Raw genomic sequence first — 57,671 nt, 5'->3', positions numbered from 1 at the left:
TTCCAGGTGGGGCGGCGTACGGTGCCGCAGATCTGGCAGCTGCTGCACGACGTGGACGCCGTGCACGGTCTGTACTACCTCCTCATGCACGCCGTCCTCGCCGTGCACCCGGGCGAGGTCGTGCTGCGGCTGCCGTCGGTGTGCGCCGCGGCGCTGACGGCCGCGCTGGTGGCGGCGCTCGGCACCCGGCTGGCCCGGCCGCGCGTCGGACTGTGGGCGGGGCTGCTCTACGCCGTCGCGCCGATGGCCGGCCACTATGCGCAGGAGGGCCGCTCGTACGCCCTGGTGGCCGCCGGGGCCACCGGCGCGACGCTGCTGCTCGTGCGCGCGCTGCAGGGGGGCTCCTGGTGGGGGTACGGCGCCGTCCTGGGCGTCACCTGCTGGCTGCACGAGTTCGCGGTGCTGGTGTTGTGCGCCCACGCCGGGTCGCTGGCGCTGGCCCGGGTGGGGATGCGGGCCTGGCGGGGCTGGGGGTGCGCGGCGGGCGGTGTGGTGCTGTCGCTGCTGCCGATGGCGGTGGTGTCCTGGGGGCAGGCGGCGCAGGTGGCGTGGTTGCGGAGGCCGACGGCGTCTTCGGCGGAGGAGCTGTTGCGGGGGTTTCTGGGGCCTGCCGCCGGGGTGTACGCGGTGTGTCTGGCCCTTGCCTTACTGGGGCTGTCGGGACTCTCGGGGCCCGCGGGGCGACGGGGGCAATTCACCCTTCCGGGGGTGGCGTTGCCGTTGACCGTGGTTCCTCCGATGGTGTTGATGTCGGCTTCTCAGATTTCGCCGCTGTATGTCGATCGGTATGTGCTGTACGCGTTGAGCGGGGCGCCGTTGCTGGTGGCCGGCGGAGCCGAGTGGGTGGCCGGGGCTGTGGGGCGGCTGTCCGCCGGGGGTCCGAAAAGGCACTCCTCGGTGCGGTCCCCTGTCGTCACCCTCGCCGGTGTTCTCGCGATCTGCCTCGCCTTCCTGCTTCAGCTCCCCCTCCTCCGCGAGGACCGGGATCCCCGTACCCGGGCCGACGACCTCGGGGCCGCTTCCCGCGTGGTGGCGCGGGAGGCGAGGCCGGGGGACGCGGTGGTGTTCGTGCCGGGGAGCGCGCGGAACGCGGCCCTCGGCTATCCGCGGGCGTTCCGTGGAGTGCGGGATGTGGCACTGGCGGAGGGGGCGGCCGAGTCGGGGACCCTGTACGGACGGGAGGCCGGGGCCCGCGAGGTGCGGGACAGGCTGGCGCGGCTGGACCGGGTGTGGGTCGTCGCGGACCCGGACCTGCTCGCCGGGCGGTGGAGCCCCCGCAGTCCCGCCGAGCGGACCAAACTCGCCGTGCTGCGCAGGGAGTTCGCCGTGCGGGAGGAGATCCTCCGGGGCGGGACCGCCGTACGGCTGTACGTCCGCAAGCCGCTGTCCGCCCCGGCCGGCGCGTCTAGGGGGTGTCGTGTGGATCATCCCGGCGTCGCGGGGTCCGGCACGCACATCTGCCGCGTTGTCGTCACTCGCCGACGCTCCGCGTCGACTCCCTCCTCCGCCTTGCAGCTGCCCACACCAGACCCCGCTCGGGTCGGTCGGCACCGCTCGTCACGGCCGGCCTGATCCGAACGACACCCCCTAGCGCTCCTCCGCCAGTGCTGCCGCGTCCAGCGCGGTGGTGAGCCGGTCGAGGCGTTCGCGCAGTTCGGCGATCTCCGCCAGGTCGAAGCCGGTCGCGCCCATGATCCGGCGCGGCACCTCCAGGGCCCGCTCGCGCAGTGCCGCGCCCTCCTCGGTGAGCCGCACCCGGACCGAGCGCTCGTCCTGCGCGCTGCGCTCCCGGCGCACCAGGCCGGCCCCCTCCAGCCGCTTGACCAGCGGGGACAGTGTGCCGGAGTCGAGCCGCAGATGTTCGCCGAGCGCCTTGACGGGCAGGTCGCCCCGCTCCCACAGGACGAGCATCACGAGGTACTGCGGATAGGTCAGCCCGAGGTCCCTGAGGATCACGCGGTAGACGCCGTTGAAGGCGCGGGACGCCGCGTGCAGCGAGAAACAGATCTGGCGGTCCAGGCGCAGCCACTCCGTGTCGGTCATGAGTCCAGAGTAGCTCTTGCGGTCCATTTAGTTGTACACAACTTAATTGTGTGCTCTACTTATGGTCGTCAGGCGGTCAGGACAGGGGCCGCCGGAACCCCGACTTCGTAAGGGATGGTCTTCATGGACGCGCTCTACACCGCCGTCGCCACCGCCACCCACGGCCGTGACGGTCGCGCCGTGTCCTCCGACGGCAGGATCGACCTCCAGCTGGCCCCGCCGGTGGAGCTGGGCGGCAACGGCCAGGGCACCAACCCGGAGCAGCTCTTCGCCGCCGGTTACGCCGCCTGCTTCGGCAGCGCCCTCGGCCTCGTCGGCCGGCAGGCGAAGGTGGACGTCAGCGACGCGGCGGTGACCGCCGAGGTCGGCATCGGCAAGCAGGGCGAGGGCTTCGGGCTGAAGGTGACGCTGCGCATCGAGCTGCCCGAGACCGTGGACGAGGAGACCGGCCGCAAGCTGGTCGAGACCGCCCACCAGGTCTGCCCGTACTCCAACGCCACCCGCGGCAACGTCGACGTCGACCTCGTCATCGAGTAATCCCGCAGGTCAGGCGTGACGAGGGTGCCGGGCAGGGGCCGGCACCCTCGCACCCGTGCGGCTACGCCGAGGTCAGCGTGTCCCGGCCGGCCGCCTGGCCCGGGATCCGTACCGTGCCCTCGCCGGTCATCGGCTCGCCCAGCAGCAGCGTCCGTACGACACGCTCGGCGGCCCGGCCGTCGTCGAACTCGCAGAACCGGGCCCGGAAGTCCGCCCGCAGCCGCGCCGACTCCTCGTCCCGCCAGGACCCCGAGGCGAACAGCCAGGCCAGCTCCCGGTAGGAGCGCGAGACATGGCCCGGCGGCTCGGCGGTGATGTCGAGACAGGCGCCCCGGCTCGCCGTGTAGGCGGACCAGTCGTCGGCGTGCACCACGATCGGCCGGTCCAGGTTGGCGTAGTCGAACATGATCGACGAGTAGTCCGTGACCAGGACGTCCGCCGCGAGCAGGACGTCCTGCACCCGCGGCTCCCCGGTCGCGTCGACCACGACCCCGCGCCGGGCCAGCTCCGCGAGGCCCATCCCGCGCGCGGGACCGCCCGCCAGGGACGGATGCAGCCGGACCACGAGGGTGCGCCCCTCGCCCAGGTCGGCCGCGAACCGGGCCAGGTCGAACCGGTCCACGTGGCCGCTGCGGCGGTAGTCCCGGCGGGTCGGCGCGTACAGCACCACCGTGTGGTCCGCCGGGATGCCGTGCCGCTCGCGGAAGCCGCCACAGTCACCGAAGCCGCCCTGCACCAGCACGTCGTTGCGCGGGCTGCCGGTGCGCAGCGAGGTGAAGTGGCAGGGGTAGGCACGCTCCCAGACCAGCTCGGAGTGCCGGTTGGCGACCAGGCTGTAGTCCCAGCGGTCGGCCCGGCGCAGCATCTGCGGCACGTCGAAACCGAGCCGCGCGCCCGGCTTGTCCCGCAGGTCGGCGCCCATGTACTTCAGCGGGGTGCCCTGATGGGTGTGGATGTGCACGCTGCCGGGCCGCTTGGCCAGGGTGCCGGGCCAGTTGACGTCGTTGACGAAGAATGCCGCCCGCGCGGTGACCTCCAGATAGCGCCGGGAGCCCAGGATCACGTGCTCGACGCCGGACGGCAGCCGTGCGGCGGTCTCCGCGTCCTTCACCACCCACACCCCGCGCAGCTGCGGGGCGATCCGGCGGGCCGCGGCGTACACGGCGGCCGGGTCGCCGAGCATGCCCCGGTGCGAGGACGCCGAGTAGACGACCAGGTGCGGGTCCAGCGGGCGGTGCATGTGCAGGGACGCCCAGCCGGAGCGGGCCCGCGCGGTGGCCGAGCCGCGCACCAGGTCCGCGCGCCGTGCCGCCTCCCGCCCGGCCCGCGCCGCCTGCCGCCTGATCCGGTACGCCGTCCAGGAGCCCTCCAGCAGGCGGACCTCACCGTCGGCCTGGGCGCCCTCGGGCCTGTGGTCGCGGAACATCCGCGCCGTACGCCGGAAGAACTCGGCCTTGTCGGCGGGCGGCAGCCGGTCCGGCTTGGCCAGGATGTCCAGGCAGTGCTCGCCCATCTTGCGGTGCAGATAGGGCCGCCAGTGCGCCAGCTGGGGCCGCTGCTCGACGAACGCGAAGACCCGCTCGTACTGGTCGTGGATGTCGAAGTGCTTGCGGCTGGTCGTGGACAGGATGCTGCCCTGCCGGCGCTGCCGGTAGTTCACGCAGATCCGGTCCAGCGTGGCGATCCGCCGGGCGCTGAGCATGGCCGGGAAGGTCCAGGGGGTGTCCTCGTAGTAGCCGGGCGGGAACCGGAAGCCCTCCGACTCCACGAACCGGCGCCGGTAGACCTTGTTCCACACCACCATCAGCAGATCCAGGATCTGCGGGAACTCGTCGGCGGTGAAGGTGTCCGGGCCGGCCTCGCCGAGGACGTGGGCGAGGACGTTGCGCCGGGTGCCGCCCCACCAGTAGGTGCGCGCGTAGTCGAAGACCAGCACGTCCGGGTCGCGGGCCTCGGCCAGCCGGTCGGTGATGGCCTGCAGCGCGCCCGGGGTGAGGGTGTCGTCGCTGTCCAGGAAGAACAGGTAGTCGCCGGTGGCGTGCGGCATCCCGGCGTTGCGGGCCCGTCCGAGGCCCACGTTCTCCGGCAGGTGCAGCACCTTCACGCGCGGGTCGCGCTCGGCGTACTCGTCGAGGATCGCACCGCAGCCGTCCGGGGAGCGGTCGTCCACGGCGATCAGCTCGAAGTCGTTGAAGGACTGCAGCAGCACCGAGTCCAGGCACTCGCGCAGAAACCCCTGCACCTTGAAACAGGGCACGATCAGACTGAAGCGGGGCACGGCGGGTCAGCTCCTCACGAGGGTCGCGGCGGCGGGGGCGGGGACGCGCTCCGCGAGCGGGATCACGGGCGGGATCGCCTCCGGCGGCTCGCCGAGCAGCACCCGCCGTACGACACGCTCGGCGGCCCGTCCGTCGTCGAAGTCGCAGAACCGCTCCCGGAACGCGGCCCGCAGCGCCCTGGCCTCCCCGCCCCCGTACGAGCCGTCACGGAAGACCGCGGCCAGCTCCTGCAGGGTGCGCACGACGGGGCCGGGCGGTTCGGCCATCAGGTCGAAGTAGACGCCCCGCGTCTCCCGGTAGACGTCCCAGTCGTCGGCGTACACGACGATCGGCCGGTCCAGGTTGGCGTAGTCGAACATGATCGACGAGTAGTCGGTGACCAGCGCGTCCGCCGCCAGGCACACGTCCTCCGAGGAACGGTGCCCGGTGACGTCGATGACGCGGCTGATCCGGCCGGAACTCGTCATGGACCGCCGGTCGTAGAAGTAGTGGGCGCGCAGGAGCACGACGACGTCCTCGCCGGCCGCTTCGCAGAACGCCTCCAGATCCAGCCCGGGCTCGAAGCCGGTGTGGTGGTCACGGTGGGTCGGTGCGTACAGCACGGCGGTCTTGCCCTCCGGGACCCCCAGCCGCCGCCTGATCCGCGCCACGTCCTCGGCGGTCGCCGTGTAGTACACGTCGTTGCGCGGATAGCCGTACTCCAGATGCTCGTAGGAGCCGGGGAAGGCGCGCTCCCACATCTGTGTCGAGTGGCGGTTGGCGGAGAGGTTGAAGTCCCAGCGGTCCACGCGGCCCAGCAGCCGGGTGTAGCTGCCCGACTGGGCGGCCACCACCGGGTACGTCGACTGGTCCACGCCCATCGTCTTCAGCGGGGTGCCGTGCTGGGTCTGCAGATGCACGCTGCCGGGCCGCTTGACGATCCCCTCGGCGAAGTTGGCGTTGTTGATCAGGTACGTCGCGCGGGCCAGCACCTCCCAGTAGCGCCGCGAGCCGATCACCGCGTAGTCCACGTCCTTCGGCATGGCGTGCGCCTGGTCGGCCTCGACCAGGAACACCGAGCGGATGTGCGGGGCGAGTTCGCGGGCCTTGGCGTGGATCGCGGCCGGGTTGCAGGCATAACCCCGGCCCCAGTAGGCGCAGTACACGGCCAGTTGCGGGTCCAGCGGGCGGCGCAGGTCGCGGGCGTAGCGCAGCCGGGTGCGCAGCATGTGCGGACGCGGCAGCCGCTCGGCGGCCCCGGAGACCACCCGGTTGGCGCCGCGCAGACCGCGGAACGCACCGTACGCGCCCGTGGCCAGCAGCCGGTGCTGCACGCCCAGGCTGCCGCCCGGCGGCCGGAAGCCGGCCGGCCGGTGGCGCCGGTAGAGGCGGCCCGCGCGGCGGAAGAACGCCCGGTGCCCGGACGGCAGCCGCTCGGGCCGGGACGCGGTCTTCAGCACGGGCAGGAACAGCTGCTCGAACAGCGGCCGGATCCGCTCGGCGGGCAGGGCGGCCTCGGCGGCCCGGGTCAGCACCAGGTCCACCTGGTCGAGCAGGGCGTGCTGGTGCGGCCCGGGCAGATTGAGCCGGCTGCCCTGCCGGCGCAGCCGGTGCCGTACGACGACCCGGCGCAGCACCGCGATCCGCTCGGCGGCGAGCGTGACCAGGCCGGCCCAGCCCAGGTCGGTGAAGTGGCCGTCGGGAAAGGCGAGCCGGTGCTCGGTCAGGAAGGCGCGGCAGTAGACCGCGCTCCACGCCGGCAGCTGCACACCGGTCAGCTGCGGCAGGTCGGCGGGGGCGAAGGCGTCCTGCGGAGCCCCCGCGAGCAGCGGCGCGGCCGGGTTGGCCGGCTCCCCCTCCCACCAGGGGACGCGCTCGTGCTCGGCGTAGAGCACATCCACGCCGGCGGTCTCGGTCAGCCGGGCGTCCAGCGCCGCGAGGGCGCCCGGCAGCAGCAGGTCGTCGCCGTCGAGGAACAGCACATACGCGCCGGTCGCCGCCCGCATCCCGGCATTGCGCGCCCCGCTCAGACCGGCGGACGGCGGCGAGTCGACCGGGGTCACCCGGGAGTCCCGCTGCGCGTGTCCGGCGGCCACCGCGGCGGCCGGGGAGTCGGGGGCGTCGCAGACCGGGATCAGTTGCAGATCGCCGAAGGACTGGCCGAGAACCGAGTCCAGCGCCTGGGACAGCCGGGCGGCGACCCCATGGGACGGGACGATGATGCTGAAGCGGGGCATTCTGTACTTTCTGTTGTCTTGCGGACACGTGTCCCGCGGACGACGCCGGACGCGCGACCGGGCCGCCCCGCCGGACGCCAGGTGGACGGCCGGCTCGGGGCGGGCCGCGTCGAGCCGAGGTGCAGGGGAACTCCCGCAGGGACCAACGGTGTTCAGCGCCTCTCGGTGACGGGGAGGGGACCGGAAGGTTGCGCCACGGTGGCCAGCGGAGAATGCGCGCAGGCCGACGGCACCGGGCGGCGCTCCGCGAGCGGCACCACCGGCGGCCGGTCCGTCTCGCCCAGCACCACATGCCGTACGACCCGCTCGGCGGCGCGTCCGTCGTCGTACGGGCAGAACCGCTCCCGGAACGCCGCCCGCAGCTCGGCCGAGCGCGAGCCGCGCCAGTGGCCGGTCGCGAAGATGTCGATCAGCTCGTCCTCGCTGCGCGCGACCGCGCCCGGCGGGAAGGCGCGCAGGTCGAAGTAGGTGCCGCGGGCCGCCTGGTACGCCTCCCAGTCACCGGTGTGCACCACGATCGGCCGGTCCAGGCCGGCGTAGTCGAACATGATCGACGAGTAGTCGGTGAGCAGCGCGTCCGAGGCCAGGCAGAGCGACTCCACGCTCGGGTGGTCGCCGACGTCGATGATCCGGGTGCCCGTGCCGAGCGGACCGCCGCGGGTGGGGTGGGGGCGGGCCAGGATCACGAAGCGCGGGCCGAGGCGGCGCGCGATCCGCTCCAGGTCCAGCAGCGGGCGCTGGGTGCGCCGGTGGTCGCGGAAGGTCGGCGCGTACAGGATCGCGACCGCGCCCTCCGGGATGCCCAGCGACTCGCGCAGCCGGGCCACGTCGGCCGAGGTCGCCCGCAGAAGGGCGTCGTTGCGTGGGGCGCCGTACTCCAGCGTGGTGTAGCGGCCCGGGAAGGCCCGCTCCCAGACCAGCGTCGAGTGCCGGTTGCCGGACAGGACCACGTCCCACTGGTCGACGCCGCGCAGCAGCTCGGCGAAGTCGGTGCCGCGGGCCGCAGCCGGGTGCTCCTGCAGGTCCAGGCCCATGTGCTTGAGCGGTGTCCCCTGCCGGGTCTGGATCACCACCTGCCCGCGCCGTTTGCGCAGCCGCCGGTCCAGGACGTCATCGGTGACCAGGTACCGGGAGCGGGCCAGCGCCGTCCAGTAGGCGGCCGTGCCCGGCCGCAGCCGGCGCGGCCCCGGCGGGACCGTGTGCTGGTGCTCGGGGCGGCTGATCCATGCGGTGCGGATGTGCGGGGCGTGGGTGCGGAACGCCTCCTCCAGGGCGCCCGGGTCGCCGCCGTGGCCGCGGCCCGCGCCGGAGGCGAACACCGCCCGGTCGGCGCGGACGGGCAGCCGCAGCTGGATCCGGTAGTGCAGCCGCAGCGCGCCGGTGCGCACGGCGCGGGCCAGCTTCACCGCCGCCTTCAGTGTGCGACGGCACCCGGCCGAGGACAGCTGCAGCGCCCGGAACGTGCGGTGCAGGCCGAAGCGGACCAGGATGTTCCGGCGTCGCATCCGGGTGCCGGGGACGCCGTGGCGGCGGTAGTGGGCGCGGGCCCGGCGCAGGAACTCACCGTGGCTGCCGCGCGGCAGCCGGCCCCGCTTGGTGAACACCGTCGCGTAGTGGTCGATCATGCGGCGGAACAACTCCGGCCGCCACCGGGCGAGTTCGGGCCGCCCCTCGATGTAGGCGAACACCCGGTCGTACTGCTCGAACAGATCGAAGTGCTTGCGGCTGGTGGTGCCGAGGATGCTGCCCTGCCGGCGCTGCCGGTAGTGCACGCACACCCGGTCGAGCGTGGCGATCGACTCCGCCGTCATCAGCACCGGGAAGGTCCAGGGGGTGTCCTCGTAGTAGCCCGGCGGGAAGGCGAAGCCGTTGTCCTCGACGAACTCCCGCCGGTAGGCCTTGTTCCAGGCCACCATCAGCACCCTGATCAGCCCCGGCCGGTCCTCCAGGCGGAACGGCGCCGGGCCCTGCTCGGTGAGCTGGGCGGTGAGCTGGTTGCGCACCGTCCGGCCGTCCCAGTACGTGCGCGCGTAGTCGTACACCAGGACGTCCGGCTCGCCCGACTCCTTGATCCGGTCGGCGATCGCGCGCAGTGCGTCCGGGGTCAGTGTGTCGTCGCTGTCCAGGAAGACCAGGTAGTCGCCGCTCGCCTCGGCCATCCCCGCGTTCCGGGCCCGCCCGAGCCCCTGGTTCTCGGCCAGGTGCACGGGCCGCACGCGCGCGTCGCGGGCCGCGTACTCGTCGATGATCGCCCCGCAGGCGTCCGGGGAGCAGTCGTCCACGGCGATCAGTTCCAGATCGGGGTACGACTGCGAGAGCACCGAGTCCAGGCACTCGGAGAGATACGCCTGGACCTTGTACGCGGGGACAATGACACTGAACCTGGGCAAGGGACATCCAAGGGTCGTCGGTCGGCGCGAGGGTTCTGACCGGAAACGGCCGATGGAGTGAATTGGTTACGGTTCGTACGGCATGTGGGGGACATACGGTGAACGCCAAGGGGCGGGCCGCTGAAGACCCGCCCCTTGAAAAGGGTCGCTCGTGCGACTACTTGACCGCGCCCGCCATCACCCCGGACACGAACTGCCGCTGGAACGCGAAGAACACGGCCAGCGGGATCACCATGGAGATGAACGCGCCCGGCGCCAGCACGTCGATGTTGTTGCCGAACTGCCGTACCTGCGTCTGCAGCGCCACCGTGATCGGCTGGGTGCCCGACTTGGTGAACACCAGCGCGACCAGCATGTCGTTCCACACCCACAGGAACTGGAAGATGCCGAGGCTCGCGATCGCGGGGCCGCCCAGCGGCATCACCACCCGCGCGAACAGCCTCAGTTCACCGGCGCCGTCCAGCCGGGCCGCCTCCAGCAGCTCGCGCGGGATCTCCGCGAAGAAGTTCCGCAGCAGGAACACCGCGAACGGCAGACCGAAGCCGGTGTGGAACAGGACCACCCCGAGGATCGACCCGAACAGGCCGATCCTCCCGAACAGTTCGGCGATCGGGATCAGCGCCACCTGCACCGGCACCACCAGCAGACTCACCACGCCCAGGAACCACCAGTCCCGGCCGGGGAACTCCATCCACGCGAACGCGTAGCCCGCGAGCGCGCCGATCACGACGACCAGCAGGGTCGCCGGGACCGTGATCAGCACGGTGTTCAGCAGAGAGCTGGTGATGTCGCCGTTCTCCAGCAGCTTCCGGTAGCTCTCGAAGGTGAGCTGGGACGGCTTGGAGAACACCGTCCACCAGCCGCTCGCGCTCATGTCCTCGGGCGCCCGCAGCGAGGAGATGAGCAGCCCGATCGTCGGCACCAGCCAGAACAGGCCCACGACGATCAGGAACACGCGGACCAGACCACCATTGATCTTCTCCAGCAGCCAGGTCATCGCCGCACCTCCCGCCTCAGCCGACGGATGTTGAACGCCATCACCGGGATCACCAGCACGAGCAGCAGCACCGCGATCGCGCTCGCCACGCCCGGCTGGTCCTCCGCGAAGCCCTTGCGGTACAGCTCCAGGGCGAGCACGTTCGCGTCGTCCTGGGAGGAGCCCGGCGCGATGATGTAGACGAGGTCGAACACCTTCAGCACATTGATCATCAGCGTCACGGTGACCACCGCGAGGACCGGTGCGAGCAGCGGCACGGTGACCTTGCGGAACACCTGCCACTCGGTGGCACCGTCCACCCGCGCCGCCTCCAGCAGCTCCCGGGGCACGCCCGCGAGCCCGGCCGCGATCAGCACCATCGCGAAGCCCGCCCACATCCACACGTACGCCCCGACGACCGCCGGGGTGACCAGCGCCGGGCCGAGCCACTCGACACCGTTGTACGGCTCCCGGAAGTTGCTCGCGGGCAGCCGCAGCCGCGCGCCGTCGGCGGAGGCCGGCAGCGTGAAGGTGCCGTCGCCGGCCGCCTTCGTGGAGGCGACGACCTTGCCGTCCTTCACCGCCTCGATCCGCATCCCGGCGTACCCCAGCTCGGACGGGTCGGGTGCGCCGAGCCGTCCCACGCCCTTGCCGCGCGTGAAGTCCTGCCACGTGGTGCCGGTGATCCTCCCCGGCTCCGGCCTGGCGGCGACGGCCTTCTTCGCGCCGTCCGGCATCCGGTCCGGGGCGACGCCGACGAGGGGCAGGGTCACCGTCTGCCCGGCATGGACGGTTGTCCTGGTGAGGAAACCGCCCCCCTGTGCCACGAGCGGTGACTCGCGGCCCGGGTGCGCCTTCGGGAACGCCGACGACTGGGCGAAGGTGTCGTGGACCCCCACCCACACCGCGTTCGCGACCCCCTTGTGCGGATCCTGGTCGTACACCAGCCGGAAGATGATCCCCGCCGCCAGCATCGAGATCGCCATCGGCATGAAGACGACCAGCTTGAACGCCGTCCCCCAGCGCACCCGTTCCGTCAGCACCGCGAAGACCAGACCGAGCGCGGTGGAGACCGTGGGCGCGAACACCACCCAGATCACGTTGTTCTTCAGGGCGGTGCGGATGCCGTCGTCGGTGAAGAGGGTCTTGTAGTTGTCGACGCCGGAGAAACCGTCGCCATGGGCGTTGTAGAAGCTGCGGACGAGCGAGTACCCGATCGGGTAGACCACGAGCGCGCCGAGCAGCACCAGGGCGGGCAGCAGGAACAGGGCTGCCACCGTCCTGCGGGTGCCGGTCACGCTCCTACGGCTGCGGGGCGCGGCGGGACCCGGTGAGGCCCCGGCCGCCGTTGCCGCCGACGCCATCGCCGGCTCAGCTCCCGCTTCCGTACGCGGCCGCCGCGTCCTTCTCCAGCTTCGCCTGGGTGCCCGCCACGTCCGCCGGGTTCTTCAGGAAGTCCTGCAAGTCCTTCCACTCACCCTTGCCCGGGGTGCCGCCGAAGGCCTGCGGGGCCTGGTCGGACATGTCGAAGCGGAAGTCGTCGCCGGACGCGATCAGCGCCTTGGCGATCTTCTGCTGCACCGCGTTCGGATACGCCGAGATCTGCACGTTCTTGTTCGGCGAGAGATAGCCGCCGAGCTTCGCCTGGATGGTCGCCGCGTCCGGGGAGGCGAGGAAGGTGACCAGGGCCTGGGCCGCCCTGGAGTCCTTGAGGATCACCGCCGCGTCGCCGCCGGAGACCACCGGCGCGGTCGAGCCGACGGCAGGGAACGGGAACACCTTCGCGTCCGTGCCCACCTTCGCCTTGGTCTCACCGATGTTGACCTGCACGAAGTCACCCTCGTAGACCATCGCGGACTTCGGCTGGTCGCCGCCGGTGAAGGTCTGGGTGACCGACGCCGGGAACTCCGTCTGCAGCGCGCCGCCCTGGCCGCCCGCGAGGTAGTCCTTCTTGCCCCAGATCTGCGCCAGCGTCGTCAGCGCCTGCTTGACCGAGGGATCCGTCCACTTGATCTTGTGCTGGGCGAGCTGGTCGTACTTCTCCGGGCCCGCCTGGGACAGATAGACGTTCTCGAACCAGTCCGTCAGCGGCCAGCCGTCCGCGCCGGCCACCGAGAACGGCGTCACCCCGGAGTCGTACACCGCCCGCGCCGTGCCCAGCAGGTCCTTCCAGGTCTTCGGCTCCTTGGCGTTCGCGTTCTCGAAGACCTTGGCGTTGTACCAGATCAGCGACTTGTTGGCGGCCTTGTAGTACACGCCGTACTGCTTGCCGCCGACCTTGCCGATGTCCTGCCAGCCCTGCGAGTAGTTCTTCTGCAGCTCCTTCACGGCCTCCGGCCCGAGCGGCTTGGCCCAGCCCCGCTGCACGGCCTGCTTGATGGCGCCGGGCTGCGGCAGCAGCGCCACGTCCGGCGGCTGGCCGCCCGCGATCTTGGAACCGAGGAAGTTGATGATCGGGTCCTGCGCGGGCACGAAGGTGACCTTCGCGCCGGTGCGCCTCTCGAACTCGGCCAGTACCTGCTTGAAGTTCTTCTGCTCCTGACCGGTCCAGACGGCGGCGATCTCCAGGTTCGCGCCGTTCAGCTTCGGCAGGGTGACGGTGGAGCCGGTGGCCCCGCCGGTCTGCTCCCCGCTGCCCTTCCTGTCGTTGTCACTGCTGGAGCAGGCACTCAGCGCGAGGGCTCCGGCCAGCAGCGCGGCGAGTGCGGTGACGGTCCTGTGGGTCCGGATGGTGCTGCTCTTGCTGCGCATCACTTCCCCGTTCGTCGTTCTTCGTTGAACGTCAGAACTCTGTCCGTGCGCTCCGGTGTACGCCGCGCCGCACAAGGGCGGCAAGAGCGCCTGCGCCGTCCGGCGGCTCATCGTGACCGGCTCGTGATCGGGGAGGCATGCGCATACGGTTCGGGCTGGTTCCGCTCAGAGCAGGCTCAGAGCAGTGAGGGCACCTGAGCCGCGGACACCTCGCGCGCCGCCCGCTGCACCGCGCTCGCCAGCAGGGCCAGGTCGGTGGGGCCGTTGCCCAGCTCCCGCACGGGCCGGCGGGCCGGCGGGTCGCCCATGCGCTGCCAGTCCAGCGGGACGACCGTGGGCCGCTGGGTCGCGGTACGCGGGATACGGCCCGTCACCCGGCCGCCCTGGAAACCGACGACCCGCCCGTCCGCGTACGCCAACCGTCCACGCCCCGGCGCCGGTTCGTCCGGCCCCTGGTTCACGGTCTCCAGCACGACCCGCAAGGCGGCCCGCCGCGCGGGTTCGGTCTCCGCCGTACGACCGCCCGTCCCGGCCGCCGCCACCAGATGCACCCCCAGCCGTTCGCCCTCCCGGGCCACCGCCTCCAGCGCTCGCAGCACCGACCCGGCGGCGGGCCGGCCCGGCGAGCCGAGCGGGGGCGAGACCAGCGCGTCCAGGTCGTCGACGACGACCACGAGCCGCGGCAGCGGCGGTGCGGCCTCGGCCTGCTGCCGCGCGGCCGCACCCGGGCGCAGCCGCAGGGTGGAGCTGGGCGGCGCCTCTATGCCACCGTTCGGGGCCGTGCGCTGCGCCACCATCCGGCCCGACACCGCACGCCCCGTGTGCCACTGCGTGAAGTCCGTCCGGCCCAGCAGCTCCGCCCGCCGCTTCAGCTCCGAGGTCAGCGACTGGGCGAACTCCCGCATCCGCACGGGGTCGTTGGCGATGAGATGCGTGGTGACGTGCGGTATGTCGGTGCACACCCGCAGCCCCTCACCTCGCCCCGCGCCCGCTCCCACCCCGTCCCGCCCGTCGATCAGCACCACGCCCAGCCGGTCCGGCCGCTCGGCGGCGGCCAGCGAGGCCACCACGGCCCGCAGCAACTCCGTACGACCACTGCCGGCCGGTCCCTCGATCAGCAGATGCGGCCCCTCGGCGACGAGATCGGCGGTGACCGGCCCGCGCGGCCCGGCACCCAGCACGGCGCGCGCCCGTCCGCCCGGCGCCTGGGTGTCGTCCGCCGCGTCCGCCCAGCGCGCCATCAGCGACGCCGGGGTGGCGCGGGCCAGCCCCAGCTCGTCCAGCAGCCGCGCCGACTGCGGCAACGGAGTCGCCACGCGGGTGTCCCGCTCGCCGGCCGGGCCGTCCGGACGCAGCGGCGCCAGTGCCCGCGCGAACCGCTCCGCCCAGGCGGGGGAGACGGCGTCGACGACGGCCGGCGAGCCCGGTCCGACGGGCCCGCTCGGCGCCACCCGCATCAGCTGCAGCGCCGTGGCGACATCGCCGCTGAGCAGTGCCACGGCACCGCAGTGCCGGAACGTCGGCGTCACCGCGCACGCGGCCTCGTACGTCAGTGTCACGGGGGAGGCGGGCGAGGCGGGCTCGGTCTCCGCCAGACACACCACATGGATCCCGGCCCGCGGCCCGGCCACGGCCAGCCGCGCCACGGTCTCCCGCAGCGCGGCCCCTCCCGGGTCTCCGTCCACGACGAGGACGGTGTACGGCCCGGGGAACCCGCTCACTCGGCCGACTTCGCCGTCCTCCCTGGCCCAGGAGGGGCGACGGGCGGGGGAGCCGTCGGCGGGCTGCGGGGTGGCGGCGGTGGCGGCTCCGGTGGGGTGCGCGGAAGTGTGGGAGGCGGTGGTGGAGCTGCGGCCGGGGGTGGAGCCGGCCCGCTGTCCGGGGTGTCCCGGGGCCTGCGACAGGGCGGCCGGGGAAGTGGACGGGGGCGCGGGGTGGCCGGGGTGCTCGGGGGTGCTCCCCTGGGCGGCGGTGCCGGGGCGGCCGTACAGAGGCCCCGGGGCGGGGACTCCGGGGTGGTCGGGGCCCGCTTCGGGGAGGGGCCCGCCGAAGGGGCCGGCCGTGGCGCCGGGGCCGCCGGACGGGAGCCCCTTACCGGGGGCGGCCGGCGTACCGGGGTGCGCGGTGGCACTGTCCGGGTGCCCGGAGACGGGCCGGTCGGGGTGGCTGCCCTGGGCCGGCGCGCTGCCGGGGGCGCCCGGGGTTGCGGCACCGGTACCGGCTCCGTACGTGGCCGCACCCGACGGGTTGGTGTGTGCGGCGGTGTCGGAGGTGTTGCGGGGGCCGGGGGTCGAGGCCTGGGTGCCGGTGCCGGGTGTGTGGGTGGTGGGGGCGGTGGCAGCTGGGCGGGGGCCGGGCGTGGCCGGGTCGGACGGGGCGTGGTGTATGGCGGTGCCGGAGGTGTTGCGGGGGTCGGTGGTCGCGGCCTGCGTGCCGGTGCCGGTGCCGGGTGCGGTGGCGGCCGGGCCCAAGCCGGGTGTGGCCGGGGCGGCGGGGTCGTCGGGGGTGAGGGCGCCCGGCACCGTGCCCGCTGGGGTGCCGGGGGCCGGGACACGGGGCGGGGCGGGGTGGGCCGCGCTTCTGCCGGTCACCGCATGGTCCTCCACCCGGCGCAGCAGCTCCTCCGCGCGCGCCGCCGCCTGTTCGCGGTCGTAGGCGAGCAGCAGCCGGCAGTCCTGGCCGTGGCCCGGCCGGACGTGCGGGAGCCAGCCGAGCCAGGACCACTCGGCCGTGCGTTCCTCCACGGGACGGGCGCGGTCGGCGCTGATCAGCACGATCTCCAGCAGGTCGGGAGAGTGCAGCGCGGCCAGCTGCGCCAGCACCGAGCGGGCCAGCCCGGACAGCCGGGGGCGCGGACCGGCCAGACCCAGGGCGCCCGCCTCGCGCAGCGCCGCCGTCACGGGCACCGCGGGCAGCAGCCCGGAGCCGTCCGGCGCGCTGCGGTCGGCCGTGCCGAGCCGCACGGTCAGCGCCTCCGCGTGGTCCGGCCCCCGCTCCCACAGCCGGGGCCCGGGACCGAGCGCCGTCAGCAGCAGCGCGGCGGGGTCCGGCCAGGTCTCCGGCTGCTGCGGTGCCGGGTCCGCCGGGACGGCGTCCGCACGGGAGGCGGTGCCGTCGTACGTCCCGGGTCCCACGGGCTGCTCCCCGCGCCCGCCGGTCAGCTTGCGCGCCCAGGCGCCGAGCCCGCGCCGCCGCGCGCCCGGGGAGATGCCGCTGCCCCTGGCAGGGGTGCTTCCACGACCCTGCGCCCGCGGATCCCGGACGGGTTCCGGCTCACGGCCGGCGGGCCCGTATTCGGCCGCACCCGTGTACGGCTCACCGGCCACCGGGCTCGGTCCGCCAACCCCGAAGCGCCCGGCGTGCGTGTCCCCGCCGCTCCGCCTCTCGATCCGCGGCGCCCCGCCCTGCCCCGGCACCACCCCCGGTTCCCGCCACCGGTGCTCCGGCCCCTCGCCCCCCGAGGCCCCCCACCCCACAGCGCCATAACCGTGCTGTCCGGAGCCGACCGGCCCCCCGGACACCCCTCCGGCACCTGGGAACGCCTCACCGGCCCCCTCCGCAGCCGCCGACGGCGCTGGCCCTCCGCCGGGGCCACCCGCACCCGGAGGCGAAACCCGCCCGGGTAGTGCTGGTGGGAACCCGGATCCGGAGCCGGACCCCGACGCACCCGCACCCGCACCCGGCACCTCGTCCCGAACGACCCGGACGCACCCTTCCCCGTCCGGTACGACCCGCAGCCCGGTCCCCTCGGACGGAGCAACCCGCAGCGCCGACTCCCCGATCCGCAACAGGCCCCCGGCCGGGAACCGCACCGGATGCGAGTCCACCCGCACCCCGTCCAGCGCCGTACCGTTCGTGGAGCCGAGGTCGGCGACCGCGACGCGTCCGTCCGCGCCGACGGTGACCGCGCAGTGCAGCCGGGACACGTCGGGGTCGTCCAGCGGTACGTCCGCGTCGGCCGAGCGGCCCACGGTGATCCGGCCGCCGTGCAGCAGATGGACCCCGCCCGCGTCGGGGCCCGCGACGACATGCAGCTGGGTCGGCGCGTCGGCCGGTTCGGGATGCGGCTCGGCGACCGCCGGGGCGCCCAGGGACAGCACGGCGCCGTCGACCAGCGGGGGCTCGCCGAGGGTGCAGCGGCGCGGGTCGAGCCGTTCCGTACCGGCGTACAGCACGACAGTCGCGTTGGAGGCGTCGCGGCCCTCCCCGGTGACCGCCCCGGCCAGCGCCGAGGCGACCGCGGACAGGTCCGTGCCCGTGGGCGCCGTGACCAGCACGTCGCGGCTCGCGGCGCGGCCCCGCTGCGGGGACGCGCCCAGCGGGTCTACGACGGTCAGCCGGATCTGCATCCCCACCCCACACGAGCACGTCGGCCAGTACTGGAAGGCATCCTCGCACCTGCCACTGACAGCTCGCCGGGCACCCGGTAACAAGTGATCTTGATTGGTCGCCTCTGCCCCCAAAAGTGCCTGACCATGAGGGTGCGGGCGATCACTTGAGATCGGTCACGTCTGTTTCCGGCAACCAGTGGACCGGGACGTGCGTCTTTCCGTCGAGCACCTGGCGCCCTCCAGGGCGGCACTACAGTGGGTCGGACAACCGGAATGACAACCGGAATGCAGGCAAGCAAGCATCAGCAAGCAGCAGGGAGCGCGTGACGTGCGGCCAGTCGGCAGCAAGTACCTGCTTGAGGAGCCGCTCGGGCGCGGCGCCACAGGCACCGTCTGGCGTGCCCGCCAGCGCGAGACCGCGGGCGCCGAGGCGGCCGTACCCGGGCAGCCCGGCGAGACGGTCGCGATCAAGGTCCTCAAGGAGGAGCTGGCGAGCGATCCGGACATCGTGATGCGCTTCCTGCGCGAGCGCTCCGTCCTGCTCCGCCTCACCCACCCGAACATCGTCCGGGTCCGCGACCTGGTCGTCGAGGGCGATCTGCTGGCGCTGGTCATGGACCTCGTCGACGGCCCCGACCTGCACCGCTACCTGCGCGAGAACGGCGCCCTCACCCCGGTCGCCGCCGCGCTGATGACCGCGCAGATCGCCGACGCGCTCGCCGCGAGCCACGCCGACGGCGTCGTCCACCGTGACCTGAAGCCCGCCAACGTCCTGCTAGAGCAGCACGAGGGCCGGATGCACCCGATGCTGACCGACTTCGGCATCGCCCGCCTCGCCGACTCCCCGGGCCTGACCCGCACCCAGGAGTTCGTCGGCACGCCCGCGTACGTGGCACCGGAGTCCGCCGAGGGCCGCCCGCAGACCTCCGCCGTGGACATCTACGGCGCCGGCATCCTGCTGTACGAGCTGGTGACCGGACGCCCGCCGTTCGCCGGCAGCACCGCCCTGGAGGTCCTGCACCAGCACCTGAGCGCCGAGCCGCGCCGCCCCTCCACCGTCCCGGACCCGCTGTGGACGGTCATAGAGCGCTGCCTGCGCAAGAACCCGGAGGAACGGCCGAGTGCCGAGAACCTCGCGCGGGGCCTCAGGGTCGTCGCCGAGGGCATCGGTGTGCACGCCAACGCCGCGCAGATCGCCGCGGCCGAGGGTGTCGGCGCGCTGCTCGCGCCGGACCCGGAACCGGCCGCCGTCCCGGGTGTGCCCGGCGCCGCCGACCCCACCCAGGTACTGCCGAACACCGGCCCGCAGGGGGCGTACGACCCGAACGCCGCGACCAGTTTCCTGCCGCACACCGGCGGCCCCGCCGGCGCGGCCGACCCCACCGCCGTCCTGCCGAACACGGGCGCGGCGGACCCGACGGCGGTGCTGCCGAACGCGGGACCGCAGGGGCAGCAGCCCGAGCAGCCGCACCCCTGGCAGAGTCAGCTGCGCGCCGCCCGCGACCGCAACGAGCAGACGCAGATCCAGTACCTGTCCCCGGAGGACGATCCGCTGCGCCACCGGCCCCAGCGGCAGGTCGCCCGGCCCCAGCAGCAGCCGCGCCCGGCCCCGCAGGGCCGCCCGCAGCAGCCGCAGCAGCGCGGCGGGCAGCAGCGGTACCAGCAGGGGTACGGCTATGCGCCCCAGCAGCCGCAACAGGCCCACCAGCCTCAGCAGTACGCCCCGCCGCAGCAGCCGCAGCGGTACGCGCCGCCGGAGCCGCAGCGGCCCGCGCGCGAGCCCCGCGCGCCGCGGCAGCGCAGTGCCAACCCCATGAAGATCCCGGGACTCGGCTGTCTGAAGGGCTGTCTGTTCACGATCGTCATCCTGGTCGTGGCGAGCTGGCTGATCTACGAGCTGACCCCGCTGCACACCTGGGTCGGCCAGGGCAGGAGCTATTGGCACGAGCTGACCCACTGGATCGGCCAGGCCGGCCGCTGGGTCAAGGACCTGGGCGGTTCGTCCGGCAGCGCCAACTGATCACAGGCTTGTGGATTTGTCGACATCTGACGGGTGATTTCCGTCTCCGCGGTGAAGGTTGGCTCATCGGACGCGTAGTTTTAGCGACAACACGCGTCTGTAGGAGCAGTCTTGGCACGGAAGATCGGCAGCCGGTACACCGCGAACCAGATCCTGGGGCGGGGCAGCGCCGGCACGGTGTGGCTGGGCGAGGGTCCGGAGGGGCCCGTCGCCGTCAAGCTGCTGCGTGAGGACCTCGCCTCCGACCAGGAGCTCGTCGGACGCTTCGTCCACGAGCGCACCGCGCTGCTCGGTCTGGAGCACCCGCACATCGTCACCGTGCGGGACCTGGTGGTCGACGGCAACGACCTGGCCCTGGTCATGGACCTCGTGCGCGGCACCGACCTGCGCACCCGCCTGGAGCGCGAGCGGCGGCTGGCCCCCGAGGCGGCCGTGGCGATCGTCGCCGACATCGCCGACGCGCTGGCGGCGGCCCACGCGGCCGGGATCGTGCACCGGGACGTGAAGCCCGAGAACGTCCTGCTGGACATGCAGGGCCCGCTCGGCCCCGGCGGCGCCCACCCGGCGCTGCTCACCGACTTCGGCGTCGCCAAGCTGATCGACTCGCCGAAGCGGACCCGGACCACGAAGATCATCGGTACGCCGGACTACCTGGCCCCGGAGATCGTCGAGGGTCTGCCGCCGCGCGCGGCAGTGGACATCTACGCCCTCGCGACCGTCCTGTACGAGCTGCTGGCCGGGTTCACCCCCTTCGGCGGCGGCCACCCCGGCGCGGTGCTGCGGCGCCACGTCACCGAGACCGTCGTACCGCTGCCCGGAATTCCAGAAGAGCTGTGGCAGCTGATCGTGCAGTGCCTGGCCAAGGCGCCCGCGTCCCGGCTGCGCGCCTCGGAGCTGGCGGCGCGGCTGCGTGAGCAGCTGCCGACGCTGGCGGGGATGCCACCGCTGGACGTGGACGAGCCGGACCTCTCCGAGGAGGCCGCCGAGGAGCCCCTGCCGTCGGCTCCGCCGGGTGAGCCGGTACGGCGTCGGGGGGCCGTGTCCCTCGTCCCCGGGGCCAAACCGGACTCCAACCGGGACACGCACACGTCGATGCGGGTGCCGGCGCCGGACGAGCTGGCGGGGGGCGCGCACGGTACGGCCCGCGCTCCTCGGGCGGCCGGTACGCCCAGGCCCGGCTCGGCCCGCCACCGCGCGGCGGTACGGCGGCGCAGGGTGACGCTGGGAGTGGCCGGGGTGGTCCTGGCGGCCGTGGTGGGCGTCGGCGCGTGGTGGGCGTCGGCCGACGGCAGCTCCGAGAAGCCCTCCGACACCCACAGCACGTCGACCCCCTGACCCACCCAGGGGGCTCCGCCCCCTGGCCCCCCTTTCCCACCCACCCACCCGTCTCGGTCGGCTGAGCGTCCCCCAGCCCAGCTGCCCCTCGGCCGATCAAGAAACGCCCCCGGGCCGCCCCACAGCCCCACCCCGCCCCGTTCTGCCCCCCCAGCCCAGCCCAGCCCGGCCGAGGCGGGTGGGTGGTTGGGAAGCGGGGGGCTGGGGGCGGAGACCCCAGAGCGGTGGGGGGCGGTGCCGGGCATGCCGTCGGCTGGGACACACTCGACCCTCGCCGCTCGGCGGAGCCGTTACGCTGGAACCGTGGCAGTCGTCGATGTATCCGAAGAGCTGAAGTCCCTCTCCTCGACCATGGAGTCGATCGAGGCCGTCCTGGACCTCGACAGGATGAGGGCAGACATCGCCGTGCTCGAGGAGCAGGCGGCCGCGCCGTCCCTCTGGGACAACCCGGACGAGGCGCAGAAGATCACCAGCAAGCTCTCCCACCTCCAGGCCGAGGTCAGGAAGGCGGAGGCGCTGCGCGGCCGGATCGACGATCTCGCCGTCCTCTTCGAGATGGCCGAGGAGGAGGACGACCCGGACACCCGCGCCGAGGCCGAGTCCGAGCTGGCCGCGGTGAGGAAGTCGCTGGACGAGATGGAGGTCCGCACCCTCTTGTCCGGCGAGTACGACGCCCGTGAGGCGCTCGTCAACATCCGCGCCGAGGCCGGTGGCGTCGACGCCGCCGACTTCGCCGAGAAGCTGCAGCGCATGTACCTGCGCTGGGCCGAGCAGCGCGGCTACAAGACCGAGCTCATCGAGACGTCGTACGCCGAAGAGGCCGGCATCAAGTCGACCACCTTCTCCGTGCAGGCGCCGTACGCCTACGGCACCCTCTCCGTCGAGCAGGGCACGCACCGCCTCGTGCGGATCTCGCCCTTCGACAACCAGGGCCGCCGCCAGACCTCCTTCGCGGGCGTCGAGGTGCTGCCCGTCGTCGAGCAGTCCGACCACGTCGAGATCGACGAGAGCGATCTCCGGATCGACGTGTACCGCTCCTCCGGGCCCGGTGGTCAGGGCGTGAACACCACCGACTCGGCGGTGCGCATCACCCACCTCCCCACCGGCATCGTCGTCTCCTGTCAGAACGAGCGCTCGCAGATCCAGAACAAGGCCACGGCGATGAACGTCCTCCAGGCCAAGCTGCTGGAGCGCCGCCGGCAGGAGGAGCAGGCCAAGATGGACGCCCTCAAGGGCGACGGCGGCAACTCCTGGGGCAACCAGATGCGTTCCTATGTGTTGCACCCGTACCAGATGGTCAAGGACCTGCGGACCGAGTTCGAGGTCGGCAACCCCGAGGCCGTGTTCAACGGCGAGATCGACGGCTTCCTGGAGGCCGGTATTCGCTGGCGCAAGCAGCAAGAGAAGTAACTTTGTCGACAAGACAACCGGCCTGACAACTGCCGCCCCAGAGGCGGCAGTTGTCTTTTGTCTGGGTTTTACATCACACTCACAGGTTTCAACTCGCCCCAAACGCCACCCCAACGGACATTGCGCCCGCAACGCCCTTGACGTTGCTTTGAAAAATCGGAAGGGTGAGGCGCGGCATGCGTACATCTGGGGCGCATGTGAACCGGGGGATCAAGACGCGTACTTCGTCGCCAGCTGCCTCCGTCGATCACGGCACGCCCCACGCGCGGCCTCATTGACGAACAGCTACTGGGGGTAGCAACCATATGACGAAGAAGACGCGGATCCGGGTCGCGCGGATAGCCGCGGGCGCCGTGATCGCGGCCGGTGCGTCACTGACCGCAGCCGGTGCGGCTTCCGCCCTGGACCTCGATGTCCAGGCGGGCCCGATCAGCCTGGGCGCGCACACGAACGTGGGGGGTGACGACGGCGGCACCGACGGTGGCACCACCGACGGCGGCTGCCCGATCGCCGTCTGCACCACGGACGGTGGCACGACCGACGGCGGCACCACGGACGGTGGCACGACCGACGGTGGCACCACGGACGGTGGCACGACCGACGGTGGCACCACGGACGGTGGCACCACTGACGGTGGCACCACTGACGGTGGCACCACGGACGGTGGTACGACCGACGGCGGCACCGTCACCATCGGTGGCACCACGGACGGTGGTACGACCGACGGCGGCACCACGGACGGCGGCACCGGCAACAACGGCGGTACGACCGACGGCGGCACCGGCAACAACGGCGGTACCGGCAACAACGGCGGTACGACCGACGGTGGCACCGGCAACAACGGCGGCACCGGCAACAACGGCGGTACGACCGACGGCGGTACCGGCAACAACGGTGGCACCGGCAACAACGGTGGCACCGGCAACACGGGCGGTACCGGCACCTCCGGTGGCACGGGTGGCGGCCACGGTACCGGTGGCGGTTCCAGCACCGGCGGCAACCACGACACCCCGCAGGGCGGCAACAACAACGCCTCGCAGGAGGAGGGCTCCTCGGAGCTCACCGACACCGGCTCCGACACCCAGGCCCAGGGCAAGGGCAGCGGCAAGCAGCTCGCCGAAACCGGTGCCGGTCAGACCGCGTTCCTGGTCATCGGCGCCGCGACGATGATCGCCGGCGGCGTCGGCTTCCGCGTCCTGCCGCGTCTGGTGAACGGCCGTGGCGGCGCTGCGGCCTGATCGTGACCCCACGGTCACGGTGCGCACACATCGCGCATGCTGAAGGGCCCGGAGCTCGGCGCTCCGGGCCCTGACGCTGTTCTCAGAGTTTTCTCACGCGTTGTCTCACGCGGTCTGGTGCGCCAGCAGCGCCACCGCGGCGATCAGCACCGCCAGCAGCGCGACCAGCGCCATCGGGTTCACCCCGCCCAGAAAACCCTCTTGCTGCAGTCGCTCGCGGTTGGCACGGCACACCGGGCACCGGCCCTCGCTCACGGGCGCCGCGCAGTTCGCGCACACCAACCGGTCGTACGTCATGCGCTCGCCCTCCTTGCACCGGCCATCGCTCGTACAACGCTCACGGGAACCAGAACGTTCCCCCTCCACTGTGCCAGGTTCGCGGAGTGCATGCGCGGGGCCTTGGGGAGCCGGGCAAGGACAGGACACGGTACAAAAACGTACAAGCCTTACCCAACCTCGTCCTGCGACTGCACTTGCACACCCGGTTCGCGTATGGTCACGCTCATCTACCCCCGGCGACCCGTGGTGCATCCGTGATCCGATTCGACAACGTCTCCAAGGTCTACCCCAAGCAGACCCGCCCCGCACTCAGGGATGTCTCCCTGGAGGTGGAGAAGGGCGAGTTCGTGTTCCTCGTGGGGTCCTCCGGCTCCGGAAAGTCCACCTTCCTGCGGCTGCTCCTCCGCGAGGAGCGGTGCAGCCACGGCCAGGTGCATGTGCTGGGCAAGGACCTCGCGCGCCTCTCCAACTGGAAGGTGCCGCAGATGCGCCGCCAGCTGGGGACGGTGTTCCAGGACTTCCGGCTCCTGCCGAACAAGACCGTCGCGGAGAACGTGGCCTTCGCCCAGGAGGTCATCGGCAAGTCCCGCGGCGAGATCCGCAAGTCCGTGCCGCAGGTGCTCGATCTCGTCGGGCTCGGCGGCAAGGAGGACCGGATGCCGGGCGAGCTGTCCGGTGGTGAGCAGCAGCGCGTGGCCATCGCGCGGGCCTTCGTCAACCGGCCCAAGCTGCTGATCGCCGACGAGCCCACCGGCAACCTCGACCCGCAGACCTCCGTCGGCATCATGAAGCTGCTCGACCGCATCAACCGGACGGGCACCACGGTCATCATGGCGACGCACGATCAGAACATCGTGGACCAGATGCGCAAGCGCGTCATCGAGCTGGAGAAGGGCCGCCTCGTCCGCGACCAGGCCCGCGGCGTCTACGGCTACCAGCACTAAGCAAGTTCACGACGGAAAGGCTCGACCAGACGCCATGCGCGCCCAGTTCGTCCTGTCGGAGATCGGTGTCGGTCTCCGCCGCAATCTGACGATGACCTTCGCCGTCATCGTCTCCGTCGCCCTCTCCCTGTCCCTCTTCGGCGGCTCGCTGCTGATGAGCGACCAGGTGAGCACCATGAAGGGCTATTGGTACGACAAGGTCAACGTCTCGATCTTCCTGTGCAACAAGCACGACGCCGAATCGGACGTCAACTGCGCCAAGGGCGCGGTCACGGCGGACCAGAAGAAGCAGATCCTCGATGACCTGAACAAGATGACGTCGGTCGTCGAGAAGGTCTCCTACGAGTCGCAGGACCAGGCGTACAAGCACTACAAGGAGCAGTTCGGCAACTCCCCGCTGGCCGGATCGCTCACGCCGGACCAGATGCAGGAGTCGTACCGGATCAAGCTCAAGGACCCGCAGAAGTACCAGGTCATCGCGTCGGCCTTCAACGGACGCGCCGGCGTGCAGTCCGTGCAGGACCAGAAGGGCATCCTGGACAACCTCTTCACGCTGCTGAACCTGATGAACCGGGGCGCGCTCGGCGTGATGGCGCTGATGCTGATCGTCGCCCTGCTGCTGATCGTCAACACCGTGCGTGTCTCGGCGTTCAGCCGCCGGCGTGAGACCGGGATCATGCGGCTGGTCGGCGCCTCGGGCTTCTACATCCAGGCGCCGTTCATCGCCGAGGCCGCGGTCGCCGGGCTCATCGGCGGCGGGCTCGCCTGTGTGGCCCTCGTGGTCGGCCGGTACTTCACGATCGACCACGGCATGGCCCTGTCCCACAAGCTCCAGCTCATCAACTTCGTCGGCTGGGACGCGGTGTTGACCAAGCTGCCGCTGATCCTCGCCACGAGCGTGGTGATGCCGTCGCTGGCGGCGTTCTTCGCGCTGCGCAAGTACCTGAAGGTGTGACGCATGCCAAGAGGGCCGTACGGGCATCCGGCCGTACGGCCCTTCGCGTTGTCCTAGACTCACCGCCATGTCAGGCCGAGAGCTGTGCGGAGACCTGTTCAGCCAGCCCCGTCGCATCCGCCGCGGGGCCGCCCTGACATTGGTCTTCGCCGGCGTTCTGGTCGCCGGCGCCGCCACCGGCTCCTTCCCGGAGACCGGTACCCCCGCGCGCAGGGCCGCCTCCGGGCCGGTGCCGTCGGCCACCCGGCACGAGGACGTGCAGAAGGCCGCCGCCGAGGCGATGGCCGACGGCAAGTCCCCGATGGAGGCCGCCGAGCGGGCCGTCAGCCGCAGCGGGGACCGCTGGGGCGCCGTCTACTCCGAAGGCGAGTACCAGGAGTTCCAGGACGCCCTCGACGGCCGGTACACCGGCGTCGGGCTGTGGGCGCGCAGCGACCGGGACGGCCGGATCGAGGTGACCAAGGTGCAGCCCGGCTCGCCCGCCGCCGAGGCGGGGGTCCGCACGGGCGACCGGCTGCGCAGCGTCGACGGCCGCAAGGTCGACGGACGGCCGGTCACCGAGGTCGTCTCCTTACTGCGCGGCGACGCCGACGACGCGGCCGCCGGTACGACCGTCACCCTGGGTCTGCAACGCGGCACGCGCGCGTGGACCGAGAAACTGCGCCGGGCCAGCCTGTCCACCCACTCCGTGACGGTGAGCAGACTGCCCGGCGGGGTCACCGTCATCAAGATCGCCGCGTTCACCAAGGGCACCGGGGACGCCGTCCACGCCGCGGTACGGCAGGTGCCGGCCGACGGCGGGATCGTCCTGGACCTGCGCGGCAACTCCGGCGGACTGGTCACCGAGGCGGTGGAGACCTCCTCCGCGTTCCTCGACGGCGGCCTGGTCGCCACCTACGACGTCGACGGCGCCCCGCGCTCGCTGCACGCCGAGCCCGGCGGCGACACCGCCCGGCCGCTGGTCACCCTGGTCGACGGCGGCACGATGAGCGCGGCCGAGCTGCTCACGGGGGCCCTGCAGGACCGGGGCCGTGCGGTGGTGATCGGCTCGCGCACCTTCGGCAAGGGCTCCATCCAGATGCCGACGAAACTCCCTGACGGCTCGGTGGCCGAGCTGACGGTCGGCCACTACCGCACTCCCTCCGGCCACACCGTCGACGGCCGGGGCATCACCCCGGACCTGGAGGCGGCGCCGGGCGAGTCCCTGCGGCGGGCCCAGACCGTGCTCACGGGCCTGGGCAACCCCTCGTAGCCCCGTGTTAATCGGCTGTACGCATGGCCCCTCCGTAGTGCGAAAATGGTCGGCACTATGAGCAAGGGAATGTACGTACCGAAGGAGTCCCAGCCCAAGCAGGGCGGCGGGGCCGCCAAGGCCAGGGACGGCGAGAAGGGCGGCAAGCGCAAGATCGTCGCCCAGAACAAGAAGGCCCGGCACGACTACGCGATCATCGACACCTACGAGGCCGGGCTCGTGCTCATGGGCACCGAGGTCAAGTCGCTGCGCGAGGGGCGGACCTCGCTGACCGACGGCTTCGTCCAGATCGACCGCGGTGAGGCGTGGCTGCACAACGCCCACATCCCCGAGTATCACCAGGGCAGCTGGACCAACCACTCCGCGCGCCGCAAGCGCAAGCTGCTCCTGCACCGCGAGGAGATCGACAAGCTGGAGTCGAAGTCCCAGGAGACGGGTCACACGATCGTGCCCCTCGCCATCTACTTCAAGGACGGCCGGGCGAAGGCCGAGATCGCCCTCGCACGGGGCAAGAAGGAGTACGACAAGCGGCAGACGCTGCGGGAGAAGCAGGACCGGCGGGAGTCGGACCGGGCGATCGCGGCGGCGAAGCGCAGGCAGCGCGGCATGTAGCCGGCCGGCCGCCGGGGAATAGGCTGGCATCGTCGTGCGTTGGTCACGTACGATGGCAGTGCACTCCACGGAGAGTGCGGCACCCTCCATACGGAGGGATTGAAAAATCAACATGGGGATGATCGGTTTCGACAGCGGCTGTCGAAGCAGGGGAAGCGTGTCGAGGAAGCGGCAATGATCTCGTAAACCATATGTCGCAAAAAATAATCGCCAACACCAAGCGCGATTCCTTCGCCCTCGCTGCCTAAGCAGCGACTTGCGAAGTGTCAGCCCGGGGCTGTTCCCGACCCGGATCCTGGCATCAGCTAGGGAACTAAACCTCTAGACCCGGTCACGGGGCGTAGAGGGAAATCAAACAGTGACTGAGCCCGTCGGAGACTTGTCCGCGTGATCTCCGGGGCCGAGAAAAGCGAAGCGGACTGCACACGGAGAAGCCCTGATTCCGCACCGTTGGACGCGGGTTCGATTCCCGCCATCTCCACCAAGCCCCTCCGGGGGTTCACCCCATGTGGGCAACGGCCCCGTCGCTTTTCAGCGGCGGGGCCGTCGTCATGGGCAGCCGTACCGCTGGGGCTGCACCCGGCCGGCGCCGGTGAGTGTGGCCAACCCGAGGGCGAGGGCAGCGGCGGCCACGGGTACGGCGTACGCGGAGACGGGGGAGAGGTGCTCCGCCGTCCAGCCCCCCGCCGCCGAGCCGCAGGCGATCCCGGTGAGCAGGGCGGTCACCATCAGGCTCATCCCTTCATTGAGCCGGTCGGCCGGGGTCCGCCGCTGCACCAGCGTCATCGCCGTCACCATCGTCGGCGCCGTCGCCATGCCCGCGACCAGCAGCGCGCCCGCCAGCGTCCACAGCGAGCCGGTGAGGCCGGCGGCCGCCCACGGCAGTGTCATCAGTACGGCCATCCCCGTCAGGCAGTGGCTCAGCCGCAGCCCTGTCGGCTTCAGCGCGCCGTACGCCAGACCCGCCGCGCACGACCCCGCCGCCTGCAGGGCGAGCACGGCGCCGGCCGCCGACCGGTGTCCCTGCGCGTCGGCGTAGGCGATCGTGACGACCTCCATCGAGCCGAACACCGCGCCGGTTGCGAGGAAGCAGGCCAGCAGCGGCGGGATGCCGGGGCTGCGCAGCGGCGAGGGCGCCTGTGAGCGGGCCCGCGGCGGTGGCTCGGTGGCTCGCTGGGCGGTGAACAGCAGCATGCCGGACAGCAGCAGCACGGCGCCGGTGAGCGTGCCCGCCTCCGGGAAGAACGTGCCGGTGAGGAAGGAGGCCAGCACCGGGCCGAGCATGAAGCACAGTTCGTCGGCGGCCTGCTCGAAGGAGTTGGCGGTGTGCAGCGCGCCGGGCTCGTCGCGCAGCAGGTGGGCCCAGCGGGCGCGGGAGAGGCCGCCGATGTTCGGGGTGGTCGCGGTGAGGGCGTAGGCGGCGAAGAGCGTCCAGTCCGGGGTGCCGTGGCGCACGCACAGCAGCAACGCGAGGCTGCCGAGCACGGACGCGAGCGTGGCCGGTACGGCGATGCGGGCCTGCCCGTGCCGGTCGACGAGCCGGGCGATCCAGGGCCCGGCCAGCGCGGTCACCGCGAGACCGGTCGCGGTGACGGCACCGGCCAGGGCGTACGAGCCCCGCGACCCGGCGATCATCACGACGGCGCTCACGCTGAACATGCCCATGGGCAGCCGGGCGAGGAGGTTGCCGGTGGTGAAGGCGCGGGTGCCGGGGAGGCGGAAGAGGCGGCGGTAGCTGTGGGTGGTGGATATGACCGAGGGCATGGAGCCACCCTCGCCCTCGGTGGATCAAGGGGTCCAACACCTTCTCCGCGCTGATTCACTCACCTGTGTTGTAAGTTCACGGCCATGCCCGCCCACCTGGACCCACGACTCCTGCGCGCCTTCGTCGTCGTCGCAGAGGAGTTGCACTTCACCCGCGCCGCGGCCCGCCTGTACGTCGCCCAGCAGGCGCTCAGCAGGGATGTGCGGCGCCTGGAGCGGGAGTTGGAGGTGGAGCTGTTCGTGCGGACGACCCGGCAGGTGACGCTGACCGCGGACGGTACGCGTCTGCTGCCGCACGCCCGGCGGGTCCTCGCCGCCCAGGACGACCTGCTCGCCGCCTTCGGTCCCGGCCAGTCCCGCCCGCTGCTGGTGGACCTCAACACGCCGGGCCTGGTCACCGGCCGCCGGGTGCTGCACCGGGCTCGTGAACTGGCCCCCGAGTGCGAGCTGCTGGCCCGCTACGAGAGTGGCCTGACCGGAGCCGCCGGCGAACTGCTGGCCGGCCGGCTGGACGCCTCCTTCGGCCGTTTCACCGGCCTGGACCCGGCGCTGCGGTCCGCGCTGGAGCAGCAGCCGGTGCGCTACGAGCCGATGGCCGTCGTACTGCCCGAGGACCATCCGCTGGCCCCCCTCGCCGAAGTGCCCCTGGCCGCGCTGGCCGGCGAGACGGTGTACGCCGGCGCCGGGAACCCGCGCACCCTGGAGTGGACCGACCTGGCGGGACGGCTCTTCGAGGGACGCGGCATCCGGCTCGCCGCCCCCCTTCCGCCGGCCTTCGGGGACGAGGAGTTCGAGCGGATCATGGCCAAGACCCGCCACCCCGTGCTGGCGGTGGTGGACTTTCCGCCGATGCCCCGCACGGTGCGCCGGGCCCTCGTCGACCCCGTCCCGCTGTCGCCGGTCTCCCTGGTGTGGCGGAAGGGACTGGTCCATCCCGCACTGGACGCGCTGCGCCGGGCGGCGGCCGAGCTGGCACGGGCTCAGGGGTGGCTGCGGCGGCCCGCCGGGAGCTGGATGCCGGCCGCCGATGCGGATGTCATGCACACGACTGGATGACCCTCACCGGGCACGGGGGCGGTGAGTGAGAGCAACGTTCCCTTGCGGTCATTCACAGCCACAGGCAGGAAACGCGCCCTCCCTACCTTCGGGCTGAGTCAGTCGATGGCAGGTCGACGGCAGACCGAGCAGCCGGAGCCCCGTGGAGGCGTGATGACAGCCCCAGCCCCAACAGCCCCAACCCGTCGCAGTGGCCGCTGGATCGAGCGCTGGGACCCGGAGGACGAGGGATTCTGGAAGGCGACCGGGCAGAAGGTCGCCAACCGGAACCTCTGGTTCTCCGTCCTCTCCGAGCACATCGGTTTCTCCGTCTGGGCCCTGTGGTCCGTCCTCGTCCTCTTCATGGGCCCGGCGTACGGTCTCACCCCCGCCGACAAGTTCCTGCTGACCTCGATGGTCACGCTCGTCGGCGCCGTCGTCCGCATCCCCTACACCTTCGCCGTCGCCGTCTTCGGCGGCCGTAACTGGACGATCATCTCGGCGAGCCTGCTGCTGATCCCGACCGTGGCCGCGTTCGTGGTGATGGAGCCGGGAACGTCCTTCACCACCTTCCTCCTCGTCGGCCTGCTGGCCGGCATCGGCGGCGGCAACTTCGCCTCCTCCATGACCAACATCAACGCCTTCTTCCCGCTCAGGAAGAAGGGCTGGGCGCTGGGTCTGAACGCGGGCGGCGGCAACATCGGCGTGCCGGTCATCCAGCTGGTCGCCCTCGCCATCATCGGCGCGAGCGGCGGCCCGCGCGTCCTGCTCGGGATCTACATCCCGCTGATCGTCGTCGCCGCCACGCTCGCCGCCCTCTTCATGGACAACCTGGCGACGGTGAAGAACGACACGGGCGCGGCCAAGGACGCCGCGAAGGACGCCCACACCTGGATCATGTCCTTCCTCTACATCGGCACCTTCGGCTCCTTCATCGGCTACAGCTTCGCCTTCGGCCAGGTCCTGACGAACCAGTTCGGCCGTACGCCCCTGCAGGCCGCCTACCTGACCTTCATCGGCCCGCTGCTCGGCTCCCTGATCCGTCCCGTCGGCGGCTGGCTCGCCGACCGTTACGGCGGTGCTCGCATCACCCTGTGGAACTACGTCGGCATGGCCGCCGCCACCGCCGTGCTGATCGTCGCCAGCATGCAGAAGTCGCTGCCGCTGTTCGTGTCCGTCTTCGTCGTCCTGTTCGTGCTCAGCGGGCTCGGGAACGGGTCGACGTACAAGATGATCCCCGGCATCTTCCAGGCCAAGGCCCTGGCGAAGGGGCTGACGGGAGAGGCCGCCGCAGCCCACGGCCGCCGCCTCTCCGGCGCCTCCATGGGCCTCATCGGCGCCGTCGGAGCGCTCGGCGGAGTCGGCATCAACCTGGCCTTCCGCCAGTCCTTCCTGTCCTACGGCTCCGGCACCGGCGCATTCGTCGCCTTCCTCGCCTTCTACGGCGTCTGCTTCGCGGTGACGTGGGCCGTATACCTTCGCCGCCCGGCCGGGCAGGAACAGACGGAGCCCACAGCTGAGGCAAAGCAGCAGCTCAGCTACGTGGAAGTGTGACGTAACACCGGTGACATCAAGCCGAACCGAGCCTGTCACGCGCCGTTGACAGGCTCGATTCGCGCGCCGGTCAGCTAGGAGAGCCCCATGTACGACGTAGAGCAGCATTCCGAGCACGGTCCGCTCGCGGGATTCACCGTGGGCGTCACCGCCGCGCGCCGTGCCGACGAGCTGGGCGCCCTGCTCCAGCGGCGCGGTGCAGCGGTCCTGCACGCCCCCGCCCTGCGTATCGTGCCGCTGGCCGACGACGGCGAACTCCTCGCCGCGACCAAGGAGATCATCGACCAGGTGCCGGACGTGGTCGTGGCCACCACGGCGATCGGCTTCCGGGGCTGGATCGAGGCCGCCGACGGCTGGGGCCTGGGCGAGCAGCTGCTCGGACGGCTGCGCGGCGCGGAGCTGCTGGCCCGGGGACCCAAGGTCAAGGGAGCGATCCGGGCGGTCGGCCTGACCGAGGAGTGGTCCCCGTGCTCGGAGTCCCTGGCCGAGGTCCTGGACCGCCTGCTGGCGGAGGGCGTCGACGGCCGCCGCATAGCCGTACAGCTGCACGGCGAACCGCTCCCGGGCTTCGTCGAGTCCCTCCGGGCCGGCGGAGCGGAGGTCGTCCCGGTCCCGGTGTACCGGTGGATGCCCCCGGAGGACATCACGCCGCTGGACCGGCTCCTGGACGCGGCCGTGTCCCGGTCCCTGGACGCGCTCACGTTCACGAGCGCCCCCGCGGCGGCGTCCCTGCTGGAGCGGGCGGAGACCCGAGGCCTCCTGCCGGACCTGCTGTCGGCGCTCGCCCACGACGTCCTGCCGGCCTGCGTGGGCCCGGTGACCGCCCTTCCGCTCCAGGCGCAGGGCGTGGACACGATCCAGCCGGGACGCTTCCGCCTGGGCCCCCTCGTCCAGCTCCTGTGCCAGGAACTCCCGGCCCGCGCCCGCGCCCTGCCGATCGCCGGCCACCGGGTGGAGATCCGCGGCCACGCGGTCCTGGTCGACGGCGCGCTGAAGCCGGTCCCGCCGGCCGGCATGTCCCTGCTCCGGGCCCTGTCCCGCCGCCCCGGCTGGGTCGTCCCCCGGGCGGACCTCCTGCGCGCACTGCCGGGCGCGGGCCGCGACGAACACGCCGTGGAAACGGCGATGGCCCGTCTCCGCACGGCGCTGGGGGCGCCCAAGCTGATCCAGACGGTGGTCAAGCGCGGGTACCGGCTGGCGCTGGACCCCGCCACGGACGCGAAGTACGCGGACGCGTGAGCCGGAGCCCGGTCACCTGGGCGGAGTTCCTGGCGTACGCGGCGGAAGCGGCAGGCTGAGCTGGTACCAGGTCCCCGGCCTGCCCCCGACCTCGGACGGGTCGGCCGGTCCGACCGCGAGGAAGCCGGCTTTCGTCAGCACCCTCCGGGACGCGGTGTTCTCCAGGGCCGTGGCCGCCCTGACCGTGTGCAGTCCATGGCGTTCCGCCGCCGGCCGGCACAGTTCCCGGACGGTCGCCGTCGCCACGCCGCGGCCGGTGACGTGCCGGGCGACCCGGTAGCCGAGTTCCGCCGTGCCGTCGGTGATGTCGACCAGGTTGAACCTGCCCAGCACCGAACCGTCCTCGGCGACGAGCACGTGGAAGGCGCAGACGCCGGCCTCCTGCTCCGCCAGCAGGGCGTCGTACCGCTCGGTGAACTGCTCGAAGTACGCGTCACCCCGGTCGGAGACCGAGGCCGCGAAGTAGGCGCGGTTCGCCAGCTCGAAGGCCAGGACCGCCGGGGCGTGGCAGGCGTGCAGCCGCTGCAGCTCGGGCATCGTCCGACTGTACCCACCGAAGTGCCCCCAAGACGTCCGGCCGCCGTACGACGTTGGGGGGACCGCGGCACAGCAACGGGCCGAGCGGCGAGGGGTCGTGGCCCGTCGCGGGGGGTGCTCGGTTCGCCACTCGGGGCTCTTCCTCCACCGTCCGGGCCTTGCCGCCCCGCCCGGCCGCGCACGTGCGACCTCGGGTGCTCCGGGGTGCCGGGTGTGCGCTCTGCCGGATGTTTTCGGCCGGGCGTCAGGCTGACGCCGGACGGTGGTGGGGAGGCGCCGCACCCGGAGACGGGGCGGCCGGCACTCGGGGGGACGAGGATGACACGCTGGCGGCCCCTGCCGGATTCGCTGCCGAGAGAGTGCCGGCACCTGGTCGGGCAACTGCGCCTGCTGAAGGGCCGTACCGGACTCAGCCTCGCCGAACTGGCCCGGCGGACCGCGTACAGCAAGTCGTCCTGGCAGCGGTATCTCAGCGGGTCCAAACTGCCGCCGAGGGGAGCGGTGCAGGTGCTGTGCCGACTGGCGGGAGCGGATCAGGCGCGGCTGCTGGCGCTGTGGGAGCTGGCCGGACAGGCATGGCCGCAGGGCGCGCCGGAGCCCGTGCCGCCGCCGGAGTCCGCAGTGCTGCGAGAGTTCGCGGCGCCGCCGGAAGCCGAAACCGGGACCGGGGGCGAGCCGCAGCCGTGCGGCGCCGGGCACGGGCGGTGGCGGACGGCGGCGCTGGCCGCGTTCGCCGTCGGCGTGCTGCTGGGGGCGGGGCTGCTGTGGGCGCTGCCCCGTAGGGCGGGGGACCGTACGATCGCCCGCCCGCGGGCCGGCCGTGTGCTCAGCCGAGCTTGTCGTAGTACGCGAGCCGCCATGGACCGGAGCCCTTGATCCGCACCCGGTACTTGCCGCCGATCCGCTTGAAGGTGACGTTCCGTGCGTCGCCCTTGTACGTGACGACGCCGCCGGAGGACGGGCCGACGAGCCACCGCTGGGCGAACGCCCAGCTCTGGTCGGTGACGACACCGTCGTCGTCCGAGAGGTGGTAGTGCTCCTGCCACCACTGGGTCGCCGATTCCGTCTCCGGGCCGAACGAGCCGTCGATCTGGCTCTTCTTGAAGCTGTGCCAGTCGCCGTCGTCGTCCTGCCACTGGGCGCCGTCCGCGTACAGGACGGTCTCCCACAGGGCCGTGGCGTTGCTCTGGGCGTAGTCGTCGAGGCCGAGGTCCTCCTCGTCCTGCCAGTCGTCGGTGACGGCGCCGCCGCCGTCGATGCCGTGGTACGAGGCGGCGTTGGCGGTGGGCGCCAGGGCGATGCCGGTGGCTCCGGCGCCCAGCAGCGCGGCCGTCGCCAGCGCGACGATCCGGGTGCGCGTGCTCATGAACGTTTCCTTTCTGGGCCGCCGTCCCCCCGGGTCTTCTCTGGGGCGGCTCGCGGTGCTTTCGCAGGACAAAGACTCGCGGCCGTGAGCGGGGGCGGCGAGGGCCGACGGGGTATCCGGACCGGACGGGGACGACCCGCGCTTCGGGCTGCGCGGTCCCCGCCGGGGACGGGCCGGACGGAGAACCCCGTGGGCCGGGGGACGGCGCGGTGACGGCCGGGTCGTGCCCCGGGCGGTACGAGGGGTTCCGGAGACGTCTGCGGGCAGGCACTGTGAAGAGGAGACCCCACGCTTCCTGCCTAGGCGGTGACAGGCGCATGGCACTGGGTACGGCCACGTCCCCGTACGAACTGCGGTTCGACGCCGGACGGATCTGTCTCGATCTCCTCGCGACCACGCATCCGGTCGAACGGCTGGACGGCGTGGAGGCGTTGTGCGGGTGGATCGGCGGGGCCGGGCTGGTGCCGGAGGGGACGGAGCTCGGTCACGCCGACGCCTCCTGGCTCGTGGGGTTCCGGGAACTACGGGCGCACATCGGGCAGTTGGTGCCCGACTCCCGCGTGCCGGACTCGTCCTCGCAGGCGCGGGCGCTCGGACGGGTCAACGAAGCCGCCCGTCCCGCGCCTCCGGCCCTGCGTGCCGTATGCCGTGAAGGGGGCGGTCTGGTGCGGGAGTTGGCCGACCCGCCGACCTGCGCGGCGCTGCTCGCGCTCGTCGCGCGGGACGCCGTGGAGCTGCTCACCGATCCCGTCGCTCGGGCGGCCGTGCGGGAGTGCGAGGGGGACAACTGCCCGCTCGTCTACCTGGACACCTCCCGGGGGCGGCGCCGGCGATGGTGCTCCAGTGAGGTCTGCGGCAACCGGGAGCGGGTGGCCCGGCACCGGCGGCGGGCCGCTCTCGCCCGAGCGTGATTTCCGTTACAGCGAGTTTCGGTGGCTGGTACACGGGCATCTCCCGGGAGCCCCCGGCGATGTGTCGGAAATGTAAAGATCAGGCGGTGGGATTATGCGTGCATGTCCCGCTCGTCACGTCACTCCGAAGAAATCTGTCACCTCCGTTTGAACACCGCGCCGCTTCTCTCCGTACGGGTGGGCGAGCGACCGACTGGGGGAACCCCCGGACACCGGAGGTGGGCGTGCGCAAGGATGCGGCCGTGGCCAATGAACGTGGATCGAGGGCCCGACATCGCATGTCCTCACAGCCCTCGGAACCTGACGAGGAGTTGATGCGTGCCCTGTATCGAGAGCACGCCGGACCCTTGCTCGCGTATGTCCTGCGCCTCGTCGCCGGTGACCGGCAGCGCGCCGAGGACGTCGTACAGGAAACGCTCATCCGTGCCTGGAAGAACGCCGGTCAGCTCAATCGGGCGACCGGTTCGGTACGCCCCTGGCTGGTGACGGTCGCACGCCGCATCGTCATCGACGGCCACCGCAGCCGGCAGGCCCGGCCGCAGGAGGTCGATCCGTCGCCGCTGGAGGTCATCCCCGCGGAGGACGAGATCGACAAGGCGCTGTGGCTGATGACGCTGTCGGACGCGCTCGACGACCTGACCCCGGCCCACCGGGAAGTGCTCGTGGAGACGTACTTCAAGGGGCGTACGGTCAATGAGGCGGCCGAGACGCTGGGTATCCCCAGCGGCACGGTGCGCTCTCGGGTGTTCTACGCCCTGCGATCGATGAAGCTGGCACTGGAGGAGCGGGGGGTGACGGCGTGATGAGCAGCGGATACGGGGGGATGCAGGGATTCGGGGCAGGTGGTCCGGGTATGTCTGGGCCTATGAACCCCCCATCGGGATCTTCGGTGCCGAACGAGCACGAGACCGTCGGCGCCTACGCCCTCGGAATTCTCGACGACGCCGAGGCAACCGCTTTTGAAGCGCACCTCGCCGGCTGTGAATGGTGCGCCCAGCAGCTGGACGAGCTGGCCGGGATGGAGCCGATGCTGGCCGCGCTCGCGGATCTGCCGGGCTCCGGCAGCACCCCCGCGATCGGCGACTCGCTGTCCGCCAGGCCCGGCCCGCGGCTGGCGGAGAAGCTGGTCGACGAGGTGGCGGAGAAGCGCGCCCAGAAGCGGCGGCGCTCCTTCTACATGATCGCCGCGGCGGCCGCGCTGATCATCGCCGGGCCGCTGGCCGCGGTGGCGGTCAACAGCGGCTCGGACGGGGGCGGGAGCCAGGTCGCCGCCTCCAGCGCCCAGACCACGTTCTCCGCCATGCCCGACAAGAAGTCGGGCACGGACCCGTCGTCCCAGGTCAGCGCCACCGTCGGCATGGCGCAGAAGGACTGGGGCACCCAGGCGGTCCTGGAGCTGAAGAACGTCAAGGGCCCCCTGAAGTGTTCGCTGGTGCTCGTCGCGAAGAACGGTCAGCGCGTGACCATGTCGTCGTGGTCGGTGCCGGACTGGGGCTACGGCATCCCGAACGGGAAGACCCCGGAGTCCAGGAAACCGCTCTACATCGGCGGTGCGGCGGCCTTCAAGCCGAACGAGATCGACCACTTCGAGGTCGTGACCTTCGAGGGCAAGAAGCTGGTGCAAGTGGACTCGTAGCTTCGACGGGCCCCCTTCGCGTACGGTTGACGGCTGCCCAGCACGTCAGAAGGGGGCCCGGTGGCCGCTCAGGTTCAGCAGTCCGCGGTCGGCTCGGTACACGACGCACACGATTCCGTCCGTGACCGGGAGATCAGCGTCGAACAGGAACACCTGGACCGGGTGTACCGGCGGCTGGAGGAGAAGATCCACGAAGCAGAGTTCCTGATGAACGACGCGGCCAAGCGCGGCCAGGTCGGCACCCCGGGTGCGCTGGCCGAGCGGGACGCGCAGGTCTTCCGGGCCGGCATCCACCTCAACCGGCTCAACAACGAGTTCGAGGACTTCCTCTTCGGGCGGATCGACCTGCTGCTCGGGAAGGACGGGAAGAAGGGACCCGACGGCGCGTACACGGCGGTCGAGCCCGCGGAGGGCGCGGTCCGGCCCGACAACACCGCCGACATCGCCGAGACGCTGCACATCGGCCGCATCGGCGTCCTCGACGAGGACTACTCCCCGCTGGTCATCGACTGGCGGGCACCGGCCGCCGCGCCCTTCTACCGCTCCACCCCGGTCGATCCCGGCCGGGTCGTACGACGCCGGGTCATCCGGTCCAAGGGACGCCGGGTCCTCGGCGTCGAGGACGATCTGATGCGGCCCGAGCTGACCGCCCGCCTCGACGGCCGCGAACTGCCCGTCATCGGCGACGGCGCCCTCATGGCCGCCCTCGGCCAGGCCCGCAGCCACACCATGCGGGACATCGTCTCCTCCATCCAGGCCGAGCAGGATCTCGTGATCCGCGCCCCCGCCGCCTCCATCACCCATGTGGAGGGCGGTCCGGGCACCGGCAAGACCGCCGTCGCCCTGCACCGCGCGGCCTACCTGCTCTACCAGGACCGCAGACGCTACGCGGGCGGCATCCTGATCGTCTCGCCGACCCCGCTGCTCGTGGCCTACACCGAGGGCGTGCTGCCCTCGCTCGGCGAGGAGGGCCAGGTCGCGATCCGTGCGATCGGCTCGCTGGTCGACGGTGCCGAGGCCACCGTGTACGACTCCCCGTCCGTGGCCCGCGCCAAGGGCTCGTACCGCATGCTGAAGGTGCTGCGGAAGGCCGCCCGGGGCGCGCTGGAGCTGGGGCCCACGGCTCCGGTGCGGGACGAGGACGCCGGGCCGCAGACGGTCACCGGGGCACCGGCCCGGCTCCGCGTCGTCGCCTTCGGGCGCCGTCTGGAGCTGGAGGCGCAGGAACTGGAACGGATCCGCCGTACCGCGCTCGGCGGCACCGCGCCCGTCAACCTGCTCCGGCCGCGCGCCCGCAAGCTGCTCCTGGACGCCCTGTGGGCCAGGTCCGGAGCGGCCGCCCGGCACACCGACCCGGAGCTGGCCGCCGAGCTGCGCTCCTCCTTCGACGAGGACGTCACGAGCGAGGACTCCTTCCTCGCCTTCCTCGACGCCTGGTGGCCGGAGCTGACGCCGAGGGCGGTGCTCGCCGCGATGGCCGACGAGAAGCGGCTCGGCCGCTGGGCCCGCCGCATCCTCAACCCCGGCGAGATCCGCAAGGTGGCCCGGTCGCTCCAGCGCGACGGCCTCTCCGTGCACGACATCGCCCTGCTGGACGAGCTGCAGGCGATCCTCGGCGCCCCGGCCCGCCCGAAGAAGCGGCGTGAGCTGGACCCGCTGGACCAGCTCACCGGCCTGGAGGAGCTGATGCCGGTGCGCGAGGAGACCCAGCGGGAGCGGGCCGAGCGGCTCGCGCAGGAGCGCACCGAGTACGCGCACGTCATCGTGGACGAGGCGCAGGACCTCACGCCGATGCAGTGGCGCATGGTCGGCCGCCGTGGCCGGCACGCCACCTGGACGGTCGTCGGCGACCCGGCCCAGTCCTCCTGGTCCGACCCGGACGAGGCGGCCGAGGCCCGCGACGAGGCCCTCGGTACCCGCCCCCGGCGCCGCTTCCAGCTCACCGTGAACTACCGCAACCCGGCCGAGATCGCCGAGCTGGCCGCCAAGGTGCTCGCGCTCGCCATGCCCGGCTCCGAGGCGCCCAGGGCGGTGCGGTCCACCGGGGTCCAGCCGCGCTTCACGGTCGTACCCGAGTCGCTGGGGCGCACCGTGCGGGCCGAGGCCGAGCGGCTGCTGGACCTCGTCGACGGCACGGTCGGCGTGGTCGTCGCCATGAACCGGCGTGAGGAGGCCCGGCGCTGGCTGGCCGGGCTCGGCGACCGGGTGGTGGCGCTCGGCAGCCTGGAAGCCAAGGGCCTGGAGTACGACGCCACGGTGGTCGTGTCCCCGGCCGAGATCGCCGACGAGTCCCCGGCCGGCCTGCGCGTGCTGTACGTGGCGCTGACCCGGGCCACGCAGCAGCTGACGGTGGTCTCGGGGGAGCGGGACGAGCCGGACGCCGCCGGGGTGCCGGATCTGCTGAGGGACTGACTTTTCTGTGAACTCCCCGCGGGGGGAATGGTCCTCGGCATCCGTTTGTTAGCCTGGAGACGGCACCGGCCCGATCCAAGCCCCCGGGCCCAACCTTTGTCCCTGCGAGGGACCACTTGCCGCGAGGCGAGCATGGCGGGTCGGTGTCGTAAGCGTGGGAGGCCCACGTCACGAATGTGACGTGGGCCTCTTTCTTTGCCACGCACGACCCTTCCCCCGTCTGATTGTTTCTCGTATGGTGGAAGTGATTTTCCGAAACTGCGCGCCTGGCCGTGCGCCTGCTGTGAACAAAACGTCCGCAATGCCGGGCGACTATCACGTACTCACGGGTAGGTGCGACGATCGGACGGCACAACTCGCGACACGGTGAAAGCAGAGGAAGTCGGCCATGGCAACGGCGCCCAGCGTCTCCTACTCGATGACCATCCGGCTGGAGGTGCCCGCGAGCGGAACCGCCGTCTCGCAGCTCACCACCGCCGTGGAGTCCTCCGGAGGCTCGGTGACCGGCCTCGACGTCACCGCGTCCGGACACGAGAAGCTCCGTATCGACGTCACCATCGCGGCCGCCTCGACCGCGCACGCCGAGGAGATCGTCGAGCAGCTGCGCGGCATCGAGGGCGTCACCCTCGGCAAGGTCTCCGACCGTACGTTCCTGATGCACCTCGGTGGCAAGATCGAGATGGCGTCGAAGCACCCCATCCGCAACCGTGACGACCTCTCCATGGTCTACACGCCCGGTGTGGCCCGCGTCTGCATGGCGATCGCCGAGAACCCCGAGGACGCCCGCCGGCTGACCATCAAGCGCAACTCCGTTGCGGTCGTGACGGACGGCTCCGCCGTGCTCGGCCTCGGCAACATCGGACCCAAGGCGGCCCTGCCCGTCATGGAGGGCAAGGCGGCCCTCTTCAAGCGCTTCGCCGGCATCGACGCCTGGCCGATCTGCCTGGACACCCAGGACAGCGACGCGATCGTGGAGATCGTCAAGGCGATCGCCCCCGGGTTCGCCGGCATCAACCTGGAGGACATCTCCGCGCCCCGCTGCTTCGAGATCGAGGCCCGGCTGCGCGAGGCCCTCGACATCCCCGTCTTCCACGACGACCAGCACGGCACCGCCATCGTCGTCCTCGCCGCCCTGACCAACGCCCTGCGCGTCACCGACAAGGCGATCGAGAACATCCGGGTCGTCATGTCCGGTGCCGGCGCGGCCGGGACGGCCATCCTCAAGCTGCTCATCGCGGCCGGCGTGAAGAACGCCGTCGTCGCCGACATCCACGGTGTCGTGCACGCCCGCCGCGAGGACCTGGTGAACGCCCCCGCCGACTCGCCGCTGCGCTGGATCGCCGACAACACCAACCCCGAGGGCCTCACCGGCACCCTGAAGGAAGCCGTGCGCGGCGCCGACGTGTTCATCGGTGTCTCGGCTCCCAATGTGCTGGACGGCGCCGACGTGGCCGCCATGGCCGACGGTGCGATCGTGTTCGCGCTCGCGAACCCCGACCCCGAGGTGGACCCGGCAATCGCCCGTCAGACGGCGGCCGTTGTGGCCACCGGCCGCTCCGACTTCCCCAACCAGATCAACAACGTGCTGGTCTTCCCGGGCGTCTTCCGTGGCCTGCTGGACGCCCAGTCCCGCACCGTCAACACCGAGATGATGCTCGCCGCCGCGAAGGCCCTGGCCGACGTGGTGACCGAGGACGAGCTGAACCCGAACTACATCATCCCCAGCGTCTTCAACGACAAGGTCGCGGGCGCGGTCGCCGGAGCGGTCCGCGAGGCGGCGAAGGCGGCCGGGGCGACGGTCTAGTCGCCCGGTGAAGGAAAAGCGGCGGCCGGGCGTCGGCCGGGTGACGGCGTACCGTACTGTGCAAGGGCTGTGAGGATCACCACGGCGGCCCCTGCACCGGCGCGTCGTGGAACCAGCTGATGCCGGGCGCGCTCTAGGGTGACGCCGAGCGGGCGCCTTTCGTGTGACTCCCCAGGGTGTTCTCACGACTCCTACGGGTGCCGGATTGGCTTTACCGCCGCAGGTAGGGGCAGGATGCGTCCCTGGGCGCGAGCGCATCGGCATCGCAGTGCCTCGGGCGGATCCGCCGCGTGGCACACCCCAACGGCAAGAAATACACGGGAGTAACAACATGAACCGCAGTGAGCTGGTGGCCGCGCTGGCCGACCGCGCCGAGGTGACCCGCAAGGACGCCGACGCCGTGCTGGCCGCGTTCGCCGAGACCGTCGGCGAGATCGTCGCCAAGGGCGACGAGAAGGTCACCATCCCGGGCTTCCTGACCTTCGAGCGCACCCACCGTGCCGCTCGCACCGCGCGCAACCCGCAGACCGGCGAGCCCATCAACATCCCCGCCGGCTACAGCGTGAAGGTCACCGCGGGCTCCAAGCTCAAGGAAGCGGCCAAGGGCAAGTAAGCGCAAGCGCTCCGCTTCGGGCGCCGGGTCCACCGGAGCGCCGTTCTGCCGGAGCGCCGTGGGTGACTGCGGGCCGCCGGTGGCTGGTCGCGCAGTTCCCCGCGCCCCCCTCGGGGCGCGCCGCAGCCGACGATGTCCAAAGGGCGGCCCCCCTCTTGCCGAGGGGGGCCGCCCTTCAGGCGTGTACGAAGGCTAGCCCAGCGCCTTGCCCGGCAGTTCCACCTTCGCGCCCAGTTCCACGAGCTTCTCCATGAAGTTCTCGTAGCCGCGGTTGATGAGGTCGATGCCGTGGACTCGGGACGTGCCCTCGGCGGCCAGGGCCGCGATCAGGTACGAGAAGCCGCCGCGCAGGTCGGGGATGACCAGGTCGGCACCCTGCAGCTTGGTGGGGCCGGAGACGACCGCGGAGTGCAGGAAGTTGCGCTGGCCGAAGCGGCAGTCGGAGCCGCCCAGGCACTCGCGGTACAGCTGGATGTGGGCGCCCATCTGGTTGAGGGCCGAGGTGAAGCCGAGGCGGGACTCGTAGACCGTCTCGTGGATGATGGACAGGCCCGTGGCCTGCGTGAGCGCCACGACCAGCGGCTGCTGCCAGTCGGTCTGGAAACCGGGGTGGACGTCCGTCTCCAGCGCGATGGACTTCAACTGGCCGCCGGGGTGCCAGAAACGGATGCCCTCGTCGTCGATCTCGAAGGCGCCGCCCACCTTCCGGTAGGTGTTCAGGAACGTCATCATCGAGCGCTGCTGGGCGCCGCGGACGTAGATGTTGCCGTTGGTCGCGAGCGCCGCGGACGCCCAGGAGGCGGCCTCCAGGCGGTCCGACAGGGCGCGGTGGGTGTAGCCGCCGAGCTTGTCCACACCGGTGATGCGGATCGTGCGGTCGGTGTCCATCGCGATGATCGCGCCCATCTTCTGCAGCACGCAGATGAGGTCCTCGATCTCCGGCTCGACGGCCGCGTTGGACAACTCGGTTACGCCCTCGGCGAGTACGGCCGTCAGCAGCACCTGCTCGGTCGCACCGACGGACGGGTACGGCAGCCGGATCTTCGTTCCGCGCAGCCGCTGCGGCGCCTCCAGGTACTGCCCGTCGGCCCGCTTCTCGATCGTCGCGCCGAACTGCCGCAGCACGTCGAAGTGGAAGTCGATGGGCCGGCCGCCGATGTCACAGCCGCCGAGACCCGGGATGAACGCGTGGCCGAGACGGTGCAGGAGAGGGCCGCAGAAGAGGATCGGGATACGACTCGACCCCGCGTGGGCATCGATGTCAGCCACGTTGGCGCTCTCGACGTGCGTCGGGTCGAGCACCAGCTCGCCGGGCTCGTCGCCCGGACGGACCGTCACCCCGTGCAGCTGGAGCAGGCCGCGGACGACCCGCACGTCACGGATGTCGGGGACGTTGCGCAGTCGGCTCGGCGCGCTGCCCAGCAGGGCGGCGACCATGGCCTTCGGTACGAGGTTCTTCGCACCGCGGACACGGATCTCGCCCTCCAGCGGGGTTCCGCCGTGGACAAGCAGGACATCGTCGTTGACGGTCATGTATCTCGCGTTCCGATGAGTTGGGCAGGGGCCGGCCGATCACTGTGCGCAGGGGCCGGGAAGACAGGGTAATCGCCGATTACCCCCCGTCCGTAAGCCCGAGTACCACCCAGACACGTCATAGCTGTGTCACAACACGAACCGTTTTCTTTCGGGCACATGGGGTCACCGCTCGCGGTGTGCGCCCGGAGTGCTTCCCCGCTCCCTGAGCTGCGTTCACTCCGGCACGCCGATTGGCTCCCCACCGAAGGGGAAGATGCGGGATCATGTCTGGCATGACCGAGGTGTCCTCGCTCACAGGGCGGCTGCTCGTGGCCACTCCCGCCCTGGCGGACCCGAACTTCGACCGCGCGGTGGTGCTCCTTCTCGACCACGACGAGGAGGGTTCCCTCGGCGTCGTCCTCAACCGCCCCACCCCGGTGGACGTGGGTGACATCCTGGAGGGCTGGGCCGACCTCGCCGGCGAGCCCGGTGTCGTCTTCCAGGGCGGCCCCGTCTCGCTCGACTCGGCGCTCGGCGTCGCGGTCATCCCGGGCGGCGCGAACGGCGACCTCGCCCCGCTCGGCTGGCGCCGGGTGCACGGCGCGATCGGCCTGGTCGACCTGGAAGCCCCGCCCGAGCTGCTCGCCTCGGCCCTCGGGTCCTTGCGGATCTTCGCCGGATACTCCGGCTGGGGCCCCGGCCAGCTGGAGGACGAGCTGGTCGAGGGCGCCTGGTACGTGGTCGAGTCGGAGCCCGGGGACGTCTCCTCGCCGGCCCCGGAAAGACTCTGGCGCGAGGTCCTGCGCCGCCAGCGCAACGAGCTGGCGATGGTGGCGACGTACCCGGACGACCCGTCGCTCAACTGATGCGTGTGAGCTTCAGTACCCTTGGCGATATGAGCACTCTTGAGCCCGAGCGCGGGACTGGTACGGGGACCCTCGTAGAGCCGACGCCACAGGTGTCCCACGGCGACGGCGACCACGAGCGCTTCGCCCACTACGTCCAGAAGGACAAGATCATGGCGAGCGCCCTCGACGGCACCCCCGTCGTGGCGCTGTGCGGCAAGGTCTGGGTGCCGGGCCGCGACCCGAAGAAGTACCCCGTGTGCCCCATGTGCAAGGAGATCTACGAGTCCATGGGCAGCGGTGGCGAGGACAAGGGCGGCGACAAGAAGTAGACCCTGACGGTCTGCCCGCCGGTCCCGGTTTTCGCAGGGCCCCCGGGGTGCGCGTGCGAGACGCGCACCCCGGGGGCCTTCATGCTTTCCGGTCACGAGGTGCCGGTCACGAAGTGGTGCAGACCACATCGACGTCTGGCCTCCCCGCGGGGCGGAGCGGTAAAGGACTGGACATGACGGATCTGATTCCGGCGCCGCGCGCCATCGAGGGACCGATGCGCTGCGGCGTCCTGCTGGACCACGAGACCACGCTGTGGGCTGCCCCGGGCACGCAGACCACGGAGCGCTGGCTGCGCAGCACGCTCGGCGCCGCTCTGGGGCTGCCGCTGCGGCCCGGCCCGGAGGACGCCCGCGGGTGTGTGCGCCTGCTCCTGGACGACTCGCTGGAGGCGGAGGCGTACCGCCTGAGCGTGGTCGCCGGCCGGGGCGTGGAGATCCGCGGCGGTGACCCGGCCGGCGTCTTCTGGGGTGCGCAGACCCTGCGTCAGCTCCTCGGCCCCGAGGCCTTCCGGCGCGCCCCCGTACGCCCCGGCCGCACGTTCGGCATCCCCCACCAGACCATCGAGGACGCGCCCCGTTTCCGCTGGCGCGGTCTCCTCCTCGACGTCGCCCGGCACTTCATGCCCAAGGACGGCGTGCTGCGCTATCTGGATCTGATGGCCGCGCACAAACTCAACGTCTTCCACTTCCACCTGACGGACGACCAGGGCTGGCGGCTGGAGATCAAGCGCTGCCCGAGGCTGACGGAGATCGCCTCCTGGCGGTCGCGGACGAAATTCGGTCACCGGGCCTCGCCGCTGTGGGAGGAGAAGCCGCACGGGGGTTACTACACCCAGGACGACATCCGGGAGATCGTCGCCTACGCCGCCGAGCGGCATATCACCGTCGTCCCGGAAATCGACGTACCGGGCCACTCGCAGGCCGCCATCGCCGCGTACCCGGAACTCGGCAACACCGACGTCATCGACACCTCCGCCCTCTCCGTGTGGGACACCTGGGGGATCTCCCCCAACGTACTGGCCCCCACCGACAACACGCTGCGCTTCTACGAGGGAGTGTTCGAGGAGGTCCTGGAACTGTTCCCTTCGCAGTTCGTCCACGTCGGCGGGGACGAGTGCCGAAAGGAGCAGTGGAGCGAGTCGCCGGCGGCCAAGAACCGGATCGCGGACCTCGGACTCGCCGACGAGGACGAACTGCAGTCGTGGTTCATCGGGCACTTCGACGCGTGGCTCGCCGCGCGCGGGCGCCGGCTCATCGGCTGGGACGAGATCCTGGAGGGCGGGCTCGCCGAGGGGGCCGCGGTGTCCTCCTGGCGCGGTTACGGCGGCGGCATCGCGGCCGCGCGGGCCGGCCACGACGTCGTCATGTGCCCGGAGCAGTACGTGTATCTGGACCATCGTCAGGCCCCGGGCGAGGACGAGCCCGTGCCGATCGGGTTCGTGCGCACCCTGGAGGACGTCTACCGGTTCGAACCCGTCCCGCCCGGGCTCACCGAGGAGGAGGCCCGGCATGTGCTGGGCACTCAGGCCAACGTCTGGACCGAGGTGATGGAGGACGCCGCACGCGTGGACTACCAGACGTTTCCCCGGCTCGCGGCCTTCGCCGAGGTGGCCTGGAGCCGCCTGCCGGCCCCCGCGGACCGGGACTTCGCCGGCTTCGAACGCCGTATGGCCGCCCATTACGCGCGACTGGACGCCCTCGGAGTCGCTTATCGGCCGCCCACCGGGCCCCGGCCGTGGCAGAAACGCCCCGGCGTCCTCGGTCGCCCGAAAGAGGGGCCGCCGCCGAACAAGTGACCACCCCGAACACGTGACCGTTCCGAACAAGGAATGGAAAACCGCGTCAAGGGTCACCGAAGAGTGTCAATCGGTGCGCACCGGTGATGCCGTGCGAAAACGGACCATCTCCATGGTGAGGTGGGCGAATGCCTCCTAGCGGACCCCCGCGTTCGGCCGTGGCGAAGATGTGCCAGAGTTGCCACGTCCGCCCTGTGAGCACGTACGGTACGGCCACACAGGTGGGACCAGTGGGGCAGCGGGAAGGGGCAGCCGGTTTGACCACGCACGCACCGCAGGCGGCGCAGGCCGTCACGCTGCCCACGACGCTGGACGAGGCGGTGGCGGCCCTCGCCGAGATGCCCACCGCGGTCCCCGTCGCGGGCGGCACCGATCTGATGGCCGCCGTCAACTCCGGTCAGCTCAGGCCCGCCGCACTGGTGGGTCTCGGGCGGATCAGCGAGATCCGCGGCTGGCAGTACCAGGACGGCCACGCGCTGCTCGGCGCGGGCCTCACGCACGCGCGGATGGGCCGCCCCGACTTCGCGGCCCTGATCCCGGCGCTCGCCGCCGCCGCGCGCGCCGCGGGCCCGCCGCACATCCGCAACGCGGGCACCCTCGGCGGCAACATCGCCACGGCCGCCCCCACCGGGGACGCGCTGCCGGTCCTCGCCGCCCTGGAGGCGACGCTGATCATCGCGGGCCCGGGCGGAGCCCGCCGGGAGATCCCGGTGTCGCACCTGCTGGCCGGCATGGAGATGCTGCGCGGCGGTGAACTCATCGGCTACGTGCGCGTGCCGCTGCTGCACGCCCCGCAGGTCTTCCTGAAGGCGACCGGACGCACCGGCCCGGGCCGCGCGCTGGCCTCCGTGGCCCTCGTCCTCGACCCCGCCCGGCGCGGAGTGCGGTGCGCCGTCGGCGCCATAGCGCCGATGCCGCTCAGGCCCCTGGAGGCCGAGCAGTGGGTCGCCCAGCTGATCGACTGGGACAACGACCGCGCACTCGTGCCGGAGGCTTTGAACGCCTTCGGCGAGTACGTCGCCGCGGCCTGCATCCCGGACCCGGCACCGGAGCCGGACGGCTCGGTCGCCCCGCTTCCGCCCGCCGTACTGCACCTGCGGCGCACCGTCGCCGCACTGGCCCGACGAGCACTGGGGAGGGCGCTGTCGTGACCGACGACCAGCACGGAGAGGGCACGCCCCAGGGCGGCGGACGCTGGAACCCGCTGCCCCAGGGCGACTACGACGACGGCGCCACCGCCTTCGTCAAGCTCCCCGAGGGCGGTATCGACGCCCTGCTGTCCGGCGACAGCCCGCTGGCCGCGCCGGGGCACGGCTACGTGCCGCCGCGGATAACGGCCGCCCCCGGCACCGGGGACCCCGCCGCCCCCGGCACCTGGACCGCGCCCGCGGGCGGCGCCGAGTGGCCCGACCCGAACGCCACGCCCCAGGTGCCCTCCGCGGACGACCGGTTCACCTACCAGCCCGGCGCGACCCAGCACTGGACCTTCGACGAGGCCGCGGCCCCGGCCGCGCCCGGGCACGACGTCACCGGACAGTGGTCCATCCCGGTCGCCGGCGGCGACCTTCCGGACGAATCGGGCGAGTTCACCACGTCCTCCCTGGTCGAACAGTGGGGCGGCACCCCGCCGGCCACGCTGCCCGGCGGCGCGCCCGCGCCATGGGCGACGCAGGACACGGGCGGCCCCTGGGACCCGCCCGCGGACACCGGCCACACCGCCCTGCCCGACCACACCGACGCGCACCCCGCGGGCGCTCCGGCCGCACCGGCGCCGGCGGATGCGGCAACGCCGGGCTACGCCCCCGCACCGGACGAGCGGTACGGGCAGGCCCCGGCCGACCACGGCACGGCCGCGCACGAGGAGACCGGGGCAGATGAACCCGGTCACGGAGGCGCCGGCCATCCGCCGGCCGGCCACAGGGAGGCCGCGCACCCACCGGCCGGTCGCGAGGACACCGCGCACCCACCGGCCGGTCACGGGGACGGTCGGCGCGGCGAGGGCGCTGCCGCACATGTCGAGGCGCGCCGCGCCGAGGACGACCGCCCCGGCGCGTTCGGCGGGTCCGCCGGGCCTGCCCGGTCCGCCGAGTTCGGCGAGGCCGCGGAGCCGGAGCAGTCCGGCGTGCCGACCGCGTTCCCCGAGCAGCGGGGCGAGCCGACGGCCGGAACGGGACCGGACACGGAGGGCCACGGCCCCGGGGAGGCCTCTGAGCGCCCCGCTGACGGCCCAGCAGGCCACGAGGGCCCCGCGGCCTCCGCCGAAGCCCCACGGGCGGCCACAGCGCCCACGACGCCCACCGACCCCGCCGCGGCCGACGCGGTGGCGGGCGGCCACTCGGCACCGCAGCCCCCGGCCTCCGCGGCCGTACCGGAGAACGCCGCCGACGCACCCGGGGCCGCCGTCGCAGCCGAGGGCGCCGCCGAGGAAACCGCGCCCCGGCCGCGGGAGGACGCCGCCGAGGAACACGCGGACCACGCCGCGCCCCTCCCGCCGAACGACGACCACCCGCTCGCCTCCTACGTCCTGCGCGTCAACGGCGTCGACCGTCCCGTCACCGGGGCCTGGATCGGCGAGTCGCTGCTGTACGTCCTGCGGGAACGGCTCGGTCTCGCGGGCGCCAAGGACGGCTGCTCGCAGGGCGAGTGCGGGGCCTGCAACGTGCAGGTCGACGGCCGGCTGGTGGCCTCCTGCCTGGTCCCGTCGGTCACCGCGGCCGGCAGCGAGGTGCGCACGGTCGAGGGTCTCGCCGTCGACGGACAGCCCTCCGACGTACAGCGCGCGCTCGCCCGGTGCGGCGCCGTGCAGTGCGGCTTCTGCGTGCCCGGCATGGCGATGACCCTGCACGACCTGCTGGAGGGCAACCCCGCGCCGACCGAGCTGGAGACCCGGCAGGCGCTGTGCGGCAACCTGTGCCGCTGCTCCGGCTACCGGGGCGTCCTCCAGGCCGTCCAGGAGGTCGTCGCCGAACGCGAGGCGTCGCACGCCGCCGACGCCGAGACGGACGCGGCCGAGGCCCGTATTCCCCACCAGGCGGGCCCCGGCGCCGGCGGGGTCAACCCCTCGGCGTTCGAGGTGCCGGGCGCGTTCGACACGCCGCAGGCCGCTCCCGGCGGCTACGGCGACGCACCGGATCCCTACGGCGCGCCCGACCCGTACGGCACCCCGCCGCACGGCACCCCGGGACCGCACGGCCCGCACGACCCGCACTACGGCCAGGACGGAGGCCAGGCGTGAGCAACGAAGCCGCCACGGCGACCACCGCCGGGGAAGCAGCCCCCGAGGCCGAGGCGTGGCCGCACGGCATCGGCGCCTCCCTGCCGCACGCCGACGCCCGTGCCAAGACCGAGGGCACCTTCCCGTACGCGGCCGACCTGTGGGCCGAGGGCCTGCTGTGGGCGGCCGTCCTGCGCTCCCCGCACGCGCACGCGCGCATCGTGTCCATCGACACCAGCCACGCGCGCGAGATGCCCGGCGTCCGCGCCGTCGTCACCCACGAGGACGTACCCGGCACCCCGCGCCACGGCCGGGGCACGCCCGACCGGCCGGTGTTCGCCTCCGAGGTCGTACGCCACCACGGCGAACCCATCGCGGCCGTCGCCGCCGACCACCCCGACACCGCGCGGATGGCCGCCGCGGCCGTCATCGTCGAGTACGAAGTGCTCGACCCGGTCACCGACCCCGAGCAGGCCTTCGAGGCCGAGCCGCTGCACCCCGACGGCAACCTGATCCGGCACATTCCGCTGCACCACGGCGACCCGTCGGCGGTCGGCGAGGTCGTCGTGGAGGGCCAGTACCGCATAGGGCGTCAGGACCCGGCCCCGATCGGCGCCGAGGCCGGCCTCGCCGTGCCGCGCCCCGACGGCGGCGTGGAGCTGTACCTGGCCTCCACCGACCCGCACACCGACCGCAACACCGCCGCGGCCTGCTACGGCCTGTCCCCCGATCGGGTGAAGATCGTCGTCACCGGGGTGCCGGGCGCCACCGCCGACCGCGAGGACCAGGGCTTCCAGCTCCCGCTCGGCCTGCTCGCCCTCAAGACCGGCTGCCCGGTGAAGCTCACGGCGACCCGCGAGGAGTCCTTCCTCGGCCACGCCCACCGCCATCCGACGCTGCTCCGGTACCGCCACCACGCGGACGCCGAGGGCAAGCTGGTGAAGGTGGAGGCGCAGATCCTGCTGGACGCCGGCGCGTACGCCGACACCTCCTCCGACGCGCTGGCCGCCGCCGTCTCCTTCGCGTGCGGCCCGTACGTCGTCCCGAACGCCTTCATCGAGGGCTGGGCCGTGCGCACCAACAACCCGCCCTCCGGGCATGTGCGCGGCGAGGGCGCGATGCAGGTGTGCGCCGCCTACGAGGCGCAGATGGACAAGCTGGCCAGGAAGCTGGGCCTGGACCCGGCCGAGGTGCGCCTGCGCAACGTCCTGGCGACGGGGGACGTCCTCCCGATCGGCCAGACGGTGACCTGCCCCGCCCCCGTGGCCGAACTCCTTCAGGCGGTACGGGACTTCCCGCTGCCGGCCCTGCCCAAGGACAGCCCCGAGGAGGAGTGGCTGCTGCCCGGCGGTCCCGAGGGCGCGGGCGAACCGGGCGCGGTGCGCCGGGGCGTCGGCTACGGCCTGGGCATGGTGCACATGCTCGGCGCGGAGGGCGCCGACGAGGTGTCCACGGCGACGGTCAAGGTCCACGACGGCGTGGCGACCGTCCTCTGCGCCGCCGTCGAGACCGGCCAGGGCTTCACCACGCTCGCCCGGCAGATCGTCCAGGAGACCCTCGGCATCGAGGAAGTCCACGTGGCGCCGGTCGACACCGACCAGCCGCCGGCCGGTGCGGGCTGCCGGGGCCGGCACACCTGGGTGTCGGGCGGCGCGGTGGAGCGGGCGGCGAAGATGGTCCGCACCCAGCTGCTGCAGCCCCTGGCGCACAAGTTCGGCATGTCCACCGAGCTGCTGCAGATCACGGACGGCAAGATCACTTCGTACGACGGCGTGCTCTCGACGACCGTCACCGAGGCGCTGGACGGCAAGGAGCTGTGGGCCACCGCCCAGTGCCGCCCGCACCCCACCGAGCCGCTGAACGCCTCCGGCCAGGGCGACGCCTTCGTGGGTCTGGCCTTCTGCGCGATCCGCGCGGTGGTGGACGTCGACATCGAGCTGGGCTCGGTCCGGGTGGTGGAGCTGGCGGTCGCCCAGGACGTGGGCCGGATCCTCAACCCGACCCAGCTGGCCGCCCGGATCGAGGCGGGCGTCACCCAGGGCGTGGGCATCGCGCTCACGGAGAACCTCCGTACGCCCCGCGGTCTGGTCCGCCACCCCGACCTGACCGGATACGCCCTCCCGACCGCCCTGGACGCGCCGGACATCCGGATCGTCAAACTGGTCGAGGAACGGGACGTGGTCGCCCCCTTCGGCGCCAAGTCCGTCAGTGCGGTCCCGGTCGTGACGGCACCGGCCGCGATCGCCTCCGCCGTCCGCGCGGCCACCGGCCGCCCGGTCAACCGCCTCCCGATCCGCCCGCAGGCAGCGGTGGTGACGACCCAGTGAGCACTCCCGAGACCCCCGGGACCCCCGACGAGCCCCGCTACGAACCCCCGCCGAGCGTCGGCAAGTTGTTCCTGTGGATCCTGCTGTTCCTCGTCGCCGCGCTGGCCGTGGTCCTGGGCGGTATCTACTTCACGTGACGCAACGGACCCGGGTCGCCCGGCGTCCTTGCCGGTGAGGGCCGTTGTCAGTGGGGCGGCGTAGTGTGCTTGAGCGGTGGGGGCAGCGGCACTCACGGACGCAATGGCGCACCGTACGGGGAAGATCGCGGGGGAGCGATGGGCACGACCGAGGCCGGGATCACGGCGATCACACTGACCGAGGCGGAGCTGGACCGCTATGTCACGCACGGGCCGACGCGCGGCCTGCTCAGCGGCACCGGCCTGCCCGCGGCCACCGACCTGCTGACCTTCTCCCCCCTGCGCACGCACGGCCTGCGCACACTCGCCGACGCCGCCAAGGGCCCCTTCCGCGTGGCGGACGAGCTGCGGGACCGGCTGGTGATAGGCGAACTGCTCAACCCGGCGGGCACGGAGCGCGAGTCCATCCTGCTCGACGGCGGCACCGGCGAGCTGACGACGGCGTACCTCTTCGCCCCGTCCGACGCCCGCCCCTTCGCGCCCTCCCTGGCCACCCTGCTGCGCTTCGCCGCGGTCACGGAGGAACTGGCGGGCCTGCGCGGCCGTTTCGCCTCCCTGGCGGGCCAGTACGGCCCCGGGACGGCGGCCGAGGCGACCCGCCGGCTGCTCTCCCTCTTCCAGGAGGGTGCGGGCGGCGAGGTCCCGCCGTACTGGAAGGCGGCGGCCCTGATCCGCCCGCTCGCCCTCGCCGCGGGTCCCGGCACGGCCTGCGGGCTCACCCTGGACGTGCCCGCCCGCCTGCTGGACCAGGAGTTCGGGCACGGCCGGGTGGTGCGCTTCGAGGAGGTCGACTTCCCCGCGACGCTCACGCACGAGCCGACCCGGCGCTTCCTGCGGGAGACCGGCCTGCCGGAGGAGGCGGTCCTCTTCCACGCCGACACGGACGTCCCGCTGCCGACGCTCCGTGAGTACGTCACCGAGGGATACGCGGGCGACCGCATCCCGGACGAACTCCCGGCCCACGCCGACCACTTGGTCCGCCTCGGCCGCCTGGTCGGGGACCACAGCCTGGTGGTCGACGGCAGAACGGGCGCGGTCCTGACCTGCGGCGAACCGGATGCGACGCTCCACCCGCTCAACACCGACGTCTCCACCCTCGCCTTCACACTCTGGCTCCTGCACCACGAGCGCACCATCGACGAGCACCTGGGCAACGAACTGACCACCAACGCCTACGACCAGCTCGCCGCCGCCATGATCCACACCCTGACCACCCTCGACCCCACGGCCACCCTGCCGGACACGACCTGGCACTACTGGACAGCCCTGTTCCGGGACGAGGCGGGCGGGGTCCTCTGAAGCGATCCCGCTGCTGACTCACCCGAATGCCCGATGCGGCGAGAGCGGCTCGGGGCCGGCAGTGACAATTCTCTTAGCTCCGAACCCACGTCGCGTCGCCTTGCGGACCAGGGAGAAGACAATGGCCGGGTCGAACCTCCGCACGCTCGCGATCGGTGGGGCAGTCATAGCCACCGCCGCCACCGCTTGGGCGCTCGGGGATCCGGTCACTGCCCCTTCTGCCCCGGCCGACGCTCCGTCGGCCGGGGCAACGAAGCGGACCCTGTCATCCGCGCTCACCATCAAGACCGCCGGTCCCAGGGAGGACGGCACTGCAGTTACGCCCCTGGGATACCGGGTCACACCAGCGGGGGACCAGACCCGGCTCGGGGACCTCCCACTGAACGCAGCTCTTCACCCGGACGGTCGCCATCTGCTGGTGACCAACGACGGTCAGGGCGTACAGAGTCTGCAATTGGTCGACACCCGGACGAACAAGGTCGTCCAGACACTGTCGTATCCGTCACCGGAGTCGCTGTACATCGGCCTGGTGTGGAGTCCGGACGGCAGGACTGCCTATGCCAGTGCCGCGGCGAACTCCAAGATCCGGGTGCTGTCGTTCGCCGGTGGCCGACTCACCGAACGTGATCCCATCAAGCTGCCCACCAAGTCCCCGGACGGCAAGGCCGTCACACTGTTCCCGGCCGGCCTGGCCATCACCCCGGACGGAAGAAAGCTGGTGGTCGCCGATCAGCGCGGTGACGCCGTGACGGTCGCCGACACCGTCAGCCGGCGTGTGCAGACCGTCGCCGCAGGCCGTCGGCCGGTGTGGGTGACGCTCAGCAAGGACGGGCGAACGGCCTACGTGTCGAACCAGGGTGCCGACACCCTGGACATCGTTGATGTGGCGGGCGCGGCGCCCCGGGTGACCGGGCGGATCAAGGTGGGTCTGCATCCGAACAAGTCGGTGCTTTCCGCGTGCGGTCGGAAGCTGTACGTCGCGATCGGCGACGCCGACAGCGTCAGCATGGTGAATCTGCCCACCAGGAGCGTGGTACGCCGGTTCTCCCTGTCGCCTCCCCGGAAGCCTCTCATCGGCAGCAACCCCACGGGCCTGGCCCTGGATTCCGCGGGTAACCGGCTCTACGTCGCCAACTCGGGCAACAACAGCGTGTCGGTGCTCGATCCGACCAGCGGCAGGATCCTGGGGCAGATACCCACCGGCTGGTACCCCAGTGCGGTGGTCTGGCGCAACGGACGCCTTTGGATCACGAACGCCAAGGGGCTGGGGGTAGGCCCGAACAACGGTCCCGGACACCCCGATCCCGAGCGCCCCATCGGGGCGGCACCCAGCCGGCAGCTCGCGTCGATGGGCTTCGGCACGCTGAGCAGTGTGGCCGTGCCGGCATCGGGCGAACGCCTGGCTGAGTACACCCGCCAGGTGCAGCGCAACAACGCCCCGGTGACCGGGGGCGGTGGTGCCGTCGTGCCGCGCAAGCCCGGCGGAGGGACTCCCGTCAAGCATGTGATCTACATGGTCAAGGAGAACCGCAGCTACGACCAGGTGCTCGGCAGCCTGGAGAAGGGCAACGGCGACCCCGGCCTCAACCTGTTCGGGGACGAGTCGGCGCCCAACACGCGCGAGTTGGCGCGGCGCTTCACCACCATCGACAACTTCTATGCCGATGGCAAGGTCAGCGCCAGCGGCTGGAACTGGGCGGTCCAGGCCAACTCCAACCCTTACGACGAGCAGATGTGGCCTGCACGTTACTCGGGCCGCAAGGGTGTCTATGCCGGCGGGAACAACGCCGAAGAGAACGCCGCGCAGGAGCCCGGGAACTCCTATCTCTGGCAGCGCCTCGACAAGGCCGGTGTGAGCTTTGCCAACTTCGGCTTCTACGTGACGCGTCGGGGGAACGAGGCGCACGCCGCGGATCCGGTGCTCGACGCCCGGACGGACCACGGGTTCCAGGTGGAGGTGGGCTGCCCGGACTCGGCGGGAACGTTCGCGGCCACCAAGAAGGACTGCCTGACCCCACGGATCGACCAATGGCTGAAGAGCTTCCGCAGGTACGAGACCAAGGGCGACATGCCGACGGTGCAGTTCATCCAGCTCCCCGGTGACCACACCTTGGGCACCAGGGCCGGTCGGCCCACCCCCAAGGCGATGGTGGCCGACAACGACTACGCCCTCGGAAGGCTGGTGGATGCGGTGTCCCACTCGCAGTTCTGGAAGGACACCGCCATCCTCGTCACCGAGGACGAGGCCCAGGACGGGCCCGACCACATCGATGCCCACCGGACGATCGCCCTGGCAATCAGCCCGTACACCCAGACGGGAAGGATCGACTCGACCTTCTACAGCACCGCTTCCATGGTCCGGACCGTGGAACTGTTCGCCGGAATCGGCCCCCTCACCCAGTTCGACGACTATTCCACGCCACTGAGTGCGTCCTTCACCGACAAGCCCGTCTACCGGCCCTACGCGGTGATCAGACCGACCTACCCGATGAACCGCCTCAATCCCCCTCGCGGATGACTCGGCCAAGGGAGAAGGGGCGGCACCCCGTTACGGGTGCCGCCCTTGTCTTCTGCCTGGTCAAGGCCTCAGAGGCCGTGGCGGGATTCGAACCCACGTAACTCGCTTTGCAGGCGAGCCCCTGAACCACTCGGGCACACGGCCGTGTTCGTGGAAATGACGTTATGGCGAGGTGCTTCCCGGACTCAAGGGGATCGGTGGGGGTGCAACGGGACTGCCATACGGCGTTCATGAACGGGGGCGTGGGAGCGCTGGGGGGAGGGGGCCGCCGGCCCGGCGTTGGTCCGACAAAATCCGTCGCCCGGTGATCTTGCGGCCGTAGCCTTCCTTCCGGTGCAGGAGCTGACCCTCTCCCTCGACGCCGACCGAGGTCACCGCCATCGCCGAGATCGCCTTCGGCGGCCGGCCGCCGAAGGCGCGGGACCGGGGCTGCTGGTCTCCGCCGTGCACCGGCCCCGGGCCCGGAAGTTCGGCACGGCCGCCCATGCCGACCTGTACGAGCAGGCGGGCGCCCTGCTGCACGCCCTCGCCACCAACCACCCCCTGGTCGACGGCAACAAGCGCACCGCCTGGCCGGCGACGGCCACCTTCCTGGCATGCAACGGAGTGGATCTCGCCGACATCGACCAGGACACCGCATACGACCTGGTCAGCGATGTGGCCTCGGGAGACGTCAGTGATGTCACGGTGATCGCGGGGCGGCTGCGGCGGCTGTGACGTGGATCCCACCCGAGGGCGACCCGGGCTCGTCCGGGCGTTGACGGGCGCGGGGCGCCGGTAGGGTGGCCCGGTTGTCATACGTAGCCGAGCCCCCGACCCGCAAGACATACGGAGACCGTGACTACCGCCCGCCCGTCGCCCGCCACCACCGTCAACGGAGGACCCTCCGGGCCCGCCCCTATGACTGCTTCCTCCGCTCACTCCCATCACCTGTCGCCCGCCTTCCCGGGCCGCGCGCCCTGGGGTACCGCCAGCAAGCTGCGTGCCTGGCAGCAGGGGGCGATGGAGAAGTACCTCCAGGAGCAGCCGCGTGACTTCCTCGCCGTCGCCACGCCCGGCGCCGGCAAGACCACCTTCGCGCTGACGCTCGCCTCCTGGCTGCTGCACCACCACGTCGTGCAGCAGGTGACCGTGGTCGCGCCCACCGAGCACCTGAAGAAGCAGTGGGCCGAGGCGGCCGGAAGGATCGGGATCAAGCTCGATCCCGAGTACAGCGCGGGGCCCCTCGGCCGGGAGTACGACGGCGTCG

Annotated in this window: 43 protein-coding genes, 1 tRNA gene, 1 other RNA gene and 1 pseudogene (2 of these 46 running past the window's edge); 32 read left to right on the top strand and 14 right to left on the bottom strand. The window is 72.1% G+C overall.

The features are described 5' to 3' along the window. Nucleotides 1-1,572: the 3' portion of a glycosyltransferase family 39 protein gene (locus ACZ41I_RS37925; protein WP_468516301.1), read on the top strand. 63 nt of this gene lie to the left of the window's left edge; only the last 1,572 of its 1,635 coding nucleotides appear in the window; the start codon falls outside the window, past its left edge; its stop codon occupies nt 1,570-1,572. A gap of 15 nt (nt 1,573-1,587) precedes the next feature. Here ACZ41I_RS37925 and ACZ41I_RS37920 read toward each other — a convergent pair whose 3' ends face one another. Then, the gene (locus ACZ41I_RS37920; RefSeq protein ID WP_468516287.1) at nt 1,588-2,043 is read right to left on the bottom strand and encodes a MarR family winged helix-turn-helix transcriptional regulator; all 456 of its coding nucleotides are present in this window, start codon (nt 2,041-2,043) and stop codon (nt 1,588-1,590) included. Between the two features lie 123 nt (nt 2,044-2,166). Here ACZ41I_RS37920 and ACZ41I_RS37915 point away from each other — a divergent pair, with 123 nt between their 5' ends. After that, entirely contained in the window at nt 2,167-2,580 is a 414-nt protein-coding gene (locus tag ACZ41I_RS37915; protein ID WP_363213860.1) for an organic hydroperoxide resistance protein, read from the top strand. A 61-nt stretch (nt 2,581-2,641) separates the two neighbouring features. Here the strand turns inward: ACZ41I_RS37915 and ACZ41I_RS37910 are convergent, their stop codons facing one another. The 7 genes from ACZ41I_RS37910 to ACZ41I_RS37880 all read right to left on the bottom strand — a co-directional run bounded on the left by ACZ41I_RS37910 (nt 2,642) and on the right by ACZ41I_RS37880 (nt 17,541). Further along, nucleotides 2,642-4,858: a bifunctional glycosyltransferase/CDP-glycerol:glycerophosphate glycerophosphotransferase gene (locus ACZ41I_RS37910; RefSeq protein ID WP_468319856.1), complete on the bottom strand. Its 2,217-nt coding sequence runs from the start codon at nt 4,856-4,858 to the stop codon at nt 2,642-2,644. Nucleotides 4,859-4,864: 6 nt separating this feature from the next. After that, a complete protein-coding gene (locus ACZ41I_RS37905; RefSeq protein WP_468516286.1) occupies nt 4,865-7,075 on the bottom strand; it encodes a bifunctional glycosyltransferase/CDP-glycerol:glycerophosphate glycerophosphotransferase in 2,211 nt (736 codons plus the stop codon). A 152-nt stretch (nt 7,076-7,227) separates the two neighbouring features. Then, complete coding sequence (locus ACZ41I_RS37900; RefSeq protein ID WP_468516285.1) at nt 7,228-9,465, bottom strand: bifunctional glycosyltransferase/CDP-glycerol:glycerophosphate glycerophosphotransferase; 2,238 nt, start codon at nt 9,463-9,465, stop codon at nt 7,228-7,230. A gap of 157 nt (nt 9,466-9,622) precedes the next feature. Further along, on the bottom strand, nt 9,623-10,462 hold the full coding sequence (locus ACZ41I_RS37895) for a carbohydrate ABC transporter permease (RefSeq protein WP_363213864.1): 840 nt from the start codon (nt 10,460-10,462) through the stop codon (nt 9,623-9,625). Continuing rightward, a complete protein-coding gene (locus ACZ41I_RS37890; RefSeq protein ID WP_363213865.1) occupies nt 10,459-11,739 on the bottom strand; it encodes a carbohydrate ABC transporter permease in 1,281 nt (426 codons plus the stop codon). The genes ACZ41I_RS37895 and ACZ41I_RS37890 overlap by 4 nt, the downstream gene beginning before the upstream one ends. 73 nt (nt 11,740-11,812) lie before the next feature. Next, a complete protein-coding gene (locus ACZ41I_RS37885) occupies nt 11,813-13,192 on the bottom strand; it encodes an ABC transporter substrate-binding protein (protein WP_468516284.1) in 1,380 nt (459 codons plus the stop codon). Nucleotides 13,193-13,368: 176 nt separating this feature from the next. Then, nucleotides 13,369-17,541 (bottom strand): FtsK/SpoIIIE domain-containing protein, encoded by a 4,173-nt coding sequence (locus ACZ41I_RS37880; protein ID WP_468516283.1) that lies wholly within the window; start codon nt 17,539-17,541, stop codon nt 13,369-13,371. A gap of 310 nt (nt 17,542-17,851) precedes the next feature. Here ACZ41I_RS37880 and ACZ41I_RS37875 point away from each other — a divergent pair, with 310 nt between their 5' ends. From ACZ41I_RS37875 to ACZ41I_RS37860, 4 genes are all read left to right on the top strand, one after another. Beyond that, entirely contained in the window at nt 17,852-19,543 is a 1,692-nt protein-coding gene (locus ACZ41I_RS37875; protein ID WP_468516282.1) for a serine/threonine-protein kinase, read from the top strand. A gap of 111 nt (nt 19,544-19,654) precedes the next feature. After that, nucleotides 19,655-20,878 (top strand): serine/threonine-protein kinase, encoded by a 1,224-nt coding sequence (locus ACZ41I_RS37870; protein WP_399768519.1) that lies wholly within the window; start codon nt 19,655-19,657, stop codon nt 20,876-20,878. 303 nt (nt 20,879-21,181) lie between these two features. Continuing rightward, on the top strand, nt 21,182-22,288 hold the full coding sequence (gene prfB / locus ACZ41I_RS37865) for a peptide chain release factor 2 (protein ID WP_399768521.1): 1,107 nt from the start codon (nt 21,182-21,184) through the stop codon (nt 22,286-22,288). A gap of 305 nt (nt 22,289-22,593) precedes the next feature. Further along, nucleotides 22,594-23,526, top strand: coding sequence for a hypothetical protein (locus ACZ41I_RS37860; protein WP_468516281.1), 933 nt, complete (start codon nt 22,594-22,596; stop codon nt 23,524-23,526). A 105-nt stretch (nt 23,527-23,631) separates the two neighbouring features. On the opposite strand, the gene ACZ41I_RS37855 is transcribed toward ACZ41I_RS37860, so the two are convergent. After that, nucleotides 23,632-23,823, bottom strand: coding sequence for a hypothetical protein (locus tag ACZ41I_RS37855; protein WP_363213873.1), 192 nt, complete (start codon nt 23,821-23,823; stop codon nt 23,632-23,634). A 236-nt stretch (nt 23,824-24,059) separates the two neighbouring features. Between ACZ41I_RS37855 and ftsE the strand changes: the two genes are divergently transcribed. The 5 genes from ftsE (at nt 24,060) to ssrA (ending at nt 28,052) form a co-directional block, all read left to right on the top strand. Continuing rightward, nucleotides 24,060-24,749, top strand: a complete 690-nt coding sequence (ftsE, locus tag ACZ41I_RS37850) for a cell division ATP-binding protein FtsE (RefSeq protein ID WP_363213874.1) — start codon at nt 24,060-24,062, stop codon at nt 24,747-24,749. A 34-nt stretch (nt 24,750-24,783) separates the two neighbouring features. Beyond that, nucleotides 24,784-25,704, top strand: coding sequence for a permease-like cell division protein FtsX (gene ftsX, locus ACZ41I_RS37845; RefSeq protein WP_363213875.1), 921 nt, complete (start codon nt 24,784-24,786; stop codon nt 25,702-25,704). A gap of 67 nt (nt 25,705-25,771) precedes the next feature. Continuing rightward, nucleotides 25,772-26,956 (top strand): S41 family peptidase, encoded by a 1,185-nt coding sequence (locus tag ACZ41I_RS37840; protein ID WP_468516280.1) that lies wholly within the window; start codon nt 25,772-25,774, stop codon nt 26,954-26,956. Nucleotides 26,957-27,025: 69 nt separating this feature from the next. Then, nucleotides 27,026-27,568, top strand: a complete 543-nt coding sequence (gene smpB, locus ACZ41I_RS37835; RefSeq protein WP_363213937.1) for an SsrA-binding protein SmpB — start codon at nt 27,026-27,028, stop codon at nt 27,566-27,568. Nucleotides 27,569-27,682: 114 nt separating this feature from the next. Further along, nucleotides 27,683-28,052: a transfer-messenger RNA gene (ssrA, locus tag ACZ41I_RS37830) on the top strand. Between the two features lie 65 nt (nt 28,053-28,117). Here ssrA and ACZ41I_RS37825 read toward each other — a convergent pair. Further along, nucleotides 28,118-29,332 carry an MFS transporter gene (locus ACZ41I_RS37825; protein ID WP_468516279.1) on the bottom strand — a complete coding sequence of 405 codons (1,215 nt, stop codon included), beginning with the start codon at nt 29,330-29,332 and terminating at the stop codon, nt 28,118-28,120. An 84-nt stretch (nt 29,333-29,416) separates the two neighbouring features. On the opposite strand from ACZ41I_RS37825, the gene ACZ41I_RS37820 reads away from it, so the two are divergent. From ACZ41I_RS37820 to ACZ41I_RS37810, 3 genes are all read left to right on the top strand, one after another. Beyond that, the gene (locus ACZ41I_RS37820) at nt 29,417-30,388 is read left to right on the top strand and encodes a LysR family transcriptional regulator (RefSeq protein WP_468319843.1); all 972 of its coding nucleotides are present in this window, start codon (nt 29,417-29,419) and stop codon (nt 30,386-30,388) included. A gap of 153 nt (nt 30,389-30,541) precedes the next feature. Beyond that, the gene (locus ACZ41I_RS37815) at nt 30,542-31,921 is read left to right on the top strand and encodes a nitrate/nitrite transporter (protein WP_363213879.1); all 1,380 of its coding nucleotides are present in this window, start codon (nt 30,542-30,544) and stop codon (nt 31,919-31,921) included. An 87-nt stretch (nt 31,922-32,008) separates the two neighbouring features. After that, nucleotides 32,009-33,160: a uroporphyrinogen-III synthase gene (locus ACZ41I_RS37810; RefSeq protein WP_363213880.1), complete on the top strand. Its 1,152-nt coding sequence runs from the start codon at nt 32,009-32,011 to the stop codon at nt 33,158-33,160. Nucleotides 33,161-33,172: 12 nt separating this feature from the next. Here the strand turns inward: ACZ41I_RS37810 and ACZ41I_RS37805 are convergent, their stop codons facing one another. Then, on the bottom strand, nt 33,173-33,697 hold the full coding sequence (locus ACZ41I_RS37805) for a GNAT family N-acetyltransferase (RefSeq protein ID WP_468516278.1): 525 nt from the start codon (nt 33,695-33,697) through the stop codon (nt 33,173-33,175). Nucleotides 33,698-34,015: 318 nt separating this feature from the next. On the opposite strand from ACZ41I_RS37805, the gene ACZ41I_RS37800 reads away from it, so the two are divergent. Then, the gene (locus ACZ41I_RS37800; protein WP_363213882.1) at nt 34,016-34,573 is read left to right on the top strand and encodes a helix-turn-helix domain-containing protein; all 558 of its coding nucleotides are present in this window, start codon (nt 34,016-34,018) and stop codon (nt 34,571-34,573) included. Here the strand turns inward: ACZ41I_RS37800 and ACZ41I_RS37795 are convergent. Then, on the bottom strand, nt 34,524-35,063 hold the full coding sequence (locus ACZ41I_RS37795; RefSeq protein WP_363213883.1) for a peptidoglycan-binding domain-containing protein: 540 nt from the start codon (nt 35,061-35,063) through the stop codon (nt 34,524-34,526). The two genes, ACZ41I_RS37800 and ACZ41I_RS37795, sit on opposite strands and share 50 nt — an antisense overlap. A 317-nt stretch (nt 35,064-35,380) precedes the next feature. Between ACZ41I_RS37795 and ACZ41I_RS37790 the strand changes: the two genes are divergently transcribed. The 6 genes from ACZ41I_RS37790 to ACZ41I_RS37765 all read left to right on the top strand — a co-directional run bounded on the left by ACZ41I_RS37790 (nt 35,381) and on the right by ACZ41I_RS37765 (nt 42,439). After that, complete coding sequence (locus tag ACZ41I_RS37790; protein WP_468516277.1) at nt 35,381-35,974, top strand: CGNR zinc finger domain-containing protein; 594 nt, start codon at nt 35,381-35,383, stop codon at nt 35,972-35,974. A 218-nt stretch (nt 35,975-36,192) separates the two neighbouring features. After that, entirely contained in the window at nt 36,193-36,777 is a 585-nt protein-coding gene (locus tag ACZ41I_RS37785) for a sigma-70 family RNA polymerase sigma factor (protein ID WP_030167252.1), read from the top strand. A gap of 50 nt (nt 36,778-36,827) precedes the next feature. After that, nucleotides 36,828-37,610 carry an anti-sigma factor family protein gene (locus ACZ41I_RS37780; RefSeq protein WP_363213885.1) on the top strand — a complete coding sequence of 261 codons (783 nt, stop codon included), beginning with the start codon at nt 36,828-36,830 and terminating at the stop codon, nt 37,608-37,610. Between the two features lie 60 nt (nt 37,611-37,670). Next, nucleotides 37,671-40,022 (top strand): HelD family protein, encoded by a 2,352-nt coding sequence (locus ACZ41I_RS37775; protein ID WP_363213886.1) that lies wholly within the window; start codon nt 37,671-37,673, stop codon nt 40,020-40,022. A gap of 388 nt (nt 40,023-40,410) precedes the next feature. Next, nucleotides 40,411-41,826: an NAD-dependent malic enzyme gene (locus tag ACZ41I_RS37770; protein WP_363213887.1), complete on the top strand. Its 1,416-nt coding sequence runs from the start codon at nt 40,411-40,413 to the stop codon at nt 41,824-41,826. A gap of 331 nt (nt 41,827-42,157) precedes the next feature. Then, nucleotides 42,158-42,439, top strand: coding sequence for an HU family DNA-binding protein (locus ACZ41I_RS37765; RefSeq protein ID WP_023550134.1), 282 nt, complete (start codon nt 42,158-42,160; stop codon nt 42,437-42,439). 192 nt (nt 42,440-42,631) lie between these two features. Here the strand turns inward: ACZ41I_RS37765 and murA are convergent, their stop codons facing one another. Then, a complete protein-coding gene (gene murA, locus ACZ41I_RS37760) occupies nt 42,632-43,972 on the bottom strand; it encodes a UDP-N-acetylglucosamine 1-carboxyvinyltransferase (RefSeq protein ID WP_031159434.1) in 1,341 nt (446 codons plus the stop codon). A 275-nt stretch (nt 43,973-44,247) separates the two neighbouring features. On the opposite strand from murA, the gene ACZ41I_RS37755 reads away from it, so the two are divergent. The 9 genes from ACZ41I_RS37755 (at nt 44,248) to ACZ41I_RS37715 (ending at nt 56,422) form a co-directional block, all read left to right on the top strand. Next, entirely contained in the window at nt 44,248-44,820 is a 573-nt protein-coding gene (locus tag ACZ41I_RS37755) for a YqgE/AlgH family protein (RefSeq protein WP_363213888.1), read from the top strand. A 29-nt stretch (nt 44,821-44,849) separates the two neighbouring features. After that, nucleotides 44,850-45,131 (top strand): DUF3039 domain-containing protein, encoded by a 282-nt coding sequence (locus ACZ41I_RS37750; RefSeq protein ID WP_191870597.1) that lies wholly within the window; start codon nt 44,850-44,852, stop codon nt 45,129-45,131. A 173-nt stretch (nt 45,132-45,304) separates the two neighbouring features. Beyond that, nucleotides 45,305-46,927: a beta-N-acetylhexosaminidase gene (locus ACZ41I_RS37745; RefSeq protein WP_468516276.1), complete on the top strand. Its 1,623-nt coding sequence runs from the start codon at nt 45,305-45,307 to the stop codon at nt 46,925-46,927. Between the two features lie 257 nt (nt 46,928-47,184). Further along, nucleotides 47,185-48,078 (top strand): FAD binding domain-containing protein, encoded by an 894-nt coding sequence (locus tag ACZ41I_RS37740; protein WP_363213890.1) that lies wholly within the window; start codon nt 47,185-47,187, stop codon nt 48,076-48,078. Further along, the gene (locus ACZ41I_RS37735) at nt 48,075-50,162 is read left to right on the top strand and encodes a (2Fe-2S)-binding protein (RefSeq protein WP_468516275.1); all 2,088 of its coding nucleotides are present in this window, start codon (nt 48,075-48,077) and stop codon (nt 50,160-50,162) included. The genes ACZ41I_RS37740 and ACZ41I_RS37735 overlap by 4 nt, the downstream gene beginning before the upstream one ends. Further along, nucleotides 50,159-52,468 carry a xanthine dehydrogenase family protein molybdopterin-binding subunit gene (locus ACZ41I_RS37730; protein WP_399768544.1) on the top strand — a complete coding sequence of 770 codons (2,310 nt, stop codon included), beginning with the start codon at nt 50,159-50,161 and terminating at the stop codon, nt 52,466-52,468. Before ACZ41I_RS37735 ends, ACZ41I_RS37730 begins: the two co-directional genes overlap by 4 nt. Then, nucleotides 52,465-52,605, top strand: a complete 141-nt coding sequence (locus ACZ41I_RS37725; protein WP_363213893.1) for a hypothetical protein — start codon at nt 52,465-52,467, stop codon at nt 52,603-52,605. The genes ACZ41I_RS37730 and ACZ41I_RS37725 overlap by 4 nt, the downstream gene beginning before the upstream one ends. Nucleotides 52,606-52,743: 138 nt before the next feature. Next, on the top strand, nt 52,744-53,904 hold the full coding sequence (locus ACZ41I_RS37720; RefSeq protein WP_399768548.1) for an SUKH-4 family immunity protein: 1,161 nt from the start codon (nt 52,744-52,746) through the stop codon (nt 53,902-53,904). Between the two features lie 418 nt (nt 53,905-54,322). Then, entirely contained in the window at nt 54,323-56,422 is a 2,100-nt protein-coding gene (locus ACZ41I_RS37715) for a bifunctional YncE family protein/alkaline phosphatase family protein (RefSeq protein WP_468516274.1), read from the top strand. Between the two features lie 72 nt (nt 56,423-56,494). On the opposite strand, the gene ACZ41I_RS37710 is transcribed toward ACZ41I_RS37715, so the two are convergent. After that, a tRNA-Cys gene (locus tag ACZ41I_RS37710) sits at nt 56,495-56,566 on the bottom strand. 235 nt (nt 56,567-56,801) lie between these two features. Between ACZ41I_RS37710 and ACZ41I_RS37705 the strand changes: the two are divergent. Beyond that, nucleotides 56,802-57,139, top strand: a pseudogene (locus tag ACZ41I_RS37705) (type II toxin-antitoxin system death-on-curing family toxin). Between the two features lie 183 nt (nt 57,140-57,322). Beyond that, a protein-coding gene (locus ACZ41I_RS37700; RefSeq protein ID WP_363213897.1) for a DEAD/DEAH box helicase crosses the window boundary here: on the top strand, nt 57,323-57,671 show its start. It continues 1,442 nt past the right edge of the window; 349 of the gene's 1,791 nt are visible here — the first part of the coding sequence; it begins with the start codon at nt 57,323-57,325; the stop codon falls past the right edge of the window.

Source organism: Streptomyces sp. NPDC030799 (genome assembly GCF_055572255.1).
This window is presented reverse-complemented; position numbering and strand designations above follow the sequence as displayed.

What these genes read in the sequence shown, in the direction of transcription:
- ACZ41I_RS37770 (WP_363213887.1), top strand. Translation starts at nt 40,411, where the DNA reads ATGGCAACGGCGCCCAGCGTCTCCTACTCGATGACCATCCGGCTGGAG.
- ACZ41I_RS37915 (WP_363213860.1), top strand. Translation starts at nt 2,167, where the DNA reads ATGGACGCGCTCTACACCGCCGTCGCCACCGCCACCCACGGCCGTGAC.
- ACZ41I_RS37805 (WP_468516278.1), bottom strand. Translation starts at nt 33,697, where the DNA reads ATGCCCGAGCTGCAGCGGCTGCACGCCTGCCACGCCCCGGCGGTCCTG.
- smpB (WP_363213937.1), top strand. Translation starts at nt 27,026, where the DNA reads ATGTACGTACCGAAGGAGTCCCAGCCCAAGCAGGGCGGCGGGGCCGCC.
- ACZ41I_RS37885 (WP_468516284.1), bottom strand. Translation starts at nt 13,192, where the DNA reads ATGCGCAGCAAGAGCAGCACCATCCGGACCCACAGGACCGTCACCGCA.
- ACZ41I_RS37815 (WP_363213879.1), top strand. Translation starts at nt 30,542, where the DNA reads ATGACAGCCCCAGCCCCAACAGCCCCAACCCGTCGCAGTGGCCGCTGG.
- ACZ41I_RS37840 (WP_468516280.1), top strand. Translation starts at nt 25,772, where the DNA reads ATGTCAGGCCGAGAGCTGTGCGGAGACCTGTTCAGCCAGCCCCGTCGC.
- ftsX (WP_363213875.1), top strand. Translation starts at nt 24,784, where the DNA reads ATGCGCGCCCAGTTCGTCCTGTCGGAGATCGGTGTCGGTCTCCGCCGC.
- ACZ41I_RS37905 (WP_468516286.1), bottom strand. Translation starts at nt 7,075, where the DNA reads ATGCCCCGCTTCAGCATCATCGTCCCGTCCCATGGGGTCGCCGCCCGG.
- ACZ41I_RS37825 (WP_468516279.1), bottom strand. Translation starts at nt 29,332, where the DNA reads ATGCCCTCGGTCATATCCACCACCCACAGCTACCGCCGCCTCTTCCGC.
- ACZ41I_RS37855 (WP_363213873.1), bottom strand. Translation starts at nt 23,823, where the DNA reads ATGACGTACGACCGGTTGGTGTGCGCGAACTGCGCGGCGCCCGTGAGC.
- ACZ41I_RS37745 (WP_468516276.1), top strand. Translation starts at nt 45,305, where the DNA reads ATGACGGATCTGATTCCGGCGCCGCGCGCCATCGAGGGACCGATGCGC.
- ACZ41I_RS37820 (WP_468319843.1), top strand. Translation starts at nt 29,417, where the DNA reads ATGCCCGCCCACCTGGACCCACGACTCCTGCGCGCCTTCGTCGTCGTC.
- ACZ41I_RS37795 (WP_363213883.1), bottom strand. Translation starts at nt 35,063, where the DNA reads ATGAGCACGCGCACCCGGATCGTCGCGCTGGCGACGGCCGCGCTGCTG.
- ACZ41I_RS37765 (WP_023550134.1), top strand. Translation starts at nt 42,158, where the DNA reads ATGAACCGCAGTGAGCTGGTGGCCGCGCTGGCCGACCGCGCCGAGGTG.
- ACZ41I_RS37800 (WP_363213882.1), top strand. Translation starts at nt 34,016, where the DNA reads ATGACACGCTGGCGGCCCCTGCCGGATTCGCTGCCGAGAGAGTGCCGG.
- ACZ41I_RS37720 (WP_399768548.1), top strand. Translation starts at nt 52,744, where the DNA reads ATGGGCACGACCGAGGCCGGGATCACGGCGATCACACTGACCGAGGCG.
- ACZ41I_RS37780 (WP_363213885.1), top strand. Translation starts at nt 36,828, where the DNA reads ATGTCTGGGCCTATGAACCCCCCATCGGGATCTTCGGTGCCGAACGAG.
- ACZ41I_RS37880 (WP_468516283.1), bottom strand. Translation starts at nt 17,541, where the DNA reads ATGCAGATCCGGCTGACCGTCGTAGACCCGCTGGGCGCGTCCCCGCAG.
- ACZ41I_RS37755 (WP_363213888.1), top strand. Translation starts at nt 44,248, where the DNA reads ATGACCGAGGTGTCCTCGCTCACAGGGCGGCTGCTCGTGGCCACTCCC.
- ACZ41I_RS37790 (WP_468516277.1), top strand. Translation starts at nt 35,381, where the DNA reads ATGGCACTGGGTACGGCCACGTCCCCGTACGAACTGCGGTTCGACGCC.
- ACZ41I_RS37920 (WP_468516287.1), bottom strand. Translation starts at nt 2,043, where the DNA reads ATGACCGACACGGAGTGGCTGCGCCTGGACCGCCAGATCTGTTTCTCG.
- ACZ41I_RS37750 (WP_191870597.1), top strand. Translation starts at nt 44,850, where the DNA reads ATGAGCACTCTTGAGCCCGAGCGCGGGACTGGTACGGGGACCCTCGTA.
- murA (WP_031159434.1), bottom strand. Translation starts at nt 43,972, where the DNA reads ATGACCGTCAACGACGATGTCCTGCTTGTCCACGGCGGAACCCCGCTG.
- ACZ41I_RS37860 (WP_468516281.1), top strand. Translation starts at nt 22,594, where the DNA reads ATGACGAAGAAGACGCGGATCCGGGTCGCGCGGATAGCCGCGGGCGCC.
- ACZ41I_RS37895 (WP_363213864.1), bottom strand. Translation starts at nt 10,462, where the DNA reads ATGACCTGGCTGCTGGAGAAGATCAATGGTGGTCTGGTCCGCGTGTTC.
- ACZ41I_RS37810 (WP_363213880.1), top strand. Translation starts at nt 32,009, where the DNA reads ATGTACGACGTAGAGCAGCATTCCGAGCACGGTCCGCTCGCGGGATTC.